Annotated in this window: 52 protein-coding genes; 24 read left to right on the top strand and 28 right to left on the bottom strand. The window is 69.2% G+C overall.

Features of this window, described 5'->3' with window-relative positions:
- Positions 1–507 precede the first annotated feature (507 nt).
- Positions 508–1224 carry a DUF1906 domain-containing protein gene (locus ABZV91_RS21400; RefSeq protein WP_355244353.1) on the top strand — a complete coding sequence of 239 codons (717 nt, stop codon included), beginning with the start codon at positions 508–510 and terminating at the stop codon, positions 1222–1224.
- Positions 1225–1246: 22 nt separating this feature from the next.
- Here the strand turns inward: ABZV91_RS21400 and ABZV91_RS21395 are convergent, their stop codons facing one another.
- The 4 genes from ABZV91_RS21395 to typA form a co-directional block, all read right to left on the bottom strand.
- The gene (locus tag ABZV91_RS21395; RefSeq protein ID WP_355244350.1) at positions 1247–1702 is read right to left on the bottom strand and encodes a hypothetical protein; all 456 of its coding nucleotides are present in this window, start codon (positions 1700–1702) and stop codon (positions 1247–1249) included.
- 88 nt (positions 1703–1790) lie between these two features.
- The gene (mshB, locus tag ABZV91_RS21390) at positions 1791–2687 is read right to left on the bottom strand and encodes an N-acetyl-1-D-myo-inositol-2-amino-2-deoxy-alpha-D-glucopyranoside deacetylase (protein ID WP_355244347.1); all 897 of its coding nucleotides are present in this window, start codon (positions 2685–2687) and stop codon (positions 1791–1793) included.
- The gene (locus ABZV91_RS21385; protein ID WP_355244344.1) at positions 2684–4471 is read right to left on the bottom strand and encodes an ABC transporter family substrate-binding protein; all 1788 of its coding nucleotides are present in this window, start codon (positions 4469–4471) and stop codon (positions 2684–2686) included. Before ABZV91_RS21385 ends, mshB begins: the two co-directional genes overlap by 4 nt.
- 41 nt (positions 4472–4512) lie before the next feature.
- Complete coding sequence (gene typA / locus ABZV91_RS21380) at positions 4513–6411, bottom strand: translational GTPase TypA (RefSeq protein WP_355244341.1); 1899 nt, start codon at positions 6409–6411, stop codon at positions 4513–4515.
- Positions 6412–6558: 147 nt separating this feature from the next.
- Here typA and ABZV91_RS21375 point away from each other — a divergent pair, with 147 nt between their 5' ends.
- Together ABZV91_RS21375 and ABZV91_RS21370 are read left to right on the top strand one after the other, a co-directional pair.
- Complete coding sequence (locus ABZV91_RS21375) at positions 6559–6735, top strand: hypothetical protein (RefSeq protein ID WP_085995458.1); 177 nt, start codon at positions 6559–6561, stop codon at positions 6733–6735.
- A gap of 204 nt (positions 6736–6939) precedes the next feature.
- A complete protein-coding gene (locus ABZV91_RS21370; protein WP_355244339.1) occupies positions 6940–7227 on the top strand; it encodes a 4a-hydroxytetrahydrobiopterin dehydratase in 288 nt (95 codons plus the stop codon).
- On the opposite strand, the gene ABZV91_RS21365 is transcribed toward ABZV91_RS21370, so the two are convergent.
- Positions 7175–8338, bottom strand: coding sequence for a mannosyltransferase (locus tag ABZV91_RS21365; RefSeq protein WP_355244364.1), 1164 nt, complete (start codon positions 8336–8338; stop codon positions 7175–7177). The two genes, ABZV91_RS21370 and ABZV91_RS21365, sit on opposite strands and share 53 nt — an antisense overlap.
- Before the next feature lie 514 nt (positions 8339–8852).
- Here ABZV91_RS21365 and ABZV91_RS21360 point away from each other — a divergent pair.
- Positions 8853–9611: a hypothetical protein gene (locus ABZV91_RS21360; RefSeq protein WP_355244336.1), complete on the top strand. Its 759-nt coding sequence runs from the start codon at positions 8853–8855 to the stop codon at positions 9609–9611.
- Between the two features lie 350 nt (positions 9612–9961).
- Positions 9962–10312: a hypothetical protein gene (locus ABZV91_RS21355; RefSeq protein ID WP_355244333.1), complete on the top strand. Its 351-nt coding sequence runs from the start codon at positions 9962–9964 to the stop codon at positions 10310–10312.
- 66 nt (positions 10313–10378) lie between these two features.
- Here the strand turns inward: ABZV91_RS21355 and ABZV91_RS21350 are convergent, their stop codons facing one another.
- Together ABZV91_RS21350 and ABZV91_RS21345 are read right to left on the bottom strand one after the other, a co-directional pair.
- Entirely contained in the window at positions 10379–12010 is a 1632-nt protein-coding gene (locus ABZV91_RS21350; protein WP_355244331.1) for a PH domain-containing protein, read from the bottom strand.
- Complete coding sequence (locus tag ABZV91_RS21345; RefSeq protein ID WP_355244328.1) at positions 12007–12519, bottom strand: PH domain-containing protein; 513 nt, start codon at positions 12517–12519, stop codon at positions 12007–12009. The genes ABZV91_RS21350 and ABZV91_RS21345 overlap by 4 nt, the downstream gene beginning before the upstream one ends.
- A gap of 424 nt (positions 12520–12943) precedes the next feature.
- On the opposite strand from ABZV91_RS21345, the gene ABZV91_RS21340 reads away from it, so the two are divergent.
- The 5 genes from ABZV91_RS21340 to ABZV91_RS21320 all read left to right on the top strand — a co-directional run bounded on the left by ABZV91_RS21340 (position 12944) and on the right by ABZV91_RS21320 (position 19915).
- A complete protein-coding gene (locus tag ABZV91_RS21340) occupies positions 12944–15523 on the top strand; it encodes a bifunctional FO biosynthesis protein CofGH (RefSeq protein WP_355244325.1) in 2580 nt (859 codons plus the stop codon).
- 190 nt (positions 15524–15713) lie between these two features.
- Entirely contained in the window at positions 15714–16037 is a 324-nt protein-coding gene (gene fdxA / locus ABZV91_RS21335) for a ferredoxin (RefSeq protein ID WP_058854051.1), read from the top strand.
- 12 nt (positions 16038–16049) lie between these two features.
- Entirely contained in the window at positions 16050–17168 is a 1119-nt protein-coding gene (gene dapC, locus ABZV91_RS21330; RefSeq protein WP_355244321.1) for a succinyldiaminopimelate transaminase, read from the top strand.
- Between the two features lie 97 nt (positions 17169–17265).
- Entirely contained in the window at positions 17266–18903 is a 1638-nt protein-coding gene (pruA, locus tag ABZV91_RS21325) for an L-glutamate gamma-semialdehyde dehydrogenase (protein WP_355244318.1), read from the top strand.
- 109 nt (positions 18904–19012) lie between these two features.
- On the top strand, positions 19013–19915 hold the full coding sequence (locus ABZV91_RS21320; protein WP_355244361.1) for a proline dehydrogenase family protein: 903 nt from the start codon (positions 19013–19015) through the stop codon (positions 19913–19915).
- A 21-nt stretch (positions 19916–19936) separates the two neighbouring features.
- On the opposite strand, the gene ABZV91_RS21315 is transcribed toward ABZV91_RS21320, so the two are convergent.
- Positions 19937–20803 carry an oxygenase MpaB family protein gene (locus ABZV91_RS21315; protein WP_355244315.1) on the bottom strand — a complete coding sequence of 289 codons (867 nt, stop codon included), beginning with the start codon at positions 20801–20803 and terminating at the stop codon, positions 19937–19939.
- Between the two features lie 128 nt (positions 20804–20931).
- Here ABZV91_RS21315 and ABZV91_RS21310 point away from each other — a divergent pair, with 128 nt between their 5' ends.
- A complete protein-coding gene (locus ABZV91_RS21310; RefSeq protein ID WP_355244313.1) occupies positions 20932–21576 on the top strand; it encodes a TetR/AcrR family transcriptional regulator in 645 nt (214 codons plus the stop codon).
- A gap of 38 nt (positions 21577–21614) precedes the next feature.
- Here ABZV91_RS21310 and ABZV91_RS21305 read toward each other — a convergent pair whose 3' ends face one another.
- Entirely contained in the window at positions 21615–22502 is an 888-nt protein-coding gene (locus tag ABZV91_RS21305) for an oxygenase MpaB family protein (protein ID WP_355244311.1), read from the bottom strand.
- A gap of 261 nt (positions 22503–22763) precedes the next feature.
- Between ABZV91_RS21305 and ABZV91_RS21300 the strand changes: the two genes are divergently transcribed.
- Complete coding sequence (locus tag ABZV91_RS21300; protein ID WP_355244308.1) at positions 22764–24182, top strand: acyl-CoA synthetase; 1419 nt, start codon at positions 22764–22766, stop codon at positions 24180–24182.
- 66 nt (positions 24183–24248) lie between these two features.
- The gene (locus ABZV91_RS21295; RefSeq protein ID WP_355244305.1) at positions 24249–24617 is read left to right on the top strand and encodes a PPOX class F420-dependent oxidoreductase; all 369 of its coding nucleotides are present in this window, start codon (positions 24249–24251) and stop codon (positions 24615–24617) included.
- Positions 24618–24632: 15 nt separating this feature from the next.
- On the opposite strand, the gene dapD is transcribed toward ABZV91_RS21295, so the two are convergent.
- Positions 24633–25580 (bottom strand): 2,3,4,5-tetrahydropyridine-2,6-dicarboxylate N-succinyltransferase, encoded by a 948-nt coding sequence (dapD, locus tag ABZV91_RS21290; protein WP_355244302.1) that lies wholly within the window; start codon positions 25578–25580, stop codon positions 24633–24635.
- A gap of 60 nt (positions 25581–25640) precedes the next feature.
- On the opposite strand from dapD, the gene dapE reads away from it, so the two are divergent.
- The 5 genes from dapE (at position 25641) to ABZV91_RS21265 (ending at position 30258) form a co-directional block, all read left to right on the top strand.
- Positions 25641–26738: a succinyl-diaminopimelate desuccinylase gene (gene dapE / locus ABZV91_RS21285; RefSeq protein ID WP_355244299.1), complete on the top strand. Its 1098-nt coding sequence runs from the start codon at positions 25641–25643 to the stop codon at positions 26736–26738.
- Positions 26739–26924: 186 nt separating this feature from the next.
- Positions 26925–27728, top strand: a complete 804-nt coding sequence (locus ABZV91_RS21280) for a TIGR00730 family Rossman fold protein (RefSeq protein WP_355244296.1) — start codon at positions 26925–26927, stop codon at positions 27726–27728.
- Positions 27722–28282 (top strand): TIGR00730 family Rossman fold protein, encoded by a 561-nt coding sequence (locus ABZV91_RS21275; protein WP_355244293.1) that lies wholly within the window; start codon positions 27722–27724, stop codon positions 28280–28282. The genes ABZV91_RS21280 and ABZV91_RS21275 overlap by 7 nt, the downstream gene beginning before the upstream one ends.
- Before the next feature lie 159 nt (positions 28283–28441).
- Positions 28442–29323: a dihydropteroate synthase gene (gene folP / locus ABZV91_RS21270; RefSeq protein WP_355244290.1), complete on the top strand. Its 882-nt coding sequence runs from the start codon at positions 28442–28444 to the stop codon at positions 29321–29323.
- Positions 29320–30258: a glucosyl-3-phosphoglycerate synthase gene (locus ABZV91_RS21265; protein ID WP_355244287.1), complete on the top strand. Its 939-nt coding sequence runs from the start codon at positions 29320–29322 to the stop codon at positions 30256–30258. The genes folP and ABZV91_RS21265 overlap by 4 nt, the downstream gene beginning before the upstream one ends.
- Before the next feature lie 33 nt (positions 30259–30291).
- On the opposite strand, the gene ABZV91_RS21260 is transcribed toward ABZV91_RS21265, so the two are convergent.
- The 6 genes from ABZV91_RS21260 to sigE form a co-directional block, all read right to left on the bottom strand.
- Complete coding sequence (locus ABZV91_RS21260) at positions 30292–30810, bottom strand: hypothetical protein (RefSeq protein WP_355244284.1); 519 nt, start codon at positions 30808–30810, stop codon at positions 30292–30294.
- Between the two features lie 228 nt (positions 30811–31038).
- A complete protein-coding gene (locus ABZV91_RS21255; RefSeq protein ID WP_355244281.1) occupies positions 31039–31899 on the bottom strand; it encodes a hypothetical protein in 861 nt (286 codons plus the stop codon).
- Positions 31900–31950: 51 nt separating this feature from the next.
- A complete protein-coding gene (gene tatB / locus ABZV91_RS21250) occupies positions 31951–32367 on the bottom strand; it encodes a Sec-independent protein translocase protein TatB (protein ID WP_030522067.1) in 417 nt (138 codons plus the stop codon).
- Between the two features lie 33 nt (positions 32368–32400).
- Positions 32401–33945, bottom strand: coding sequence for a trypsin-like peptidase domain-containing protein (locus ABZV91_RS21245; RefSeq protein WP_355244278.1), 1545 nt, complete (start codon positions 33943–33945; stop codon positions 32401–32403).
- Positions 33946–33955: 10 nt separating this feature from the next.
- Positions 33956–34351: a hypothetical protein gene (locus tag ABZV91_RS21240; RefSeq protein ID WP_355244275.1), complete on the bottom strand. Its 396-nt coding sequence runs from the start codon at positions 34349–34351 to the stop codon at positions 33956–33958.
- Positions 34352–34415: 64 nt separating this feature from the next.
- On the bottom strand, positions 34416–35000 hold the full coding sequence (gene sigE / locus ABZV91_RS21235; RefSeq protein WP_355244359.1) for an RNA polymerase sigma factor SigE: 585 nt from the start codon (positions 34998–35000) through the stop codon (positions 34416–34418).
- A 526-nt stretch (positions 35001–35526) separates the two neighbouring features.
- On the opposite strand from sigE, the gene ABZV91_RS21230 reads away from it, so the two are divergent.
- The 4 genes from ABZV91_RS21230 (at position 35527) to ABZV91_RS21215 (ending at position 40183) form a co-directional block, all read left to right on the top strand.
- Positions 35527–36165 (top strand): O-methyltransferase, encoded by a 639-nt coding sequence (locus ABZV91_RS21230; RefSeq protein WP_355244272.1) that lies wholly within the window; start codon positions 35527–35529, stop codon positions 36163–36165.
- A gap of 602 nt (positions 36166–36767) precedes the next feature.
- On the top strand, positions 36768–37532 hold the full coding sequence (locus tag ABZV91_RS21225; RefSeq protein WP_355244269.1) for a TetR family transcriptional regulator: 765 nt from the start codon (positions 36768–36770) through the stop codon (positions 37530–37532).
- Positions 37533–37610: 78 nt separating this feature from the next.
- Positions 37611–38531: an ABC transporter ATP-binding protein gene (locus ABZV91_RS21220; protein WP_355244266.1), complete on the top strand. Its 921-nt coding sequence runs from the start codon at positions 37611–37613 to the stop codon at positions 38529–38531.
- On the top strand, positions 38528–40183 hold the full coding sequence (locus ABZV91_RS21215) for an ABC transporter permease (protein WP_355244263.1): 1656 nt from the start codon (positions 38528–38530) through the stop codon (positions 40181–40183). Before ABZV91_RS21220 ends, ABZV91_RS21215 begins: the two co-directional genes overlap by 4 nt.
- 53 nt (positions 40184–40236) lie before the next feature.
- Here the strand turns inward: ABZV91_RS21215 and glgC are convergent, their stop codons facing one another.
- Positions 40237–41451, bottom strand: coding sequence for a glucose-1-phosphate adenylyltransferase (gene glgC, locus ABZV91_RS21210; RefSeq protein ID WP_355244260.1), 1215 nt, complete (start codon positions 41449–41451; stop codon positions 40237–40239).
- A gap of 123 nt (positions 41452–41574) precedes the next feature.
- Here glgC and glgA point away from each other — a divergent pair, with 123 nt between their 5' ends.
- Positions 41575–42732, top strand: coding sequence for a glycogen synthase (gene glgA, locus ABZV91_RS21205; RefSeq protein WP_355244356.1), 1158 nt, complete (start codon positions 41575–41577; stop codon positions 42730–42732).
- 9 nt (positions 42733–42741) lie between these two features.
- Here glgA and ABZV91_RS21200 read toward each other — a convergent pair whose 3' ends face one another.
- From ABZV91_RS21200 to ABZV91_RS21155, 10 genes are all read right to left on the bottom strand, one after another.
- Positions 42742–43149 carry a group 1 truncated hemoglobin gene (locus ABZV91_RS21200; protein WP_355244257.1) on the bottom strand — a complete coding sequence of 136 codons (408 nt, stop codon included), beginning with the start codon at positions 43147–43149 and terminating at the stop codon, positions 42742–42744.
- 116 nt (positions 43150–43265) lie between these two features.
- Positions 43266–44135 (bottom strand): putative RNA methyltransferase, encoded by an 870-nt coding sequence (locus ABZV91_RS21195; protein WP_355244255.1) that lies wholly within the window; start codon positions 44133–44135, stop codon positions 43266–43268.
- Positions 44122–44289, bottom strand: coding sequence for a DUF3117 domain-containing protein (locus ABZV91_RS21190; protein WP_064484472.1), 168 nt, complete (start codon positions 44287–44289; stop codon positions 44122–44124). Before ABZV91_RS21190 ends, ABZV91_RS21195 begins: the two co-directional genes overlap by 14 nt.
- 158 nt (positions 44290–44447) lie before the next feature.
- On the bottom strand, positions 44448–45029 hold the full coding sequence (locus tag ABZV91_RS21185; RefSeq protein ID WP_355244251.1) for a DNA-3-methyladenine glycosylase I: 582 nt from the start codon (positions 45027–45029) through the stop codon (positions 44448–44450).
- Positions 45026–45346, bottom strand: coding sequence for a DivIVA domain-containing protein (locus ABZV91_RS21180; RefSeq protein ID WP_355244248.1), 321 nt, complete (start codon positions 45344–45346; stop codon positions 45026–45028). The genes ABZV91_RS21185 and ABZV91_RS21180 overlap by 4 nt, the downstream gene beginning before the upstream one ends.
- A 19-nt stretch (positions 45347–45365) precedes the next feature.
- Positions 45366–46502, bottom strand: a complete 1137-nt coding sequence (locus ABZV91_RS21175; protein WP_355244245.1) for an Mrp/NBP35 family ATP-binding protein — start codon at positions 46500–46502, stop codon at positions 45366–45368.
- Between the two features lie 19 nt (positions 46503–46521).
- Positions 46522–47376: a lytic murein transglycosylase gene (locus tag ABZV91_RS21170; protein WP_355244242.1), complete on the bottom strand. Its 855-nt coding sequence runs from the start codon at positions 47374–47376 to the stop codon at positions 46522–46524.
- 276 nt (positions 47377–47652) lie between these two features.
- The gene (locus tag ABZV91_RS21165) at positions 47653–49068 is read right to left on the bottom strand and encodes a lytic murein transglycosylase (RefSeq protein WP_355244239.1); all 1416 of its coding nucleotides are present in this window, start codon (positions 49066–49068) and stop codon (positions 47653–47655) included.
- A 144-nt stretch (positions 49069–49212) separates the two neighbouring features.
- Positions 49213–49821, bottom strand: a complete 609-nt coding sequence (locus tag ABZV91_RS21160) for a DUF1003 domain-containing protein (protein WP_355244236.1) — start codon at positions 49819–49821, stop codon at positions 49213–49215.
- A complete protein-coding gene (locus ABZV91_RS21155) occupies positions 49818–51098 on the bottom strand; it encodes a CBS domain-containing protein (protein WP_355244233.1) in 1281 nt (426 codons plus the stop codon). The genes ABZV91_RS21160 and ABZV91_RS21155 overlap by 4 nt, the downstream gene beginning before the upstream one ends.
- Positions 51099–51155: 57 nt before the next feature.
- Here ABZV91_RS21155 and ABZV91_RS21150 point away from each other — a divergent pair, with 57 nt between their 5' ends.
- Positions 51156–52100, top strand: a complete 945-nt coding sequence (locus ABZV91_RS21150) for a CoA ester lyase (RefSeq protein ID WP_355244230.1) — start codon at positions 51156–51158, stop codon at positions 52098–52100.
- Here the strand turns inward: ABZV91_RS21150 and ABZV91_RS21145 are convergent.
- Complete coding sequence (locus ABZV91_RS21145; RefSeq protein WP_355244227.1) at positions 52084–52311, bottom strand: hypothetical protein; 228 nt, start codon at positions 52309–52311, stop codon at positions 52084–52086. The two genes, ABZV91_RS21150 and ABZV91_RS21145, sit on opposite strands and share 17 nt — an antisense overlap.
- Between the last annotated feature and the right edge of the window lie 141 nt (positions 52312–52452).

Here is a 52452-nt window from a genome sequence, read left to right as displayed (position 1 = left end):
TTGCGCTTCGCGCGGCGCTTTCGAGGCCGAAACGGCGAGACGGGCCTCAACCCTTGGAGGTGTCTCGCAGAACTCGACACATGCGGTTGCGTCGTCGCTCGACATCCGGATCTGTAGGCGGACTCGTCCGGGAGAGGGGGCTGCCGGATCCCTTTCCGGTCTGTCACACAGCGCTGGTCGGGCATTGCGTCGGCAACGTCCGCAGCTGCTGGGCTGTCGCGGGTATCCGTTGGTGTCGACACGGTAGCTTCGCGATCAGCGCACAGCGCGGCTCCACGGCTCGATCCGCCTGTATGCGCTGCCCATCCGACCGCGTGATCCGCCCCGGTCTGTCGATCTCCGGCAATGCCCCGGCCGGCGGCGACGCGGGCAGTCGTCGGTCGTGGCGGTCGTGTGGTGGATGTGGTGGAATTACCCCGTTCGAGGCTCCCGGCGCACGCAGTGCTGATGGGGAAGGTGCGCCGGGCACGCCGTTGCTGTTCACCCGGGGTGTGCGAAGGAGTCTCGATGGTGTCTGCACTGTCTCGCCGGGCTCTGCTCGGATACACGGCCGCCGCCGTCGCCGCGGGCGCGGTGGGGACGGCCCTCGGAACTCCCCGCGCCGGTGCGGCTTCGCTCGGGACCTTGCTCGATTACGCGGGAGGTGTGCCGTCCGCGGCGGCCATCAAGGCGGCCGGGCACACCGGGGTCATCCGGTATGTGTCCGACCGCCGGCCGGGAGCGGAATGGATGGCCGGGAAACCGCTGCTGGCCGGGGAAGTCGAGGATCTGCGGGCGGCCGGGTTGGCCATCGTGTCCTGCTACCAGTTCGGCAAAGGACCCACCGCCGATTGGCGGGGCGGATACGACGCGGGCCGCCGGCACGCCGAGCGGGGGCTTGCGCTGCACCGAGCCGCCGGGGGACCGGAGAACCGGCCGATCTACGCCTCTATCGACGACAATCCGAACCCCGTGGAATTCGCCACCATGATCCTGCCGTACCTGCTCGGCTGGCAGGCCGTGCTGGGCCGGGAGAACACCGGTGTCTACGCCAATGCGCCCACCATCGACCTGGTCCGGGCGGCGGGCGTGGGCGCGTGGTTCTGGCAGCACGACTGGGGGACCGCGCCGGGGTACGTGCACCCGGCCGCCCATCTGCATCAGTTCGAGATCGACGACCGCACGGTCGACGGGGTGGGCGTGGATGTGAACGATATCCTCGTCGCGGAGTACGGAGCCTGGTGACCACCGCCGCCCGGCGGACCGGTCAGCGCGCCGGGCCTTTCGGCCGGTTGGCGGCCACGTACATGTAGATCAGCGGCGCCACCGCCCCACAGACGAACAGCAGCAGCGTGGGCAGATCGCTGCGCAGCGGGACGTCGCCGCCCGGGCCGCGGCTCGCCGCGACCAGGAAAGCCCCCAGCCAGGCGGCGATCGGCAGGAACAGCACAGTCAGCCGGGTGGTGACGGTGGCGGCCGCCCACACCAGAGCCACGTTGACCGGCGCGGCGATCAGCGCGGCCACCGGTACGGCGACGCTGCCGAGATAGAAGGGCAGATACAGCACCTCCAGCGCCAAGGTGATCACCGCGTCCACGATCAGGACCACGATCAGCGCGGGGCCGAGCACCGCGGTCGCCAGCGCGGCCCAGCGGGCGCGGGAATCGGCACCGGCTCGATCGTCCACCGCGGCGGTCATCCGCGCGACCGGAACGTCGAACACCGTCGCGTGGTCGCTGGGGGGCCGGTCCCGCTCTCCGATTCCGAGTGCTGCATGGTGACGAGTCTATTGGTGGGCGGACCCCGCTCGGTTACGCCGAACCGGCGAAGAGGTCGTCTTCCCGGCCGTCCGGGCCACCGGCCCAGGCGCGACCGCGGACCAGGATGTAGTGCTCCTCCGGCAGGACCGGCTGGGCGATCATATTGGTCAATGCGAATTCCCGGCCCGACGGCGCGACCGTCAGCTGGGTGGCGTGGGCGCGCAGCGCGGCGCGTTTCCGGGGCAGCGATTCGGTGACATCGATCGTCGTGGTCACCGAATCTCCCGGTACACACGCCAACTCGTCCTCGGCGGGCAGCCGCCAGCCGGGGGGCAGCGCGCCGGGCAGGCCGTCCACCGTGCGGCGGGCCAGCGCCCGCAGATGGTCGCGCAGGATATCGGCGTCGGTCACGGTCCAGTACAACTTGGGCGTGTCCCAGCCCTGCCCGGCCGCGGCTTCGACGGCTTCGGTGGTGACCTGATGCGCACGGATATGGTCCGGATGGCCGTAGCCGCCGCGCGGGTCGTAGGTCACCACCACGCGGGGCCGCAGATCGAGGATCACCTCGGTGAGGGCCCGGACCGCCGCCGCGCCGGAATTCACGAAAGCCCGCGGATGCTCCGCCGACGGAGTTCCGGCCATACCGGAATCGCGCCAACGACCGGCACCGCCCAAAAAGCACGGGGGCCCGGCGCCGAGTTCGGCCAGCGCCCGGGTGAGTTCACCGATCCGGTATCCGCCGAGTTGATCGGCGCGGTCGGCGGTCAGGCCGGCCCAGCGATTACCGATCACCTCGCCCTCTTCACCGAGGGTGCAGGTCACCACCGTCACCGGGACACCGAGCCGCCGGTAGTGGGCGATCGTGCCCCCCGTGGTGATGGTCTCGTCGTCGGGGTGGGCGTGGATCAGCAGCAGCCCGCCCGTGCGGTTACCGCCGGGGCCGGTCACGGGACGCGCCGCCACATCGCCGCGTCGCCGAATATTCCGGCTTGGATCGCTCCGCTCAGTGACGCCCCGTCCACCGAGGGACCGGCGGCGGCCACCACGTTGTCCTGCACGATCGGCAGCACCGTGGACGCGCCCCACAGCCGGGGTTCGGCTTCGCCCAGCGTGCGCGGTACTTCCACGCCGTGCAGCGCCCCGTCGATCGACGGCTGGAACTGCGGATCGCAGAGACCGGACAGATTGCTCGGCGCCCGGCGGGCGGCCTCCACAGCGGCCGGAACCTCGGCCGGTTCACCGTCGGTGGTGGGCGTGCTGGGCGGGGCGGGCGGGCATCCGTAGCGGGAGGCCAGCGCGGTGGCGGGATCACCGCCGGTCGCTTCCCAGCCCACCACCGCGTCGACGGAATTCTCCACCAGGCCCTTGCCATACAGTTCGTCCGCCGCCAGGCTGAGCACCGAGGCGTCGATCCCGGCACTGCGCAGCTGATCGGCCGCGGTATTGGCCACCGCCAGCGCGGTATCGTCGCCGGTCACCGCGCCGATCCGCAGCACCAGCGGTTCCCCGTTGCGGGCCAGCGAGCGGGGCCGCGGAGCCGGTGAGGTCGCCGATACCGGCGGCGGCTCCGGGGCGCGGCCGAACCCCGCCTCGGCCAGCAGCCCGAACGCCTGATCGGGGTTGAGACGCGGTGGTTCGGTCGGCGTGTACCCGGGATCGGAGGGGGAGAGCACCTGGGCGCGGACCGGTTCCACCCAGTTCCCGGTCTGTGCGCCGACCGTGGCCAGCAGCGCGGGATCGAGCAGCGCGAGAACCGCGGTCCGGACCCGGTGGTCGCCGAGTACCCCGTCGCGTCCGTTGAGGTTGAGCCGGAGCTGCCGGGACTGCGGCATGATCGCGGTGCGTACCGACGGGATCGCGGCCAGCTGGGCCTGGGTGGCGACCCCACCGTGGACCAGCGCCATCTGGGTGTCGCCGGTGCGCAGCGAATCGGCCAACTGGGCGGGGGTGCCGCCGCGGCGCAGCAGGATCTGGTCGGGGCGGGCGGGGGTGCCCCAGTAGCGGTCGTTGCGTTCCAGCAGGATCTCGTCCCGGCCGGGATCGGCGGATTCGATGGTGAAGTTCCCGCCCGAGACCGGTATCTGCTCGACCAGCGTCCGCTGGAAGCCGCCCGGCGAATCCTTCATCAGATGCGACGGCAACAGGTTCGCGAAGAGCTGCGGCCAGGCCGGATAGGGCTTGTCGAACACCACGGACACCGTTTTACCGCCGCCGGAGGAACGGACCTCGGTGATGAGGCGGTACCCGGCCGGGTCGATCACACCGGGCTGCGTGATCATCTGCTGCCACAGGTAGTGGAAGTCCTCGGCCGCGATGGGCGCCCCGTCGGACCAGTTCGCCTGGTCCTTCAGCTTGTAGGTGACGGTGAACGGGGCCTCGGTGGTCACCGTCGCCGAATCGACCAGCGCCGTATCCGGAACCCACAGCGTGCCGCCGGGCAGCGCCGGGTCGGGCGTGGGCCGGAACGGGCTCGGCAGCACCATGGCCGCCACCGCGGCGGTCGCCGGGGACTGGTTCGACCGCAGATGCGGGTTGAAGCCGATCCCGATGTCGTCGATGGCGACCACCACCGTGTTCTTGGTCGGCTGCGCCGGTTCGGTCTTCGGGCTGTCCGTGCTGGCGATGGGCGGCGGCGGGTCGGCAGTGCATCCGGTCAGCACCGGAACGAGCACCGCCACGAGCACCAGCAGACCGCGCCACACCGCGCGCCTCCCCGAAATCACGTTCGGCACTCTACCCAAACCCGCGCCGGCCCGTCCGGGGGCGAAACCGCTTACAGCGCGGCCCGGTCGCGCGCCTTGCGGCGCGACAGCTCCCGGGCCCGCTCGTTGGCGGCCAGGGTGACCTTGCGCACTCGCACGACCTCCGGGGTGACCTCGACGCATTCGTCGGCGGCGCAGAACTCCATGGCCATTTCCAGATCGAGCTGCAACGGCTTGGCGAGCGTCTCCATCACATCGGCGGTGGAGGAGCGCATATTGGTGAGCTTTTTTTCCTTGGTCACATTGATATCGAGATCCTCGGCGCGCGGATTGATCCCGACGACCATGCCCTCGTAGGTCTCCGCGCCCGGTTCGACGAAGAACTGCCCGCGGTCGGCGAGCTGGATCATGGCGAAGGGGGTCACCGAGCCGGAGCGGTCGGACACCAGCGAACCGGTGTGCCGGGCCCGGATCTCACCGGCCCACGGCGCGTACCCGTGGGAGACGGCGTTGGCGATACCGGTGCCGCGGGTCTCGGTCAGGAAATCGGTCCGGAAGCCGATCAGACCGCGCGACGGCACGATGAACTCCATCCGCACCCAGCCCGCGGCGTGATTGTTCATCTGCACCATCTTGCCCTTGCGGGCGGCCAGCAGCTGGGTGATGGCGCCCAGGTACTCGTCGGGGCAGTCGATGGTGAGCTCTTCGTAGGGCTCGTGCACCTTGCCGTCGACCTGCCGGGTCACCACCTGCGGTTTACCGACGGTCAGTTCGAAACCCTCGCGCCGCATCTGCTCGACCAGGATCGCCAGCGCGAGCTCGCCGCGGCCCTGGACCTCCCAGGCGTCCGGGCGGCCGATATCGAGAACCCGCAGTGAGACATTGCCCACCAGCTCCTGATCGAGCCGCGATTTCACCATGCGGGCGGTGAGCTTGTGGCCCTGGACCCGGCCGACCAGCGGCGAGGTGTTGGTACCGATCACCACCGAGATGGCCGGTTCGTCCACCGTGATGCGGGGCAGCGCGACGGGCTCGTCCTGGTCGGCGAGGGTGTCGCCGATCATGATGTCGGGGATACCGGCGACGGCGACGATATCGCCGGCCACCGCGATCTCACCCGGCTGCCGTTCGACGCCGATCGTCTGCAGCAGTTCGGTGATCTTGACGTTCTTCACGCCGTCGGCGTGCATCCACGCCACGTTCTGCCCCTTGCGAAGTTCACCGTTGTGGATGCGGACCAGCGCGAGCCGGCCCAGGAAGGCCGAGGCGTCGAGGTTGGTCACATGGGCCTGCAGCGGCGCGGACGGGTCGCCCTTGGGGGCGGGGATGTTCTCCAGCAGGACGTCGAACAGCGCGTCCAGGTTCTCCGCGTTCGGTACCTCGCCGTTCTGCGGCTGTTCCTTGGACGCCTTGCCCGCGCGCCCGGAGGCGTAGAGCACCGGAAGGTCGAGGGCGAGTTCGGCCGCTTCGGCGGCGTCGTCGTCGAGATCGGAGGCCAGGTCCAGCAGCAGATCGTGGCTCTCCTCGACCACCTCGGCGATCCGCGCGTCGGGCCGGTCGGTCTTGTTGACCACGAGGATCACCGGCAGGCAGGCCGCCAGCGCCTTGCGCAGCACGAACCGGGTCTGCGGGAGCGGGCCCTCGGAGGCGTCGACCAGGAGCACCACACCGTCGACCATGGACAGGCCGCGTTCCACCTCGCCGCCGAAGTCGGCGTGACCCGGGGTGTCGATGACATTGATGACGGTGACGCTGCCATCCGGATGGTGCCGGTGCACGGCGGTGTTCTTGGCGAGAATGGTGATGCCTTTCTCGCGTTCCAGGTCGCCGGAGTCCATCACCCGGTCGACCGGTTCGGCCCGCTCGGCGAATGCGCCGGACTGCCGCAGCATGGCGTCGACGAGCGTCGTCTTACCGTGGTCGACGTGCGCCACGATGGCGACGTTGCGAAAATCGCGTGCAGACGACACGCCGGTTCCTCCTGCTGTTAACTGTTGCTTGCGGCCGGACCCTGCCACAGGGAGATTCGAACTCACCGGGCATCTGGGCCGGTTACACCCTACCGGGAACCCGGTGGCCTGCTGGCGCCGCCCAAAGGTAAGGGTATGCTAACCCGCATGGGCAAGGTCAAGGCGAGCGAGGTTTCGAGCCTCAAGCCGAAGAAGAAGTGCTGTCGTAAAAAGACGCGCTGCGTGAAATGCCCTGTGGTCATCATGCGGATGAAACGCCTGGAGGCCGCGGGCGCCTCCGGTAAGGAACTGAAGAAGGGCCTCAAGAAGGCGCGCGCCGCCTGAGGGAGAGGCGTGGGCCGAGTTCTCGCTTCGACGGCCGATCTCCGCCTGCGCTCCGGCGTCCGGCACGAGTTGGGCATCCGGCGATCGCGAGGCCCGGCAACCGGCCGGGGAAGGTCCGGCAGTCGGCGATTCGAGAAGTAGTCGGCCGGTCGGGGAGGGACCGGTCGCGGTTGTAGGGGGCTGATTCCGGGGTACCACGACAAGATGACCACACCTTTGCTCTCCGAATCCGAGATCACCGCGGCTCTGGAAACCCTGCCGGAGTGGAGCCGGGCCGGTGACGCGCTGACCCGCACGGTGGAGGCCGCCACCTTTCCCGCCGGAATAGAACTCGTCCGGCAGGTGGCCGATATCGCCGAATCGGCCAATCACCATCCCGATATCGATATCCGGTGGCGCAAGGTCACCTTCACCCTGTCCACGCACTCCGCGGGGGGCCTCACGGCACAGGACGTGGCGCTGGCCCGGGAGATAGATCGGCTGGCGTCGTAGCGGCCCGGGCGGTCGTCCGGCCCGCCCAGGCGATCCAGCCGTAGCAGGCCAGCGCGCCGAGCACGTACACCGTGCCGAGCCAGGACCACACGCCCCAGCGGGAGATGGTCCAGATCGAATCCTGCAGGAACGAGAGCACCCAGGGCGCGCCGATCAGTGTCGTCACCAGCCAGTATCCGGCCAGTATCCGCGCGCCGGGCACCGCCCGATACGGGCCGTAGAGCAACCAGAGCACGGTCGGCAGCAGCCAGCCCCAGTGGTGCGACCAGGAGATGGGCGAGACCAGCAGCCCGAACAACTGCACGATCAGCACCGTGCCCAGCAGATCGTCGCGGCGTAGGGCACGCCACGCGCACCACCCCAGCGCGGCCGCGACCGCGACCCCCGCGATCCACCACGGCCCGGTACCCACATCGCTGCCCAGCAGCCGGCTCTGCGCGCCGCGCAGCGACTGGTTCCATACCGAGCCCACCGGGCCGATCCGGTCGGCGTCACCGAGCAGGGTGCCGAAATAGCGGCGTGTCTCCTCCGGATTGATCAGGAAACTGGCCGCCACGGTCAACCCGAAGACGACCGCCGACCAGGCGGCGGCGGCCCAGCGGCGCCGCGCCACGAAATAGAGGCCGCTGATCGCCGGGGTCAGTTTGATACCCGCGACCGCGCCCACGAGGGTTCCCGACAGCCACCACCGGGAACTGCGTATCGCGACCATCACGCCGAGCATCAGGAAGACATTGACCTGCCCGTAGTCGATCGTGGTGCGCACCGGCTCGAACCAGAGGCCCACCGCCGTCCACGCCACCATGGCGGTGCGCCACCGCGCTTCGCGCAGGGCGTCCCGGCCCAGCATCAGTTCGAACGCGATCCGCACCACCCAGTACAGCGCGGTGACGATGGCGAACAGCCACAGCATGGCGACCACGGTGAACGGCAGGAAGTGCAGCGGGAAGAACACCACCGCGGCGAACGGCGGATAAGTGAAGGGGAGGGGGAAATCCGGCGTCTTCTCGGCGTAGGTGAAATCGTAGAGATGGTCGGTCAGCAGAGCCGCCGACCCGTCGACATAGACGTGCAGGTCGACGAGGTTCATCCCGTTCGGGGTCAGCAGCATCCACAGCAGCCGCGCCAGTACGGTGATTCCGAGCGCCACCAGGGCCAGGCGATACGGTACGAACCCCCGAATGTCGGTCCGGGCGCCGCTGGGCTGAGTCAATACACGAGCTTTCGAGTCGGTCCGGGCCGGCCGCCGGACCCGGTGCTGTTGGGCGCGTCGCCGGTTTTTCCGGCCCGGAATACATTAACCCCACCGGTTTCCGCGCGAACGTGAGCCTGGTGCGTGCTCCGGGCTCCCGACGGCAAACATCGCGCACGGTCTCCGGTAACCATCGAGCAACCGATGAGTCACGACTGCGCATTCGCCTCATTTTTCACACTGGTCACTCGTGTTACCGGCTACTGTTCAGTAGCACAGCGAATTGGGGCTCGCAATCCCGACCCCGGTGCTGTACAACGCGCGTCAGTGTCCTTAGAGTGACCCCGAAACGACGGCTTTTCAGCGTCGCCCAGATGTACCCGAGGTAAGGACGGCTAGACCAGTGCTTCGCACCCGAGGATCGCGGATCGCAATGTCCGCGCTCGCCATTGCGGCGGGCGCCTCCCTCGTGGCGCCCGCGACAGCCGTCGCGGCCCCTGCCACCGAGGCGTCGGTGAGCAGCGTCCCGATGGTCCCCGAAGGGGTTCCCGTCGACGTTCTCGCCGCCCTGGCCCCGGCCATCGTCAACGCACCGGCCCCGGCGGCCAAGGACGTCGCCGCGCCGGGCAGCCCGCAAGAGGCCATTCTGTCCCAGGCCCGCGCGTTGCTGGCCGCCGTGAATCTGCCCCCGCAGATCAAATCGACGCTGGAGCGGGTCATCACGTTCCTGGACGGCAGCGGCGGCGGTGGGCCGGAGATCCCGGAATCCGGGCCGGCGATCGCCCAGTTCCTCTATCCGACCATCGGTAAGGGCTGCATCGCCCCGTCCGGTGACTCGGTCGGTACCGCCCTCGCCGTCCCCGGCCCGGCCCAGCTCCCGCCGCCCGGACCGGCCGCCGGGCAGACCGGTTTCGTCTTCACCGCCCTGGGCACCGAACGCCCGACGGCGGAGCAGGTGCAGCCGATGACGGTGCAGTGGCGCAACCTCGACACCGGTGAGGCCGGCTCCCAGCCGCTGACCGACGAGGCCAAGATCAATCCCGATGGCCCGGCCACCCTCTCGGCCATCGCGAACACCGGCACCGGCCGCGTCGTCGCGGTGATCGGCGGCGGACTCACCACCCAGGCCACCGAAACCGAAACCCGCAGCTGCACTTTCATGCCGACCATCGGATTCTTCACCGTCGGCTGAGTCGACCGCGCTTCCACGGTGGGACCGGGGTCCTTCGTGACCCCGGTCCACTTCGGCTCTCGGTCCCTGCGCTCCTTCGCTGTGCTGTTCCGAACCCGGGCATGCCCCGATCGCGGACGAAGAACCATCCGGAGCGAACGGAAGGCACGCGCCGGCGCACTCGCGGGCCCGGGTGGGTTCACGGCACCGTGAGTGGTCACCGGCTTCCGGACGGCCGACCGCACCCGCAGATCGCGCCGCGTGGCCCCGCGAGAAAAAGGGATCCGTGGCTTTCCCGATGACCCGGCCGGCGCCGGAACATCGGTTCGTGGCGTCCCGCGTGTGGTGCCCGGCTGTGGTAAACCGGGGTGATGGCGACTGTCGAAAGTTCGCGCAAGGCCGGAATCCGGAGTCGGCGCTCCTCACGGTCGATTCTGTCGATCCGCTCCGAGGGGTCGATCCTGTCCATCGGCTCCGCGTATTCGATCCTGTCCATCGGAAGCGTGGGGTCGGTGCTGTCGATCGGGTCTCTCGGCTCGTTCGGTTCGGCGATCTCCAGTGGATCCTTCCTCAGTCTCGGCTCGGCCCTGTCCGGGCTGTCGCGATGGTCCCTGCTGTCCTGGAAGGGTGATCACGCGACTCCGGATACCCGGCCCGGCCTGCGGGTGGTCGCCGACGAACCGGATCTGCGGGAGTCGGCCACCCGTCACTGCCAGACCTGACACTCCGAAGTAACCGGTGGTACCGCCGGCGCACCCGGATCGATCGACGTGCGCGTTGTCCGTAACTCATGTCTTCCGCGTTTGGTCGGCATCGGCCGGGCGCCCGCTCGTGCCGCCGGCGGCGATGCGATCCAGGACGGTCCAGGCCTGTGCCAGCGGGATGTCCTGGATGAGGTACAGCTTCTTACCCGCTGCCGTGGCGGCACCCACCGTGGCCAGGCCGGCTCGGCGCTGCCAGAAGGTCTGCCGCACAGTCCAGCCGATGATGCCGGGCGCTTCGAGGCAGGTACGTTCGCGGTCGAGGGAGCCGGCACGGACCACCAGCCAGGTGGGAGAGCCGGCGGTGGCGGGGACGACCACGTGACCGAGGCCGCGGTAACGGTCCTCGGCGAGCAGGGCGCAGACCGGTGCCAGAGCGACCGGCAGCAGCCACCACCACAGCGCGACATCCCGGCCCAGCGCGCCGGCGAGGAGCAGGGCCGCCGCGGTGAGCGGTACCGGCCAGCAGGCCCGGAGGTAGCGGCGGCGCCGGGCGGCCGGGCCGTGCCGGGTCAGCGGAATATCGGCGAGGGCGGCCGACTGTGCCACGGTCGCGGCGGTGTTCGCGTTCCGATGCGGACTCAGCAGCCGGGCCAGGGTCCGTTCGACCGCCGCGCGAGGAGATTGCGGCAGGATCTTCTGGCGCGGGTTCTCGCCGGTCATCACCGCTTCCAGCTGCGCGGCCCCGGCGCGGCGCAGCAGCAGCGGTTCGCGGATGGTGGCGCCGCGCAAGCGTGCGGTGTCGAGGGTGATCCGGCGCAGCGTGAACAGTCCGCGACGGATCTGCAGGGTACTGCCGTAGTCGGTGACGCGGAGTCCGTGATAGGTGGCGAGGTAGTGCGCGCACGCCGCCACGCTGACGACGACCACCAGGACGATCAACGCCGCGAGGACGGCGAGCAGCAGCGACAGGACCCCGAAATCGCGCACTGTGTCGACGGTGTCGTGGGTGATGCTGATCTCGGCGGCACCGAGCCCGAACTGCGCCAGTAGGCCGAGTGCCGAGGCGGCGAGCGCGAAACCGGTCAGCGACAGCGGCGCGTATCGGACCCAGCCCGGCTGCCAGTGGCCGATCTCCGCACCCGGCTCTGCCGCGGGAACCGCCGTACCCGCGGCGGGACGGTGGGCCGGAGCGGGATCGCCGGGAACGGTATGCGGTGTACGGGTGTGGGCCAGCAACTCGGCGCGCAGCGGCCGGACGTGTCCGGCGGCGAGGGCGTCCAGCCTGAATCGATCGCCGGCGTCGGCTTCCTGCCCGGTGCCGATCACCACCACGGCCAAGCCCAGGACCCGGTGCAGCGGGTCGGCCTCGATATCCACCGACCGGATGCGCGCCCGCGGTACCGCCAGTCGTCTCCGCCGCACCAATCCGGTGCGCAGTTCGACATGGGTCGGTCCGACCCGGTAGGTGGTGGTGAACCAGAGGGTGAGCGCGTACGGGACCACGAATACCAGGCCCAGCAGGCTGTAGAGCGGGTTACCGGAGCTGACGCCCAGAATCACCGCGCCGATCACGGCGGGCAGGAACTTCACGATCTCCTGGATCGGATGGACCAGCAGCATCCGGCGATCCAGGCGCAGCCACGGCGCGACGGCGCCGGGGGCGCTCGCCGCCTCGGTGGACGGGCCCGGAACATCCGCCGGACGCGGTCCTGTCATGTGGCGTCACCGCGGTGACGTGCCGCGATCTCGGTCAGCCGGGTCACCGTCCGCTCGGCGACCGCACGCTCCAGCAGGCTGATGTGCACCGCACCCGCGGACGAGGCCGTGGTCACCGTGACCGTCGACAGGTCGAGAATGCGTTCCAACGGGCCGCGTTCGGTGTCCACGGTCTGCACCCGGGAGATCGGCGCGACCCGGCTCTCCAGGGTCAGCCAGCCCGATCGGGAGTAGACGGCGTCCTCGGTCACCTCCCAGCGATGGACCCGATACCGCCAGCGGGGCACCACGAGGGTGGTGAGCGCGGCCGCGAGGACCACGGCGACCGCGACGGCCGCCTGCCAGGTGCGGCGATCGGGGTCGAAGGCGACCCACCCGAGCAGCACGGCGAATACGCCGAGCCACGACAGCGCGATCTGCACGGTCCACAGCGTCTTCGCGCGCGGACTGGGCCGCCACGACGGATCGGCCAGAACGTCGGGTGATCGTGGCGGGCTGTCCGGCGACATATATTCATCGTCGCACGGTTCGACCTGCGGCCGACTGTCCAGAGATGGCGACCATCGAGCACATACCCGGGTCACCGGAGCGCATGTCTCGCCCGTCCTGCCGTTCCGGCCCGGCCGGATGGGCGCCATTCCGGTCGGGGCCCGGTTCCGGTGCGACGGAGCGTGTGCCGCCGGTTCTCATGGAACGGCGACCATCGAGCACCTACAGTGACGTGGGCCTACCCGGGTCGGCCGAGGTGAAGGTCTACTCGGGTCTTTCCGGACTGCCGGACGGCGGGTATCCATGGCCGGGGTTACGAGAACCCCGGCCCCCGCCGGAGGCGGGCCGTCGAACACAGCGCCGACCTGCACGGAATAGCCCGGCCCGGACCGCGGTTGTGAACGCTCAACGACCTGGGAGGAGACAGTTCCGGATGTGTGCCGCATGATCGAGGGCGTGACCGAACTACCCGAACCGACCGTCCCGACTCCCGTGCCGACCCCGTCCGCCATGCGCCGGGCGCTGCGCCGGGCACGTGACGGGGTCACACTGAATGTCGACGAGGCCACGGTCCTGTTGCACGCGCGCGGTGACGACCTTGCCGACCTGTGTCGTAGTGCCGCCCGGGTACGCGACGCCGGGCTGGCCTCGGCCGGGCGACCCGCCACGATCACCTATTCGCGCAATGTCTTCATTCCGCTGACTCATCTGTGCCGCGATACCTGCCACTACTGCACTTTCGTGACAGTGCCGGGCAAGCTGCGCGCGCAGGGGCGCGGTATGTTCCTGGAACCCGACGAGGTGCTCGATATCGCGCGCCGCGGCGCCGAACTGGGCTGTAAGGAAGCGCTGTTCACCCTCGGCGACCGGCCCGAGGCCCGCTGGCCCGAGGCCGCGCAGTGGCTGGACGAACGCGGCTACGATTCCACCCTCGACTATCTGCGCGCGGTGTCCATCCTGGTGCTCGAGGAGACCGGGCTGCTACCGCATCTGAATCCCGGGGTCATGTCGTGGGAGGAGATCTCGCGGCTGAAACCGGTGGCGCAGTCGATGGGCATGATGCTCGAGACCACCGCGACCCGGCTGTTCACCGAGAAGGGCAACTGCCATTACGGCAGCCCCGACAAGGACCCCGCGGTACGGCTGCGCGCCATCACCGACGCGGGCCGGCTCTCGGTGCCCTACACCACCGGAGTGCTGGTGGGTATCGGGGAGAACATGGCCGAGCGGGCCGACACTATCGCCGCTATCCGCAAGCAGCACAAGGCCTTCGGTCACATCCAGGAAGTGATCGTGCAGAACTTCCGGGCCAAGGACGATACCGCCATGCGGCACGCGCCCGACGCGGACTTCACCGAGTTCCTGGCCACCATCGCGGTCACCCGCCTGCTGGTCGGCCCCGACGTCTCGGTGCAGGCGCCGCCGAACCTGGTGTCCGGCGAGGAATGCCGGGCCCTGCTGGAGGCCGGCATCGACGACTGGGGCGGCGTCTCGCCGGTGACCCCCGACCATGTGAATCCCGAGCGTCCCTGGCCCAATCTCGACACGCTGGCCGAGATCACCGCCGCCGCCGGTTTCGAACTGGTGGAGCGGACGTCGGCGCACCCGAAGTACGTGCGGGCGGGTAATCCGTGGATCGATCCGCGGATCGGCGCGCATGTCGCGGCCCTCACCGACCCCGAGACCGGACTGGCGAAGCCGGGGGCGCTTCCGGTGGGTCTGCCCTGGCAGGAACCGGACGAATCCTGGGAGTCGGCGGGGCGTATCGACCTCAACACCGAGATCGATACCACCGGCCGCAATACCGATACCCGCAGCGATATCGACAACGCGTTCGGCGATTGGGACACCGTCCGCGAACAGGTCCGCGATCTCGCCGCCGCACCCCAGCGGCTGGACGCCGACGTCCTGGCCGCGCTGCGCGCCGCCGAACGGGATCCGGCCGGTCTCACCGATGCCCAGTACCTGGCACTGGCCACCGCCGACGGGCCCGATCTGGAAGCCGTCGCGGGTCTGGCCGACCAATTGCGCAGCGATGTCTGCGGCGACGACGTCACCTACGTGGTGAACCGCAATATCAACTTCACCAATATCTGCTACACGGGCTGCCGGTTCTGCGCGTTCGCGCAGCGCAAGGGCGACGCCGACGCCTTCACCCTCAGCACCGACGAGGTCGCCGACCGGGCCTGGGAGGCCTATGTCGACGGCGCGACCGAGGTCTGCATGCAGGGCGGTATCGACCCCGATCTGCCGGTCACCGGCTACGCCGATCTGGTGCGCGCCGTGAAGGCGCGGGTGCCGTCCATGCACGTCCACGCGTTCAGCCCGATGGAGATCGTCAACGGCGCCTCCCGCGGCGGGGAGAGCGTCCGGGACTGGCTGACCGCGCTGCGCGAAGCCGGGCTGGACACCATTCCCGGGACCGCCGCCGAGATCCTCGACGACGAGGTCCGCTGGGTGCTCACCAAGGGCAAACTGCCGGCCTCCGCCTGGATCGATGTGGTCACCACCGCCCACCAGGTCGGGCTCCGGTCGAGCTCGACCATGATGTACGGGCACGTCGACAACCCCAGCCACTGGGTCGGGCACCTGCGGGTGCTGCGCGGTATCCAGGACGAGACGGGCGGTTTCACCGAATTCGTCCTGCTCCCGTTCGTCCACCAGAGTGCCCCGCTCTACCTGGCCGGCGCCTCCCGCCCCGGCCCGACGAACCGCGACAATCGCGCCGCGCACGCCCTGGCCCGGATCATGCTGCACGGCCGGATCGACAACATCCAGACCAGCTGGGTGAAACTCGGTACCACGGGCACCCGGGTGATGTTGCGCAGTGGTGCCAACGACCTCGGCGGTACCCTCATGGAGGAGACCATCTCCCGGATGGCGGGTTCGCAGCATGGTTCGGCAAAGACGGTGGCCGAACTCACCGAGATCGCCGAGGGCCTCGGGCGGCCGGTCCGGGAACGCACCACCACCTATGGGGTTCCGCCCGAGAGGAGAGCGGCCCCCGGCCTGGAACTCGTCTAGGTGCGCAACTCGCGTGAAGGCGCGCAGCGACCGAGCGCAGTAGTGAGGATCGTGGCCACGAATCTCCGGTCAGGCGACGCCGGAAGAGGCGCCGAGTATTAGGGCAGGCTCACCGGGCGTAGCCTGTGGGGCGCCAGGGATACTTGTGTGCGGGCGCAGTTACCCGGAGAAGGAAGACTTAGGAGCGGGAGTGACGTACATCATCGCCGAACCGTGCGTTGACGTGAAGGACAAGGCGTGCATCGAGGAATGCCCTGTGGACTGCATCTACGAGGGCGGTCGCATGCTCTACATCCATCCCGACGAATGCGTTGACTGTGGTGCGTGTGAGCCGGTCTGCCCGGTCGAGGCGATCTTCTACGAGGACGACACGCCCGATCAGTGGAGCGGGTACGTCAACGCCAACGTCGACTTCTTCGACGAGCTCGGCTCGCCGGGCGGTGCCACCAAGCTGGGCAAGGTCGATTTCGATCCGCCGTTCATCAAAGAGCTGCCGCCGATGGCGGACGAGTAGAGCATTCGCACGATGAGCACCGAGGTCACCGAACGTCGCCGGGTGAGCGCGGCCCTGCCCGATTTCCCGTGGGACACCCTCGCCGAGGCCAAGGCGCGGGCGGCCGCGCACCCGGGCGGACTCGTCGATCTGTCGGTGGGTACGCCGGTCGATCCGGTCGATCCACTGATCCGGACGGCGTTGAGTTCGGTCGCCGTAGTGCCGGGTTATCCGACCACGCACGGCACGCCGGAGTTGCGTGCCGCCGCGGTGGCCGCGTTGACACGCCGTTTCGGTATCACCGGGGTGCCCGAGGCGGCGGTGCTACCGGTGATCGGCACCAAGGAGCTGATCGCGGGGCTGCCGCGGCTGCTCGGGCTGGGGCCCGCGGACCTGGTGGTGATCCCCGAGGTCGCCTATCCGACGTACGAGGTGGGCGGACTGCTCGCCGGGACCCGGATCCTGCGCGCCGACGGACTCACCCGGCTGGGCCCGGAGACTCCGGCGCTCATCTATCTCAACTCACCGTCCAACCCGACCGGCAAGGTGCTGGGTGTGGAGCATCTGCGAAAGGTGGTGGCCTTCGCGCGCGAGCGCGGTGTGATCGTCGCCTCCGATGAGTGCTACCTGGGGCTGGCCTGGGAGGAGCCGGCCGTCTCGATTCTGGACCCGCGGGTCTGCGACGGCGACCACACCGGTCTGCTGGCGGTGCATTCGCTGTCGAAGACGTCGAATCTGGCGAGTTACCGGGCCGGGTTCGTGGCCGGTGATCCGGAGCTGGTGGCCGAGTTGCTGGAGGTGCGCAAGCATTCCGGCATGATGGTGCCCTTCCCGATCCAGGCGGCGATGGCGGCGGCGCTGGGCGACGATACACACGAATCGGTGCAGCGGGAGCGGTATCGGGCCCGCCGCGAGATCCTGCGGTCGGCGCTGCTGGATGCCGGTTTCCGGATCGACCATTCCGGGTCCGGGCTGTACCTGTGGTCGACTCGCGGTGAACCGTGCCGGGCCACCCTCGATTGGCTGGCCGAACGCGGCATCCTCGCGGCTCCGGGCGAGTTCTACGGTCCCGCGGGCGCCGAGCACGTGCGTATCGCATTGACCGCGACCGACGAGCGCATCGAGACCGCCGCGCAGCGACTGCGCGGTTGACCTGCCCGCGCGTCCGGGGCGGCCGTGCGGTAACGACTCCGCAGAGATTCGCGCGTCGAGTTCGGGCAAGGCCGGGCGGGCGGCGCTAGCCTGGGGTATGGACGCTGTCACAGTTGTCCCCACCCCCGGTAACGAGCCGGTGCACACGTACGCGCCCGGAAGCCCCGAGCGGGAACGGTTGCTCGGCCGGCTCGCCGACCTCTCCGACAGCACCGCCGAGATCCCCCTGGTCATCGGCGGTAAGCATTGTCCGGGGATCGGTGCGCGGCGGGAGATCGTCGCGCCGCATCGACACCGGCAGGTACTCGGGACCTATACCGACACCACGCATACCGAAGCCGCCGCGGCGATCGAGGCCGCCCTCGCGGCCGCGCCGGACTGGCGTGCGCTGCCGTTCGACGAACGTGCCGCGGTGCTGTTGCGGGCCGCGGACCTGCTGGCCGGACCGTGGCGCGAGACTCTCGCCGCGGCGACCATGCTGGGCCAGTCGAAGTCGGTGGCGCAGGCCGAGATCGACGCACCGTGCGAACTGGTCGACTTCTGGCGGTTCAATGTCTCCTTCGCCCGGGGCATCCTCGCCCAGCAGCCGCAGTCGAGTGCGGGGGTGTGGAACCGGCTCGACTACCGCCCGCTGGAGGGATTCGTCTACGCGATCACTCCGTTCAATTTCACCGCGATCGCGGGCAATCTGCCGACCGCGCCCGCGCTCATGGGCAATACGGTGGTGTGGAAACCCTCACCCACCCAGACGCTGGCCGCCTATTACACGATGAAGCTGTTGGAGGCGGCCGGTCTACCACCCGGTGTGATCAACATGGTCACCGGTGACGGGCGGGAACTCTCCGAGGTCGCCTTGGCCGACCCCCGACTGGCCGGTATCCATTTCACCGGTTCGGGCGCCACGTTCCAGTATCTGTGGGGCCGGGTGGGCGCCAATATCGGGCGCTACCACGGCTATCCACGGATCGTGGGGGAGACCGGCGGCAAGGATTTCATCGTCGCGCATCCGTCGGCGGATCCCGCCGCCGTGCGCACGGCCCTGATCCGCGGCGCCTACGAGTATCAGGGCCAGAAATGCTCGGCCGCCTCGCGTGCCTATCTGCCGCGCTCGCTGTGGCGGGAGATGGGTGACGATTTCCTCGGTATCGCCGAGGGTCTGAGCTACGGCGATATCACGGATCTGTCGAATTTCGGTGGGGCGGTGATCGACCGGCGGGCCTACGACAAGAGTGTGCGGGCGATCGAGCGGGCCCGATCCGCCGGGGTGGAGGTGCCCGTGGGCGGTACCTACGAGGACAGCGAGGGCTGGTTCGTCCGTCCGACCGTACTGCTCACCGACGATCCGCGCGACGAATCGTTCGCCACCGAGTACTTCGGTCCGATCCTCTCGGTGTACGTGTACGACGACTCGCAGCCCGACGCCTACCGGACAGTTCTCACCGAGGCGGAATCCGCCGCCCCCTACGCCCTGACCGGTGCGGTCTTCGCGCAGGACCGGCAGGCGATCGAGCAGGCCGCCCAGCTGTTGCGGTTCGCGGCCGGCAACTTCTATGTCAACGACAAACCCACCGGCGCGGTCGTGGGGCAGCAGCCCTTCGGCGGAGCACGGGCCTCGGGCACCGACGACAAGGCGGGATCCCCGTTGAACCTGTTGCGCTGGGTGGCCCCGCGCACGCTGAAGGAGACCTTCGTCCCGCACACCGACCACCGCTATCCCCATATGGAGCGCGAATGAGCGGCCCGTCCCGCTCCGGTGCGCGGCCCGCGGACCTGCCGGGCCCCGACGGGGAGTTCCGGTGAATCCGCTGCGTCCGGCGATCCTCGCCGTCGCCGGGTCGGACCGGATGAAACGGACTCTCGCCACGAGCCCGGCCACCGCGGCGATGGTCCAGCGCTTCGTCCCCGGGGAAGCCCGGTCGGATCTGATCGCCGCGGCCCGTGCGCTACTGATGAGCGGGCGGGCGGTGAGCGTCGACTTCCTGGGTGAGAACACCACCGACCGCGCGCAGGCCGACGCGGCGGTCGCCGAGTATCTGGCATTGATCAACGATCTGGCGGCGTTGCCCACCACCGAGGTGCCCGCCGGGGCCGCGCCGCTGGAAGTGTCGGTCAAACTGTCCGCGCTCGGGCAGGCGCTGGGCGCCGACGGCCCGGCGATCGCCACCGAGAACCTGCGCACCGTGTGCACCAAGGCCGCCGAGGCCGGCGTGTGGGTGACCGTGGACGCCGAAGACCACACCACCACGGCCGCCACCCTGGCCACCACCGCGCGGGTCCGGCCGGATTTCCCCTGGCTGGGCACGGTCATCCAGGCCTACCTCTACCGCAGCGAGGGCGACTGCCGCGACCTCGCCGACGCCGGCGCCCGGGTGCGCCTGTGCAAGGGTGCCTACCGGGAACCGGAAACCGTCGCCTACCAGCGACGGGTCGATGTGGACCGCGCCTACCTGCGCTGCCTGCGGGTCCTCATGCGTGGCGCGGGCCGCCCCCTGGTCGCGTCCCACGATCCGGTGGTCCTCGCGGCGGCGGCCGATCTCGCGACGATCACCGGTCGTCGCCCCGGCCGGATGGAATACCAGATGCTGTACGGCATCCGTACCGACGAACAGCTGCATCTGGCCGACCGTGGGGATTTCGTCCGGGTCTATGTGCCCTACGGGCACCAGTGGTACGGATACCTCATGCGCCGGCTCGCGGAACGGCCCGCCAACCTGGCCTTCTTCCTCCGCGCGCTGGCCGGCCGGTGAGAGGCCGCCGATACACACACCTCAGACGAGGGGTTTGCCTTTGCGGATCCGGCGGCGCATATCCCACAGGTAGTAGTTCATCGGGAACTGGCGCAGGATCCGGGGCTGAATCTTCAGACCCAGGCCGATGAGTTTCATGGTGCGGTCGAACCTGCGCTGATCGTCGGCGGTCCAGGTGAGATGCATCTTCTCCCGGATCTGCGGCGGCAGGCAGCCGGTGACGACGAACCGGTGGAAGCGTGCCGACACCCACTGGATCGGGCGTGCCACCATCTTCAGATCGATGAGGTCGTCGAAGTAGGCGCGGGTGGTGTCGTCGATCCCCAGGGCGTCGAGATTCTCTTCCCAGAACTGCCAGAACGCGGCACGGTCGGCGGGCCACATCTCCGGTCGTACCTGCAGAGTGGTGCCGAGCCGGATGCTGTGGGCGTAGAAGGTATCGGCGGTCGGCTCGTCCATCGGGCCCCGGACCTTCTCCAGGAGGTCGACGAAGCCGAAGTACAGGCAGGCGGCGACCCATAGCTGGAGTTTCGGGTCGAAGGCGTTGTACTTGACCGGGCTGGTGGGTTTGGTGCGGATGTGGCGATGGGAAGTATTGACGGCGAGCCGGTAGGCGTCGCGTTCCTCGTCGCTGCCCAGCATGGCGACGGCGAGATAGGTGAGGGTGGTGCGGAGCCGTTTGAACGGATGCTCCATCACATTGCCGCTCTTGACGTCGCTCTCCATCACGCCGTAGGCGACCGGCCGCAGGCCCAGCTGCATGATGACGTTCGCGGTGCCGCCCAGGAACGCGGTGACTCCGACGATGTGATCGTTCATATCGAAGTCGGGTGCGTAGAGCCGCTGGGGTTCGGGATCGTTCATCGGAGCGGGCCGGGGAGCGGTCATCGGTGACCTCTTTCGTATGAGAAGATAATATGATAACCATCTCATTCTCTCGATGTTGCGTCAACCGCCCCCGCAATTGTGCGATGCTTACCGTGTCATTGCATCGCCGAGCGCGGGAAGGTGCCGAGATGGGTGCGCTGGCTCAACTGTTGCCTCTGGTGCGAACACCACGCCGAGATCAAGATCAATCCGTGCTGTCCGCGGCGTTGCAGGCTTTCCTCGACTTCGGGATCAAGCGCACGAGCATGGTCGAGGTCGCCCGGCGCGGCGGCCTTTCCCTGGCCACACTGTACCGGCGGTTCTCCAGTAAATCGGATCTGATCCAGGCGGTCGGATTGGCGCAGACCCGCGATTTCATCGAGGGTGTCGATGCCGCGGTCGCGCAGCAGATCGAGCGCGAGGCAGGCGCCGAGGAACAGATCGTGGAATTGTTCGTCGCGTTCCTGGCCGGACTGCGCGGTAACGAACTGCTGGATCGGCTGCTGAACACCGAACCGGAGATCGTGCTGCCCTACCTGACCACCCGGGGCGCCCCGGTGATCGAATTGGGCCGCGATTACGTCGCCGAATTCATCACCCGCCTCCAAGGCGAAGGCAAACTGCCGGCCTACGATCCGTTGCCGCTGGCCGAAATGATCGCGCGGACCGCGCTGTCGCTGGCGCTGACAGCGCAAACGGTTATCCCGCTGGACGACGATATCGCGGTGCGCAGATATGCGCGTGATCATGTGGCGGTCTCGTTCCGGGTGCCGGGCCAGGTCACCGATTCCTGATAATCGAACACGCTGCTTTCCGTATCGGTGAATTCGAATCAGACCAGTTTCAGTCCGAACCTGCGCCGGATCCGGAAATCGAGGAGATAGGCGTTCACCGGGAAAGCGCGCAGCGGCGCCGGCAGAGTCGCGGAGGCGCGGCCCAGTCCGCGGAGCATGCGGCCGAACCGGCGCTCGTCCTCCGCCGTCCAGTCCATGCCCATCTCCGCGCGCAGATGCGGTGGTAGGAGGCCCGCGGTGACCCAGCGGTTGAAGCGGCCGCCGAGCAGTCGCACCGGGCGCGGAAACATCTTCAGATCGACGATCTCGTTCAGCAGGTCCCGGACCGGTGGATCGATCCTGGTCCTGGCCAAGTTCTCGGTCCAGTAGCGGTCGAAGGCCGCCGGATTCGCCGGCCAGGACTCCGGCGGCACCTGCAGGGTGGTGCCCAATCGCGCGGAATGCCGGTAGATGGTCTCCTCGAGTTCGGCGTCCGGCCGGCCGTGCATCCGCTCGCGGATATCGCGCGCTCCCCAGTAGAGGCAGGCGGCAACCCACAATTGCAGACCGCGGTCGAACGCGTTGTAGCGCACCGGGCTCTGCGCGTTCGAGTGCACCTGCCGATGCGATGTGTCGACGGCGTTTCGATAAGCGGCCCGTTCGGTGGGGCTGCCGAGCAGGGCGACCGCCAGATAGGTGAGTGTGGTGCGGGTGCGTTTCACCGGATGCAGGGTCAGTTTCCCGCTGTCGACCGGGCTTTCCAGAACTCCGTAACCGACCTCGGGGACGGCGAGCTGCATGATGACATTGGCGGCCGCGCCCAGTATCGCGGCACCGTCGATATAGGGCCGGAAATCGAATTCCTCGTCGTTCACCGCACCGGCCGAATCGGCCGGTCCATCGGCGGAGCCGGATACGGGCGGCCCCGCGGCGGGTGTGCTGGTCATGGACGCCACCGTTCGAGGGCTCGAGAAAGCTGACGATTCACCTTCTCGCCGCTGCCCATATGTGTCAAGAGACGCCGGAATGAATCGAACCAGTCACCGCGCGGGACGGGACGTGGTACGACAATGCGAACCGATAAAGTTTCACTGTCGCCCACGGAATTCACGCCGCACGAAAACGCGAACCGCCACCCGGCGAATCTCCCGGAATTCTCCGGCCAGGTGCCCGACCGCCGGCTGCGGCCGGGGCAGTAGTTTGGGCGCATGTCCTACGGCCACCGCCTGCTCAGCTCCCTCGACCCCCTCGCCGTCGCCGCGGGCGCCGATATCCCGGACGTCGTGACCATCGACGGCGCGATATTGACCCGCAGTGATCTGCTCGGGGCGGCCACCTCGGTGGCCGAACGGGTCGCCCGGGCCGAACGGGTCGCCGTGCTGGCCCGGCCGACGGCGACGACGGTGCTCGCCGTGGTCGGCTGTCTGATCGCCGGGGTCACCGTGGTGCCGGTGCCGCCCGACTCCGGGCCGGCCGAACTCGACCATATGCTCACCGATTCCGGCGTGCAGGCCTGGCTCGGCGACGCGCCGGAGGGCACCGACCTGCCGGTGGTCCCGGTCCGGAGACATGCGCGTTCCTGGCACACCTATCCGGAGCCCGACCCGGCCGCACCGGCGTTCGTGCTCTATACCTCCGGCACCACCGGCGCCCCCAAGGGCGTGGTGCTGAGCCGCCGGGCCATCGCCGCCGGCCTCGACGCGCTCGCCGACGCCTGGGCCTGGACCGCGGCCGATGTGCTGGTCCACGGCCTGCCGCTGTTCCATGTACACGGGTTGATCCTGGGTCTGCTGGGGCCGCTGCGGGTCGGCAGTCCGCTCGTGCACACCGGGAAACCGACCCCCGCGAACTACGCGGCCGCCCGCGGCACGATGTATTTCGGCGTGCCGACGGTCTGGTCCCGGATCGCCGAGGACCCGGCCGCGGCGGAGGAACTGGCCTCGGCCAGGCTGCTGATCTCCGGAAGTGCCCCGCTGCCGGTGCCGGTGTTCGAGCGGCTCGCCGAACTCACCGGGCATCGGCCCGTAGAACGCTACGGGATGAGCGAAACCATGATCACCCTGTCGGCCCGGGCCGACGGCGAGCGCCGGCCCGGCTGGGTCGGCGTACCGGTGCACGGTGTCGAGACCCGGCTCCGGGACGAGGCCGGACAGCCGGTACCGCACGACGGCTCCGCCATCGGCGGTCTCCAGGTACGCGGGCCGATGCTCTTCGACCGCTATTACGGCCGCCCCGAGGCCACCGCCGCATGCTGGACCGCGGACGGATGGTTCCGCACCGGCGATGTCGCCGCCATCGACGCGGGCGGCTTCCATCGGATCGTGGGCCGTGAATCGGTGGATCTCATCAAATCCGGCGGCTACCGGATCGGCGCGGGTGAGGTGGAGACCTCCCTGCTCGGCCATCCGTCGGTCGCCGAAGCGGCCGTCGTGGGCCTCGCCGACGCGGACCTGGGGCAGCGCATCGTCGCCTTCGTGGTCCCGCGCGACCCGGCGCCGGTCGAACGGGAACTCATCGACCACGTCGCCACGGAACTGTCGGTGCACAAACGGCCGCGCGAGATCCGCTTCGTGGATTCGCTCCCGCGCAACGCCATGGGCAAGGTCCAGAAGAAGTTGCTCGATTAGTGGCGCCGTCGGGCCGGTGTCGCCTGCTCTTGACCTCAATCTCGATCGAGGTTTTACGGTTCGATCATGAACACGACGCTCACCCGGGACCATATCGACTACCTCGCCGGACAGCGGCTCGGCCGGCTGGCCACTGTGGCGCCGGACGGGGCGCCGCAGAACAATCCCGTCGGGTTCCGCTACAACCCCGACCTCGGCACCATCGATATCGCGGGCTGGAATATGGGCCGCTCCCAAAAGTTCCGCAATCTCGCGCGCAACAACCGGGTGGCCTTCGTGGTCGACGATATCGCCTCGGTCCAGCCGTGGCGGGTGCGGTGCCTGGAGATCCGGGGCACCGCGGAAGCACTCACCGATACGGTCACCTACATCGGTCCGGGGGAGAGCGAACTCATCCGCATCCACCCCGAACGCGTGCTCGCCTTCGGGCTCTGAGCCCCGCCGCCGGACCTAGTTGTGGGCGTGCAGCGCCTCGTTGAGTTCGATACCGGTCCCGGCGCGCGGCACCACTTCGACGGCCCCGGTGCGCGAGTTGCGGCGGAACAGCAGGTTGTCCTTGCCGCTCAGTTCGGCCGCCTTCACGACCGTGCCGTCCGGGCCGGTGACCTTGGTGCCGGCGGTGAGGTAGAGACCGGCCTCGACCACACAGTCGTCGCCGAGGGGAATGCCCAGTCCGGAGTTGGCGCCGAGCAGTGATCGCTCGCCGATCGAGATGACGGTGGTGCCGCCGCCGGAGAGGGTGCCCATGGTGGAGGCGCCGCCGCCGATATCGGAGCCGTCGCCGACGAGCACCCCGGCCGAGATCCGGCCCTCGACCATGGAGGTGCCGAGGGTGCCGGCGTTGAAGTTCACGAAGCCCTCGTGCATCACGGTGGTGCCGGCGGCGAGGTGCGCGCCGAGGCGGACCCGGTCGGCGTCGCCGATACGGACACCGGACGGGACCACGTAGTCGACCATCCGCGGGAACTTGTCGATGCTGTACACCGTGACCGGGCCACGCGCGCGCAGTTTGGCCCGGGTGGTCTCGAACCCCTCCACCGCGGCCGGGCCGTGGTTGGTCCACACCACATTGCTGAGCAGGGCGAACTGGCCCTCCAGGCTCACCCCGTGCGGTCGGACCAGGCGGTGGGAGAGCAGGTGCAACCGCAGATACACATCGTGCGCGTCCACGGGGGCGGCGGACAGGTCGGCGATGGTGGTGCGCACCGCGACGACCTCGACGCCGCGTGCCGCGTCGGGACCCACCAGCTCGGCGAATTCGGCGGGCGCGGTGGCGAGGCGTTCGGTCCCGGTGTCACCGAACTCACCCAGCTCCGGACTGGGGAACCAGGTGTCCAGCACGGTCCCGTCCGGGGTCACGTTGGCGATGCCGATGGCGGATGCTCCCTGAGTGCTCACGACACGGAAGCCTACCCACCGGCGGTCCGCCACGGTGGGGCCCCTCTACGCTCGTACGCTGTGACACTCGACCTGCACGCCGACCCCATCGCACTCACCGCGGCCCTCGTCGACATCCCGAGCGTTTCCCGGGACGAGGCCGCGATCACGGCCGCCGTGGAAACGGCGCTGCGCACCCAGACCAGCGGTTTCGAGGTGTTGCGCCGTGGCAATGTGGTGCTCGCCCGGACGAACCGGGGGCTGCCGACCCGGGTCGTACTGGCCGGGCATCTGGACACCGTGCCGATCGCGGACAATGTGCCGGGCCGGTTCACCACCGAGGACGGCGCCGAGGTCTTCTACGGCTGCGGTTCGGTGGATATGAAATCGGGCGACGCGGTGTTCCTGCATCTGGCCGCCACCATCGCCGAACCGGCCCACGACCTGACCCTGATCTTCTACGACTGCGAAGAGATCTCCGCCGAGTTCAACGGGCTCAACGCCATCGAGCGGGAAGTACCGGAATGGCTGGACGGCGATCTGGCGATCCTCGGCGAACCCTCCGGCGGCTGGATCGAGGCCGGTTGCCAGGGCACACTGCGGGTCCGCTTACGGACCGCCGGGGTGCGCGCGCATTCGGCCCGCTCCTGGCTCGGCGACAACGCGATCCACCGGTTGGCGCCGATCCTGGCCCGGCTCGCGGACTATCGAGCCCGGGAGGTCGAGATCGACGGCTGCCGCTACCGCGAGGGGCTTTCCGCGGTCCGGGTCGGCGGCGGGGTCGCGGGCAACGTGGTGCCGGACGAGGCCGAGATCGAGGTGAATTTCCGGTTCGCCCCGGACCGTTCCGTGGACCGGGCGATCGACCATGTGCGCGAGGTGTTCGCGGATCTCGACCTCGACCTGGAGGTCACCGACGCGGCCGCCGGCGCGCTGCCCGGACTCACCGCGCCCGCGGCACGCGGTCTGGTCGACACGGTGCGGGCGCACGGGTCGGCGGGCGTGCGGGCCAAGTACGGCTGGACCGACGTCTCCCGGTTCGCCGCCCGCGGTATCCCCGCCGTGAACTTCGGCCCCGGTGATCCCAACCTCGCGCACAAACGCGACGAGCACGTGCCGCTGGCCCAGATCACCGCGGTCACCGAGATGCTGCGCCGCTACCTCACCGGTCCGGCCTAGCAAGCTCCACCGAATCCCCGGCCGCTCGCGGAGTCGGCACGGATCGTCGGCCGTCCACGACGGTTCCGCGGTGAGTGCTGTCCCGATCCGTTCCACGCTTTCGGTGCCGAGTTCAGCGAGGTCCTCGAAGGTCGGCCCAGGGGGCCTCGACCCCGCGCGCGCCGGCGCGCCAAATACACTGCGGCCATGTCAACCGACGCCGCCGAATCCGGGATGGTCGGCAAACCCAAGGCCCGCTACCGCGGGCCCATCATGTTCCGCCGGGAACGGACCCCGCGGGGCACCACCGCCGATCAGCATCTGCTCGATCAGCGCAGCGACAGCGACTGGGTACACACCGACCCGTGGCGGGTGCTGCGAATACAGGCCGAGTTCGTCGAAGGGTTCGGCGCGCTGGCCGAGGTTCCGCGGGCGGTGAGCGTCTTCGGTTCGGCACGGACCGAACCCGGCAACCCGGAGTACCAGGCCGCGCGCGACCTCGGCGCGGCTCTGGCGACCGCCGGTTTCGCGGTCATCACCGGCGGTGGCCCCGGCGTGATGGAAGCGGCCAACCGCGGGGCCTCCGAGGCCGGTGGTTACTCCATCGGATTGGGCATCGAGCTGCCGTTCGAACAGAGCCTCAACGACTGGGTCGATCTGGGAATCAACTTCCGCTACTTCTTCGTGCGCAAGACGATGTTCGTGAAGTACTCCCAGGCCTTCGTCTGCATGCCCGGCGGGTACGGCACCCTGGACGAACTGTTCGAGGCGCTCACCCTGGTGCAGACCCGCAAGATCACCCGGTTCCCGATCATCCTGTTCGGCAGCCGGTACTGGGCGCCGCTGGTCGACTGGATACGCGAGTCCCTGGCCGCCGACGGTCGTATCTCCCCGGGCGATATCGACCTGCTGCACGTCACCGACTCGGTCGAGGACGTCGTGCGCATCATCGAGGAGTCCGAACCGGGCGCCGCCACCATCGAGAAGGTCGGCACGGAGGACGAATGGTGACCCCACGGCCCTTCGCGGTATGCGTGTACTGCTCGGCCAGCACCACCGACGCCGACCAGCTCGAACTGGCGGCCCGGGTGGGCAGCGAGATAGCCCGGCGCGGGTGGCAACTCGTATCCGGTGGCGGACACGTCTCCATGATGGGTGCGGTGGCCACCGCCGCCCGGGCCGGCGGCGCCAACACGGTCGGCGTCATACCCAAACACCTCGTCCACCGAGAGGTGGCCGATGTGGACTCCGACGAACTGGTCGTCACCGACACCATGCGTCAGCGCAAACAGGTGATGGAGGACCGCTCCGACGCCTTCCTCACCCTCCCCGGTGGCATCGGCACCCTCGAGGAGTTCTTCGAGACCTGGACCGGCGGTCACCTGGGCCAGCACAACAAGCCGATGGCCATCCTGGACCCCGCCGGGCACTACAGCGGCCTGTTCACCTGGCTCGCCGAACTCCACGACCGCGGCTTCGTCCCGCAGGAGGCACTCGACCGCATCACGGTCACCCCCGATCTCACCGAAGCCTTCGCGGCACTGAGCAAGGACTCGGGTCAGTGAGCCGGCCCGGGGCCGGGCAGCCGGGCGGCCGGAGGTGCTCGGCGGTTGCCTCCTGGGGTCGGTGCCCAGAGGTCGGGTGAAGCGCGGGTCTCGGGCGCTGAACGGTGGGACCGAGGGGGCCTCGGCCCCGTGCGCACGCGCGCGCCATAAACTCAGCTCATGTTCGAGCCCGTCCGGCCGTCGCCGACTCTCTGCGGCCGGACCGTCGCGACGGATCGCGCGCTGGTGATGGCCATTGTGAACCGCACCCCCGATTCCTTCTACGACCGCGGTGCGACCTTCGGTGATTCCGCCGCGCTGGCCGCGGTGGCGCGGGCGGTGGACGAGGGCGCCGATCTGGTCGATATCGGCGGGGTGAAGGCGGGGCCGGGGGAGCATGTGGACGCGGTCGAGGAGTCGCGGCGGGTGGTGCCCTTCGTGGCGGCGATCCGGGAGGCCTATCCCGGCCTGTTGATCAGTGTGGATACCTGGCGGTCGGAGGTGGCGCGGGCGGCGGTGGCCGAGGGGGCGGATCTGATCAACGACACCTGGGCGGGTGCGGATCCGGAGTTGGTGCCGGTGGCGGCCGAGACGGGGGCCGGGATCGTATGCAGTCACACGGGCGGCGCGGTGCCGCGTACCCGGCCGCATCGGGTCCGGTACGCCGATGTGGTGGCGGAGGTCACCGATACCGTGGTGCGGGCGGCGGAACAGGCCGCGGCGGCGGGCGTGCGCCGGGATTCGATCCTGATCGACCCGACCCATGATTTCGGGAAGAACACCTATCACGGGCTCGCACTGTTGCGGGCAGCGGACGTTCTTGTTAAAAGCGGGTGGCCGGTCTTGATGGCGCTGAGCAACAAGGATTTCATCGGAGAGACATTAGGTGTCGGACTTTCCGAACGGCTGGAGGGCACATTGGCGGCAACAGCCTGGGCGGCCGCGGCCGGTGCACGCGTTTTCCGCGTGCACGAGGTCGCCGCGACCCGTCGTGTCGTGGACATGATCGCCGCGATCCAGGGCATCCGGCCCCCCGTACGAACTCTGCGAGGTCTCGTATGAAATTTTCCCATCACGAGCCCGGCTGGGCATCGACCCACACGTGGGACGCCCCCGACTGGTCGGTGACCGAACTGGTCGCCGCCAAGGCCGGCCGCACCGTCTCGGTGGTGCTGCCCGCGCTGAACGAGGAGAGAACCGTCGCCGAGGTGGTGGCCAGTATTCGTCCGCTGCTGGGCACACTGGTGGACGAGCTGGTAGTGCTGGATTCGGGGTCGACCGACGCCACCGCCGAACGCGCTCGCGCGGCCGGCGCGGAAGTGATCACCCGGGAGCAGGCCGTACCCGAACTGGAGCCCTTCCCGGGCAAGGGTGAGGTGCTGTGGCGTTCACTGGCGGTGACCAGCGGTGATCTGGTGGCATTCGTCGATTCCGATCTGATCGACCCGGACCCGGCCTTTGTGCCGAAGCTGCTCGGTCCGCTGCTCACGACTCCCGACCTGCATCTGGTGAAGGCGTACTACCGGCGGCCGCTGCGGCACGGCGGCGGGGTGGACGCCCACGGCGGCGGCCGGGTGACCGAGCTCGTGGCCCGGCCCCTGCTGGCCGCGCTGCGGCCGGGCCTCACACAGGTGTTGCAGCCGCTGGGCGGTGAGTACGCCGGGACCCGGGAGTTGCTGACGGCGGTTCCGTTCGCGCCCGGGTACGGCGTGGAGATCGGGTTGCTGCTCGATACCTACGACCGGCTGGGCCTGAGCGCGATCGGTCAGGTCAACCTGGGGGTCCGTACCCATCGCAATCGTCCGCTGGCCGATCTCGGTGTGATGAGCCGGCAGATCCTCGGTACGGTGCTGGGCCGCAGCGGGGTCCCCGATTCAGGGGCCGCGCTGACCCAGTTCCCGTTGATCGGGGACGAGTTCACGCCGCACAGCACCACGGTGGATCTGGTCGATCGGCCGCCGATGAGCACCATCCGGCCGGACGTCGCGGCCGCGTGAGCGAACGGGCCCGCACCGCGGCGCCCGCCGGCGTCAGTGGGTCGGGTCCGGCTTCTCCGCCGGTGGTTCGTCTCCGGTTTCCGGGGGCTGCTCGGCTCCGGGCTTCTCCGCCGGTCCGGTGCGGGCTTCGTCCTCCGGGGGCGGTTCGGCCGTGGGCTCCTTTGCCGTTCTGCCGTGACCTGTGGGTTCGGCGTCGCCGGTGCCGGATGCGGATTTCCCGGCGGGCGGGACCTCCGGTCCGGCATCGGTCGCCGTGGGCGGTGTGACGACGGCGGCAGCGGGACGGCCGGCTGCGGCTGCCGAGTCCGCTCCGGCTTCGGTGCCGCCGGTGTCCGGTCGGTGTTCGCCGGGCTCCTCGGCCGCCTCCTGCTCGGTCACTTCCTCGTCTGCGGGTTCCTGTTCGTTTTCCAGACGCGCGCGGAGTTCGGCGACTGTCACATACTCGCTTTCGGCGGAATGCGGGGCGCGCAGCCACAGGACGAGAGTGATCAGCAAGCCCACCGCGACCAGGGCCACCGCCAGGATGATCCACGCGTTCACCTGCGCCTCCACGAATTAACTTTTCGGAGCCGACAATCGCCACTGCGCACCATAGGGGTGCCGGGTAATGCTATGGCTATCGAATCATCGGACCCGGGTAACCGGTCGCGGTAAAAGAAATCGGCCTACTGCGCACCACAGTAGCAATTCTTCGACCAGCTAATATTCGCTGCCGCTATCGGTCTTCCGGCGTGTCGGCAGTGCCGGCCGCCGGTCATTCGCGGTGGACACGGGTCACGGTCAGCGCCGATGGCGTACCGCCTGCGGGCGGGAATCCACCGGTTCGTGGAGATAGACGGGGGTGAGCAGATCGGCATCCACAGGCTCGCCCGTGGTGCGTTCGTAACGGACGCCGATCAGTACGGAGAAGCGACGGTTGGCCGCTCGTTCGTGCAGGGTCGCCAACCGGGTGGCCAGCAGCCGGACCGCACCGAGCGAACCCGGCGGGTGCAGGCCGTCGAGAACCAGGATCGACCCGCGACCGTCCGGGCGCGGGAGCCGCGCGAGATAGGCGATATCGTGCGGTTCCGGGCCGGCGGGCCGGTAGATGCGCCGGGCCGCGCGGTCCTCGATACCGCGGCGGCTGTCCCCGGGGCGCGCCACCGCGCGGCGCAGGCGTGGGTCGGCGGCGATGAGATGTCGCAGGCTGGGCGACAGTTCCGGGCCGCCGATCACGATGAGGCCGTCCCGGAGCAGATCGATCGGGCGTCCCGGGGCGAAGGGTTCGATGGTGACCGCGAAGCCGAGTTCCCGTAGCTGTTCGGCCAGCCGGGGTGCCGCCGCGGGGTCCGGGGCTCCGATCAGCCTGCCCGCGCGGGTATCCGGGACCAGCAGGGTCAGTGGGCCGTGCCCGAAGAACAATCCCTCCGGTGCCGGACCCTGGGTGCTCACCTGGTGGATCCGGGCGCGGGAAAGGCCCGCCGCGGCACCGATTCTGGCGAAGGTCCACCCTTCGGCGTGTAACTCACGGATCACCGCGCGCCGAATTCGGGTGAGTTCGTTGATGGTCTGCTGAGCCGCTGCGACGCCTTCGGTGGCGGCCTTGAGTCGCTCGACTTTGTCTTCGATCGCGAATATTCGCGCCACGTCATCGGCCGACATGTGCGAAGTCTAGACAGGGAGACGCTCAATGGCGTCTAGACTGGTTGACGATCAGGTGGCGTCGGTATCGATCGGGGGACGTTCGTTGTGCTCCAAGGGTTTATCCAACTTGGGCATAGGGTAATCGGGCATCCCGCTGTGTGTCCCCAGCACATTCTTGCTGTCGGGCAGGGCGCCGTCGAGATCCTTGAAAAGGGAATCGTCGCCGTTCAGGAGATGTTTCGTCACCACCGAACGCGGTGACATACCGCGTAATTCCTGGAGATCGGCGAGTGGTTTACGCAGCTCCTCGAATTCGGGCCCGAGTTCGGACCGCAATTGCGAGGTCGCCCCCGTGGCGTAATCGCGTACTTGGCGCAGGCTGCGCGCAGTCCACCGCGCGGCGCCGGGCAGGCGCTCGGGACCGAGGATCACGAGGGCGGCGACGAGTAGCACGAGCATCTCGCCCCACCCGATACTGCTGAACACTCCTACAGGCTACCCGGCGCCGCGACCAGCGGGTCAGTCGGAGGCCAGCGTCACCGGGATGTCCACCTGCCGGCCTTCTCGGATGAGTTGGACGTTCACCGTCTGGCCGATCTTGTTCGCCTGAACCGCCACCACGAGTTCGTCGGGATTGGTGACTTCGCGGTCGCCGATCCGGACGATCACATCGCCTTCGACGATCCCGGCGTTCGCGGCCGGGCTGCCCGGTTGGACATCGGCGACTTCGGCACCGCTCATGACTTCGTTGGCGACGGTCTTCTGCCGGGCGCTCACCCCGATCATCGGGTGATGGATCGACCCGTCGCGGATGAGGGTCTGCGCCACCTGGGTCATCTGGTCCACCGGGATGGCGAAGCCGAGGCCCACCGAACCGCCGCTCTCGCTGCGGATGGCGGTATTGATACCGATGACCCGGCCGTCCGCGTCCACCAGTGCGCCACCGGAATTACCCGGGTTGATCGAGGCATCGGTCTGCACCGCGTCGATCACCGCTTTGGTATCGCTGCCCTCGCCTTCGAGCTTCACCGGGCGGTGCAGCGCGCTGACGATGCCGGAGGTCACGGTTTTGCTCAGGCCCAGCGGTGATCCGATGGCCAGCACCGCGTCCCCCACTTGCACGTCATCCGATTTGCCCAGCTGTGCGACGGTGAGATTTTTCACATCTACCTTGAGTACCGCGAGATCGGTCTTGGGGTCGCGGCCGACGATCTCGGCCGGTGTCCGGGTGCCGTCGGCGAAGGTGATCTGGATCCGGGCCCGCCCGGACTGGTCCTGCGCCGCCATGGAGATGACGTGGTTGTTCGTGACGATATAGCCGTTGCCGTCGATGACGACCCCGGAGCCGGTGGCGCCGTTGTCGCCGACGGTGGTGCGGATGGACACCACCGACGGCAGTACCGCGTCGGCCACCTGAGCGATCGGACCGTGCGGCTGATCACTGTCGGTCTGTTCGAGACTGACCTTGCGAGAGGTCAAAGTCGAGGCGGTCTCCGCGGTCAACCGGCCGACCAGGCCCCCGACCAGCCCGATCGCCAGCGCGATCGCGCCGAGGGCCAGCAATGCCTTGGGGGCGACCCGGGACCCGAAGAGTACCTGCCGGGCGGAGAGTTGCTCGGCGCGGGGGAGTTCCCGCGCGGCCGGTGTGGCGAGCGCCGGAGCGCCGAGCCGGGCCGCCGAATCCGGGTCGCGCCAGGGGTCGGCCGGGCTGGCCACCGGTTCGCGCTCGGTTCCGGCGTCGGGGTCGCGCTGGAGGTGTTCGGTGGAACCGGGTGGCCGGCCGAAAGCCTCTTCCAGCACGGCGCGCGGCGGTCCCTTCGGGGCCACCCGCGTCGCGGAATCGGTCTCCGGGGGGGCCGGGCGTGCGGCGAAGGATCCGGATTGACCCGCGGGCCGACGGAAGGTGTGCGCGGTATGTGAGTCCACATGGGGTCGATAGACCGGCCGCGGAGCCAGCACCGGCGCGTCGGGCGGGCGCAGACCGCCGTTGTCGGTCGTCGTGCCGTTTTCGTCCGCCGAATCAGCGTTATCGGCAGGGGAATTCTGCGTCGGTTCGGAACTCACGCGGCAAACTCTACTTGCGCCACCACACCGACCACCGGAAGCTGTCGAAGGTTGCCGAGAAAGATTGGCTCGAGAAGCCGAATACCGCCTCGTTACGCTGATTTCCGGCCGAATTCCGCGATTGCGCGCCGGTGGGCGGTTCGGCGAGGGGAATGCGGGACAGGGTGTCGTGCAGCCCGGTGGGAATCGAGACCTGGGACGCGCGGCGCAGGGCGATCCGCGCCTGCTGCTGCGCCTCGACCTCGGCCGCGCATTCCGGGCATACCGAAAGATGCTGGGCCGCACGCAGATAAGGATTCATCCGCAGTTCGCCATCGACGTAGGCGGCGACTGCCTCGCTCGCCAGATGCTCGGTGGAGTGGAACTGCGGGGAACGACGACCGGGCGTTTCGGAGTCGCCACTCATTCGCTGCCCATCCTTCCCGACCGGTATCACAAACTGCTGTGATCCCGGTGTCATGATCGCAGGATCACCCGAGGCTCGCCTCGGCGGCGAAACGCTCCTCCACTCCATTATGCGCAAGATACTCGCGCAGTGCCTGCCGGCCGCGATGGATTCGACTACGCACGGTGCCGAGTTTCACGCCGAGCGTCGCGCCGATCTCCTCGTAGGACAGTCCCTCGATATCGCAGAGCACGACCGCGGCACGGAACTCCGGCGCCAGCGAGTCCAGCGCGGACTGGAGATCCGGATCGAGCCTGGCGTCGTGGAAGACCTGCTCGGGGCCCGGTCCGTCCGCGGGGACGCGATCGTAGTCCTCGGGTAGCGCCTCCATCCGGATCCGGCTGCGCCGGCGGACCATGTCCAGGAAGAGATTGGTGGTGATGCGATGCAGCCAGCCCTCGAAGGTGCCGGGCTGGTAGTTCGACAGGGACCGGAAGACCCGGATGAAGGTTTCCTGGGTGAGGTCCTCGGCGTCCTGGGCGTCACCGGAGAGGCGGTAGGCCAGCCGGTAGACCCGGTCGGCGTGTTCGCGGACCAGTTCGTCCCAGGTGGGCATCACGGTGCGGTCGCCGGTGGCGTCGAAGGCGGCGGTGCCGGTGAGCGGCAGCATGCTGTCGAGCTCGGACGGCGCATCGGCCAGGACGGCCTGGGCGGCGTCGTAGTCCTCGGCTCGCTCGTCGGTAATGGACATATCGGGCACCTCCATCAGGGCGTCCGGTGGAGCGGGGTCTTCGGTCACCGGGTCGTGGTGCGCGGCTACCTCCGAATCCGGCCCGGTAAACGGCCGCGGGCCGAATTCCTCCGGCCCCGGCAGGCCGTGCCCGGCGGACGTCGCCGAACGGTCGGCCCGGGGCAGTTCGGGCAAGGTGGCGGACTCGCGTGCCGCATCGACCATGTGGATGGTGACAACCTCCTGATCGGGACCGAGGCGTAGGCTCGAATACGCGGCCCGTTGTTCGGGCCGTCGTTCATCGGGTACAACGGTGGATCGGTACTCCGTTGTTCCCGTCCGTGCGCTCGGTCGGCTGGTCTTGCGTAGCCCACACTCTTCCGTCTCCCGGTGTGGGGCGGTTATGGGGATCCTGAGGGACACCTGAGAATGTTGCGACCAGCATCGCCGCGTTTGGCATAGCCTCTTGGGCGTGGCATCGAACCTGGAGCTCAATCTCGCCTACGTGGAGGAATCCGTCGTCGAGGACGAGGTACTCGTCAGCGCCCGCGAACGGGCCACCGAGCTGGGCGTGGCTCCGGTACCGCCGTCGGTCGGCGCGCTGCTGAGCATGTACGCGCAACTGCTGGACGCGCGGGCGGTGGTGGAGGTGGGTACCGGCGCCGGGGTCAGCGGATTGTGGCTGCTCGACGGGATGCGCGAAGACGGCACGCTCACCACCATCGATTCCGAACCGGAACATCAGCGGGCGGCCAAGGAGTCGTTCCGGGCCGCCGATATCCCGCTCGCCCGGACCCGGCTGATCAACGGGCGCGCGCTGGACGTCCTACCGCGGCTGGCCGACGGCGCCTACGACCTGGTGTTCCTGGATGCCTCGCCGATCGAGCACCCGCAGTACATCGCGGAGGCGGTGCGGCTGCTGCGGGCCGGCGGAGCCGTACTACTGCACAATGCGCTGCTCGGCGGCCGGGTACCGGATCCGGCCAATCGCGACGCGGCCACTCAGGCGGTGCGGTCGGCGACCCGGTGCGTGGCCGAGGATCCGGGTCTGACCAGTGTCCTCATCCCGCTCGGTGACGGGTTGCTCTGCGCGTCCAAGGGCTAGTCTCGCGCGGTTGCCGCCACTGCGCTCCCGGTCGTATCGGGCCGGTCACCGAGGGCGGCGGGCGCCCCGGTGCTGAGCCCGGGTCCAGTGGTCGTCGCGGTTGCGGTCGCAGTCGGAGTCGTCGTCGCAGTGCCGTCACCGTCCTCGCGCGGCGCCGGATCTCGGTAGTGAGCTGACCGCGCGGGTCGTCGGAGTAGGCCTGGCCGCGGTCACGCCTGGTGCGGCTCCGGTGTGGATCCCACCGGCCGTACTCGGGCCGCCCGCACAGTCCGCGTCCCGGCGCGCCGAAGGTCGCGTCCGGCCGGCATCCGCCCGCGTGGGGCGGTATTGCTGTGATGTTGCCCCGAGGGTTCGGCCGTCTCGGTCGAGATTACGGTCCAGCCGGGCGATGGTTGCCGGGCGAGGGCCGCTGCGGACAGGGGGCTACCGCCGACGCGTGGGCGACGGATGGGATCCGGTGTGCAATGGCCTGGAATCAAGCCTGTGAACTGCTGGTTTGTTCTGCTCTGCGCCGAGTCGGGCGCCGGGCCGCAACGTCTTTACGGAATCTCTACGGCGCCGCCCCTTGCGAAGTGATTGAACGTGTGTTTAACGTATTGAACATGCGTTCAAGCGATGATCTGAATACGCGGGCCCGGATCCGGGACGCCGCTCTCGTCCTTTTCGGCGAGGCGGGCTTCGGGGTCGGTGTACGCGCCATCGCGGCGGCCGCAGGGGTGTCGCCGGGCCTGGTCAACCACCATTTCGGCTCCAAGGATGGGCTGCGGCGCGAATGCGACGATCATGTGCGCGCGGTGATCTGGGAGTCGAAGATGAGCTATATGAACCGGCCGTCGTCGGGGAATCTGCTGCAGCAGCTGGCCGAGATCGAGGAGTTCGCGCCGATCATCGCCTACCTCATGCGCAGCTTCCAGGCGGGCGGCGACCTCGCGGTACTCATGTTCGAGCACATGGTCGAGGACGTCGAGCAGTACCTGGAAGCCGGTATCGCCTCCGGCGCCGTGCGGCGGCCGCGGGACCTGAAAGCGATGTCGCGCTATCTGGCGACCATCAACGGTGGTGGCATGCTGCTGTTCATCCAGCTGCGGGCCGGAGCGTCGGGCTCGATCGACTACCGGCAGGCGCTGCGGGAGTACGGCGACCAGATGTTGCTGCCCGCCCTGGAGATCTTCACCGAAGGGTTGCTGCCCGACTCGACCATGCTCGACGCCCTGCTGGCCGACGCCGCCGCAAAGACCGAGCACGGTGTACCGCCGCCGCCGGACGCACCGGTCGCCGGCCACACGGATGCGCCGGACGCGGCCGCGGCCGCCGCGCACCCACCAAGAACGCCGTCGCCGGCACCGACCGCCGGCGACGCGCACTGAGCCGGCGCGGCGTCCGATCCGCCGCGCCCGCGAACCTCTCCATCAACGCTCTATCTCTCTGTCCCACGAGGAGACACGATGATTTCGGCAATTCGGATCCGGGATCTGCACAAACACTTCGGTCCGGTCCGGGCACTGGACGGTCTGGACCTGGAAGTGTCCGAGGGTGAGGTCCACGGATTCCTGGGCCCCAACGGCGCCGGTAAGTCCACCACCATCCGGGTGCTGCTGGGCCTACTGGCCCGCACCTCCGGCGAGGTGGAGATGCTGGGGCGTGACCCCTGGGCCGACGCGGTGGCACTACACCGCGAGCTCGCCTACGTGCCGGGGGATGTGACCCTGTGGCCGTCGCTGAGCGGCGGCGAGACCATCGACCTGCTGGCCTCGATGCGCGGCGGACTCGACACCGCGCGCCGGGCCGAACTGATCGAACGCTACGAGCTCGATCCCCGGAAGAAGGCCCGCACCTACTCCAAGGGCAACCGGCAGAAGGTCGCGCTGGTCTCGGCTTTCTCCTCGCACGCGCGACTGCTGCTGCTGGACGAGCCCACCTCCGGCCTGGACCCGCTGATGGAACAGGTATTCCGGGAATGTGTCGCCGAGGCGGCCGAGCGGGGAGCGACGGTGTTGCTGTCCAGCCACATCCTCTCGGAGGTGGAGGCCCTGTGCGAGCGGGTCACCATCATCCGGTCCGGGCGCACGGTGGAGAGCGGCACGCTGTCGTCCATGCGGCATCTGAGCCGCACTTCCATCACCGCCGAACTCACCGGCGATCCCGGTGATATCGCGGCCATGCCCGGGGTGGCCGATGTGAGCATGGACGACCACACGCTGCGCTGCCAGGTCGACGGCGAACATCTGGCCGAGCTCATCCGCGTCCTCGGCGATACCGGCGTCAGCAGCCTGACCAGCCGGCCGCCGACGCTGGAAGAACTGTTCATGCGGCACTACTCGATCAACGGCCGGGAGGCCGGCGAACTGGAAGAGGCGCGGAAATGACAACCGCCGTCGCCGGAGCACGGCACAGCGTGCTCCCTACGAGGACCGGCCGCACCGGCTTCACCGGGACCACCCGGCTGCTGCGCCTGTACCTGCGCCGCGACCGGATCGTGGCGCCGCTGTGGATCCTGCTGTTGTCCCTGCCGTTGGGCGGGGTCTACGTGGCCAGTATCGAATCGGTGTATCCCACCGCGGCCGATCGCGCCTCGTTCGCGGCCACCGTCCTGGCCAGTCCGGCGCAACTGGCGATGTACGGCCCGATCTACAACACCTCGATCGGTGCGGTGGGCATCTGGAAAGCCGGGATGTTCCACACCCTGATCGCGGTGGCCACCATCCTCACCGTCATCCGCCACACCCGGGCCGAGGAGGAGACCGGGCGCAGCGAGATCCTGGCCTCCACCTCGGTCGGTCGTTACGCGAACCTGACGGCCGCCCTCCTCCTGGCGCTGGGCGGCTCGCTGCTCACAGGGCTGCTCGGCGCGGTGAGTCTGACCGCGACCGATGTCCCGGCGAGCGGATCACTGGCCTTCGGGCTCGCGCTGGCCGGATCCGGGATGGTATTCGCGGCCGTGGCCGCGGTGACGGCGCAGGTCTGCACCGGCGCGCGGCTGGCGCGCGGACTGGCGTTCGCGGTGCTCGCGGCGACCTTCACCCTGCGGGCGGTCGGTGACGCCCGCGCGGGAGCGGGGCCGGTGAGTCCGCTGACGTGGCTGTCCCCGCAGGGGTGGTCGCTGCAGGTGCGGCCGTACGCCGGGGATCGCTGGTGGGTACTGGTGCTGCATCTGATCCTGCTGGTGGTGCTGCTGGTCGTGGCCTACGCGCTGTTGCGCCGCCGCGACGTGGGCGCGGGCCTCATCGCGGAACGGCTGGGGGCGCCGGCGGCGGGTGCGGGCCTGGCCGGTCCGTTCGGCCTGGCCGTGCGGCTGCAGCGCGGCACGCTGCTGGCCTGGACGATCGGGGTCGGTCTCTACGGCCTGGTGATCGGCAGCGTGGTGGCCGGTATCGGGGACAGCTTCGCCCAGAACCAGACGCTGCGCGATCTGATCACTCGGATGGGCGGCTCCGAATCGATCGAGGATTCGTTCATCTCCTACGCCTTCACCATGCTCGGGGTCGCGGGTGCGGCGTACGCCGTCTCGGCGACACTGCGGTTGTTCAGTGAGGAGAACGGGCACCAGGCCGAATCGGTGCTCAGTGGTGCCGTCGGCCGGCTGCGCTGGGCCGGCAGCCATCTGATGTTCGCGCTCGGTGGGCCCGTGGTCATCATGCTGACCGCCGGGTTGCTCGGGGGCGTGGCCTACGGCCTGGCCAAGGACGATATCGGCGGCGAACTGCCCGGCGTACTGGCCGCGGCGCTGGTCCAGCTTCCGGCGATCTGGTTCTTCGCCGGGGCGACCCTGGCGCTGTTCGGGCTCATGCCGCGCTGGACACCGGTGGCCTGGGGACTGCTCACCGCCACGATCGCGGTGTTCCTGCTCGGTTCGTTCTCCGGCGCGCCGCAGTGGTTCCGCGATCTGGAACCGTTCAGTCACGCGCCGAAGGTACCGGGCTCCGAGTTCACCGCCACCCCGGTCGTCACGGTCACCGCGATCGCCGCGGTGCTGCTCGCGGCCGGACTCGCCGGAGTGCGGGGACGCGACGTCCGCTGATCCGCCGCCCAGGAGGTGCCCCCTTCCACCGGGAGGGGGCACCTCCGTGCCGGTCAGACCCAGGTGCCCTTGCCGACGGTCACCACGCCGCCGTTGCTGATCGCGAAGCGGGAGCGGTCGCGCTCGGAGTCCACGCCGATGATCTCGCCCTCGGACACCATCACGTTCTTGTCCAGGATCGCGCGCCGGACCACCGCGCCGCGCCCGATCCGCACCCCGGGCATCAGCACACTGCCCTCGACCGTGGCTCCGTCGTCGACCATCACATTGGCGCTGAGCACCGAATTTCGCACGGTCGCCGCGGACAGGATGCTGCCCGCCCCGACAATCGATTCCTGAGCCAGACCACCCCGCGCGAATTTCGCCGGCGGCAGATTCTCCGCGGCCCCCCGGATGGGCCAGTGCCTGTTGTAGAGGTTGAACACCGGATTCACCGACACCAGGTCCATATGCGCTTCGTAGAAAGCGTCGATGGTGCCGACATCACGCCAGTAGCCGCGGTCGCGGTCGGTGGCGCCGGGCACCTCGTTGTCCGCGAAATCGTAGACCGCCGCCTGACTCGCCGAGACCAGGCTGGGAATGATGTCACCACCCATATCGTGGTCGGAATCGGAATCCTCGGCATCGGCCTTGATCGAATCCACCAGCACCTTGGTGGTGAACACATAGTTGCCCATCGACGCGAAGGTCGAATTCGGGTCGTCGGGGATACCGGGCGGATGCGCCGGTTTCTCCAGGAAGCCGATTATGCGGCCGGATTCGTCGGAATCGATACAACCGAAAGCGCCCGCCTCACTGCGCGGCACCCGGATACCGGCCACCGTGACCCCGGCCCCGGAATCGATATGGTGGGCCACCATCTGCTCGGGGTCCATCCGGTAGACGTGATCGGCGCCGAAGACCACGATGTAATCCGGATCCTCGTCGTAGATGAGATTCAGCGATTGCATGATGGCGTCGGCGCTACCGGTGTACCAGCGCGGACCGAGCCGCTGCTGGGCGGGAACCGGAGTGATGTACTCACCGGCGAAACCGGACAGCCGCCAGGTCTGCGAGATATGCCGGTCCAATGAATGCGATTTGTACTGGGTGAGCACACAGATCCGGAGGAAACCGGCATTGACGAGATTGCTGAGGACGAAGTCGATGAGGCGGTACGCGCCGCCGAAGGGGACGGCCGGCTTGGCCCGGTCGGCGGTCAACGGAAAGAGTCGCTTGCCCTCGCCACCGGCGAGCACGATTCCTAGTACGTGCGGCTGGCTCCTCACAGTGCCAAACTACCGAACGAGGTGGTCGGCGGGCATCGACCACTCGGCGGCTACCGTGAATCGGTGAGTTCCGGTTCCAGCGGCGCGGCCGATTCGTCCGCGGCCGACGAGCTACGGGTGGCCATGCTGACCCGAGAGTTTCCCCCCGAGGTCTACGGGGGCGCGGGCGTCCACGTCACCGAACTGGCGGCCCGGTTACGGCGGATGAGCGAGGTGACCGTCCACTGCATGGGCGTACCGCGCGACACCGCCCAGGTGCACGGCCCCGATCCGGCCCTCGACGGCGCCAATCCCGCCCTGCGGATGATGTCGGCGCAGCTGCGGATGGCCGACGCGGTCGGCGCCGCGGACGTGGTCCATTCGCACACCTGGTATTCGGGTCTGGCGGGGCATCTGGCCGCCACTCTCTATGGGATCCCGCACGTGGTCACCACCCATTCGCTGGAACCGCGGCGGCCGTGGAAGGCCGAACAGCTGGGCGGCGGATACCGGCTGTCGTCCTGGTCGGAACGCAATGCGCTCGAACACGCCGACGCGGTGATCGCGGTGAGCGACTGGATGCGCCGCGACGTACTGGACGCCTACCCGGCGCTGGATCCCGCCCGAGTGCACGTCGTGCGCAACGGGATCGACGCCGATGTCTGGCATCCCGGCCCGCCGGAGCCGGGTGGGCGCCGAATCCTCGACGAACTCGGGGTGCGGGCGGACCGGCCGCTGGCGGTGTTCGTCGGGCGGATCACCCGGCAGAAGGGTGTCGGTCATCTGCTGGCCGCCGCGCGCGAACTCGATCCGGAGATCCAGCTCGTGCTGTGCGCGGGCGCGCCGGACACGCCGGAACTGGAGGCCGAGGTCGCGCATGCCGTGTCGGGGTTGCACCGCCGCCGGGGCACGGTGTTCTGGGTTCGGGAAATGCTGCCCACCGAACAGATCCGGCAGCTGCTGGCGGCGGCCACGGTTTTCGTCTGCCCCTCGGTCTACGAACCACTGGGGATTGTGAACCTGGAGGCCATGGCCTGTGCGACGGCCGTGATCGCCTCGGATGTGGGCGGGATACCCGAGGTCGTCGCCGACGGGCGGACCGGCCGGCTGGTGCATTTCGAAGCGGGGGCGACCGAGGCCTACGAGCGAGCGCTGGCAGCCGCGATCAACGACCTGGCGTCGAACCGCGCGCGGGCGGCCGCACTGGGCGCGGCCGGCCGTCGCCGCGCCCAGGCCGAATTCGACTGGTATCGGATCGCCGAGCAGACCCTGGCCGTGTACCACACCGTCTGCAAACGGTGAGCGCGGCTGTCAGGCCGTGGAGGACCCCGAGGTGATGTCGTCGGCCAGTGGGGCGACCGCCGCGATTATCTGCGCGACGGTCTCCTCGCCGACGCCGGCCGCCGTCAGTGAATCCGTCAGGTGACCGGCCACCAAGCCGAAATGGTGCATGGTGATCCCGCGCCCCTGGTGCACCTGTTTCATCGGCGCGCCCGTATAGGGTTCGGGCCCGCCCAGCGCCGCGGCGAAGAACTCGACCTGTTTGCCCCGCAGCCGGGACAGGTTCGTGCCGGTGAAGAAACCGGCCAGTTCCGCGTCGGCGAGAACTCGGGTGTAGAAAGCGGCGACGACTACCTCGAGTGCCTCGTGGCCGCCGATCTGCTCGTAGATGGTGGTGGTGCCGGTGTCTTTCCGTTTGCCGAATGTCGGTATCCGCATGGAACCAGGACACCAGGACGGTGTTACTCGGCGATCAGGCCGAGGTCGCAAGTGGATTGCTTACTGTGCCAGCGTGATTGCCCCGTTCTCACCGCGGTGGTGAGTGACCGGTGAGGTCAGGCCGGGGTATAGCTGCCCACGGTGACCGACGCGGTGACCTCGAAGGGGTCGGGCAGGCGGGCGATCCGGGCCGTCGCGGCGTCGGAGTGGTGCGCGGACGGACCCATCGCCACCAGGTTGGTGATATCGGCCCGGGACAGGGTCATCGGATAGTCGACGACGCGGTGATCGGTCCGGGTGAAACGGCCGGTCATGGCCTCGGCGAGGCGGCGGTCCTTCTCCGGGTCCACGGTGACCATGCCGACCGGATCGATGAGCTCGACCAGATGCCGGTCCGTGGGCGTCACGACGATATAGCGGCCGCCGGGGCCGAGTGCCCTGGCCACGGCCTCCGGATTGCGCGGCGCGAAAACCGACAGCGCGGTGGTGAGCGTGTGCGCGCGGATCGGCAGGCCCCGCCAGACGTCGGCCACCACCGCGGCCGCGCGCGGATGGGAGCGTGCGCAGCGGCGGCCGGCCGGTTTGGCGATATCCAAGGCGATCCCCCGGGCTGCCGGGACCGCGTCGAGGACCCGTGCCAGGTAGTAGCCGGTGCCCGCACCGATATCGCCGATGAATCCGCCGGTGTCGCCGTCCCGCCCGGCCGTCGTGGCCGCCGCGACCGCGTCGGCGATCGGCGCGAAATTCCCGGTTGCCTGAAAAGCCGCCCGCGCGTCGAGCATGGCGGCGGTGTCGCCGGTGAGTTTGGTGGCCGCACCGGTGAGCAGACTGATATAGCCCTGCCGGGCGATATCGAAACTGTGCCCGCGCGCGCAGCGCAGTGTGCCCGGCGCGGACGACAGGCCGCGGTCGCATTCGGGGCAGCTCAGTACCTCGGCGACCGCGGCGAGCGCCGATTGTTCGGCTACCTGTCTAGCCGGTGACACTCTTCAATTCGTCACCGAGTGCCGCGGCTTCGTCCGGCGTGAGTTCTACGACCAGACGCCCGCCACCCTCGAGTGGGACCCGCATGACGATCCCACGGCCTTCCTTGGTTGCCTCGAGGGGACCGTCCCCGGTACGGGGCTTCATGGCCGCCATCCTCTGCTCCCTCCAGATCTGCGCTGTATGCTGCGCACTTGCTCGGAACTCCGGTTGTCGCCAACCGGGCGGTCCGTCGGCTGAGACGACGGACCGCACTCGGTCCATTCTTCCCTATCGCATGAGATGACGGACACTCGACGTCCAAATGTGATCGGTCAGCCGACCGGAGTGTGCCGGGTATCGACCCAGCATTCGGCCAAGTGATCGTCGACCATACCGGTGGCCTGCATCAGCGCGTACGCGGTGGTCGGCCCGACGAAACGGAAACCACGCCGCTTCAATTCTTTTGCCAGTGCGACGGATTCGGGTGTCGTCGCCGGAATATCGGGCAATGCGCGCGGACGCGGTCGCGCCGGTGGGGCGAAGGACCACAGCAATTCGTCGAGTCCGATATCGAGTTCACGTGCGACTTTCGCGTTGGCGATACACGCGTCTATTTTCGCGCGATTGCGCACAATGCCGGCATCGGCGAGCAGCCGTGCCCGGTCGGCGTCACCGAACTCGGCGACCCGGTCGATAGCGAATCCGGCGAACGCCGCCCGGAACGCGGGCCGTTTGCGCAGAATGGTGATCCAGGCCAGGCCGGACTGGAACGCCTCCAGGCACAGCCGCTCGAACAGGGCGTCCTCACCGTGCAGCGGGCGTCCCCATTCCTGATCGTGGTAATCCCGGTAGAGCTGCGAATCCACCGACCAGGGGCAGCGCACCAGCGTGTCGGCCGTCACGGACCCGGTCACTGCTGCTCCGGACCCGGCTGCGACGCGGCACCGGCCGCGCGGGCCTCGGCGAGCTGACCCTGCAACTCGTCGATCCGGGCGGCGAGCCGGGCCAGCGCCCAGTCGACCTCACCGGCCTTGTACCCGCGCACGACCTGCTGGAAGCGCAGTGCCCGGACATCCGAGCCGCTGATGCCCTCCACCGGCAGCACCGTCGCCGTGGTGCCCTCGGGTAGCGGACCCAGTTCTTCCGACCGCCCGAAGAGGGCCCCGGCCAGGAGGAACAGGACTGCGGCCACCAAACCGACGATCACGACGTACAGCAGCAGGGTGAGCATGGACCGAGTCTATGTGCGCTCAGAGATGACGGGTGGTGTCGATACCCAGCGACATACCGGCCAGGCCGCGCCGGCGGACCGCGAGCTTGTCCGCGACCGCGCGCAAGGCCACCGCCGACGGGTTCTCCGGGTCCTTCAGCACAATGGGCGTGCCCTCGTCCCCGGCTTCGCGCAACGCCTGTTCGATCGGGATCTGACCCAGCAGCGGCACCTCCGCGCCCACCGCCCGGGTGAGCCGGTCGGCCACGGCCTGGCCGCCGCCGGACCCGTACAGGTCCATCCGGGTGCCGTCGGGCAGATCCAGCCAGGACATGTTCTCCACGACGCCGGCGATCCGCTGCCGGGTCTGCAGCGCGATGGCACCGGCTCGCTCGGCGACCTCGGCGGCCGCGATCTGCGGGGTGGTGACGACCAGGATCTCGGCGTTCGGGATCAGCTGCGCGATGGAGATCGCCACGTCACCGGTCCCGGGCGGCAGATCCAGCAGCAGGACGTCCAGATCGCCCCAGAACACATCGGCGAGGAACTGCTGTAGCGCGCGGTGCAGCATGGGACCGCGCCACACCACCGGGGTGTTGCCCTGGGTGAACTGCGCGATCGAGATCATCTTCACGTCGTGCGCGACCGGCGGCATGATCATCCGCTCGACCTGGGTCGGCCGGGCGTCGGTACCCAGCATGCGCGGGATCGAGTGGCCGTAGATATCGGCGTCGAGCACTCCGACGGACAGCCCGCGATCGGCGAGCGCCGCCGCCAGGTTGACCGTCACACTGGATTTGCCGACGCCGCCCTTTCCGGAGGCCACCGCGTACACCCTGGTCAGCGAACCGGGCTGGGCGAAGGGGATGACCGGCTCGGCGGAATCACCGCGCAACTGCTTGCGCAGTTCGGTGCGCTGTTCGTCGCTCATCACATCGAGATCGACCGAGACCGTGCCCACACCGGGCACATCGGCGACGGCGGTACTGACCCGCTGGGTTATCTCGGTGCGCAAGGGGCAGCCGGCGGTGGTCAGGTAGACCTCGATGTGCACATCGCCGTCCGGCTCGATCCGGACGCTCTTCACCATGCCCAGTTCGGTGATCGGTTTGCGGATCTCCGGGTCGTCGACCTTCGCGAGGGCGCCCCGCACCTCCGCTTCCGTTACCACTGGCATGCTGCCGATGGTAGTGCCGTCAGATCTTGGGGAGTTCCGCGGGCCGGGGTGCGATACCCGTCTGGTACGACTGCTCCCAGGCCATCACGTTCGCGACGTAGGCCATCGAGTTGTTGTAGCGCAGGATCGCCCTGGTCTGCTGGGCCGGATCGCGCATGTCCAGGCCACCGGAGCACAGGTACTTGCCGGCAGTCAGGGTGGCGTCGTAGTAGTTCTGCGGGTCGGAGATGCCGTCGCGATTTCCGTCGGCCGCGAAACTGGTCCAGGTCTCGGGCAGGAACTGCATGGGACCGACCGCGCGGTCGTAGCCGCTGAATCCGTCGAGGGCGCCGCCGTCGGAGTCGTGGATGACATTGTTGCCCGACAGGCTGCCGTCCAGCACGGGACCGAACACCGGGGCGAGGGCGTTACCGTCGGCGTCGGCGCGGCCGTTGTTCATATGGGTGGATTCGACCCGGCCGATACCGGCCAGCATGGTCCACGGCATATTGCAGTCGGGATTCTCCTCGGCCAGGATCTGCGCGGCGCCGATATAGGCCGTCTCGGCGATGCCGGGGATACCCGAGGCGGCCACGGGGAGGTCGTTGCGGGGACGGTTCGGATCCAGAGCGACCGATTTCACCTCGACGCGCGCCTCGGGCGACTGCTTGGCCATGGCGTGCATCGCGGTGGGGTCGACCGCGGCGGGGGCGGCGGCCTGTGCGGGGGCGGCGCCGAGGGCCGAGACCTGCATGGCCACCGAGGCCGCGGTCGGATCGGTGACCACCGCCGCGGCGGCGTTGGTGGCCACTACTCCGGCCGGAACCAGCCCGGTGAGTGCGATCACCGAGCTACGGGAAACGGTGGCAGGTTGCTGTTTACGGTGACGCCCCACGTACTCAAGCCCTTCATCTCAACCCACAGCCTGCGGTCACGAGTGGTTCGTTGCCGGTCCGTGACCTGTTGTGTCGACCCTACCGCATCCGAGACCTGTTTGTTACCCCGCCGTGACCATTATTTCCGCGCGGAGGGGAATGGGAGTGGCCGCGCCGCTTGGCAACTCGGTCCGTGCCCGCTCGTCCGGGGCGCGCCGGCCGAGCGGGCCCCGGCCACCGGCCGGGCCGTCGGGCGGGCGCGGACGACGCTTCGCGCGGCCGGTGGAACCGCCTGGTCAGGCGGGTGGAGCGGGCACCGGCGGGGCCGCCGGAGTCGCGGGGCCGGGTGCGGCCGGGGCGGCATCCGCCGGAGCGGGCGGGGCGGCCGCGGGGGCCGGGACGAGCGCGATCGGCAGCGGGATGACGATTCCGCCCGGGAGCGTGATCGACGGCGGCGCCGGCGGTGCAGGTGCAGGTGCGGGGACAGGTGGGGTCTCGGTCTCGGCGGGTGCCGGTGCGGCCGGAGCGGATTCGGCCGGTGCCGGTGCGGTTTCGGCCGAATCGGCCCCGGGCGAGCCGCCGGGGGCCGATTCGGCGGGGGCCCCGGGGGCCCCGGGCGCGGGGGCCGCCGGAGTGTTCCGGCCCGCGGGGCCGTCCGGGACGACGGGGGCCGGATCGGGCAGCGCCTCACCGACTTTCGGTGAACCCGGAGCGGGCGGGCACAGCAGCCCGCAGGGAATCGGCGGCAGGCCGGGGATCCGGATCATGGGTGCGGGTCGCGGGGTCTGTACCGGCAGCGAGGGCGGGGGCGGCGGGACCTGGTTCTCGGTCTGCGCGGCCAGCAGATCCGTGGGGCCGGGCGGGAATCCGGTCGGAGCACTGCCCGGCGGAACCAGGTCGGGTGAGACGGTGACCGGTGCCGGCCGGCCGCCGGTCCGGTAGGCGGCCGACCAGCTCAGCACATTGGCCGCATACGACATGGAGTTGTTGTAGCGCAGCACCGCCCGCAATTCCTGCTGCGGGTCACGCAGATTCAGGCCGCCCGAGCACAGGTACTTCCCGGCGCCGAGCGCCGCGTCGAAGACATTGTGCGGATCGGCGCGCCCGTCGGCGTTGCCGTCCGCGGCGTAGCGTGACCAGGTGCTCGGCAGGAACTGCATGGGTCCCAGCGCCCGGACGTACCCGCCGTCGGCCGCGCGGATGACTTCGTTGCCGGGGAGCGTGCCGTCCAGCGCCGGACCGAAGATGGGCGGGTCGGTGGTACCGGCGGCATCGGTGCGGCCGTTGCTCGCGTGGCCGGATTCGATCCGGCCGATCCCGGCCAGCAGATTCCAGGTGACACCGCAGCCGGGGGTCGAGGACTGCAGTGCGAGTTCGGCATTGCGGTAGGCCGCGAGCACGATCTCCGGAATGCCGAGCGCGCCGCCGCCCCGCGGCAGGTCGATGGTCTGCAGTGGGACGACGCCGCCGAAGGGCGGGATCCCATCGGCGGGGGAGGGGCTGAGAGCGCGAAGTTTCCGAGGTGTCGAGCGCTCGACCGGCAACATTCCGAGTGTCTGGGGCAGTGGCGCGTCGGTGGTCACGTCGGGATCTTTCAGCCGATCGGTATCGGCGGCGAGCCGAGCCCCGGGAGCCTCCGGGGGAGTCGACGAGAAGGTGGTGTGGGCGGCCGAACCGCTCGCTACCAGGCCCGCCATGACCAGAGCCGACATTGCCACAGGGGTAGGTATCCGCATTCGGCTCCACCGTTCCTCTATGTCACAGGTGAGCAACCGTCCCGGACATTCCCGGACGGCGTGCTCGGGACAACGTGATCCAGGTTACCTACCGGTCAGGAGCATATTGCGGATTTCCGGTCATTCGTCCGCGACAGGCGATGAAACAGAGCCCGTAACCGGCTTGTGACCGGAGGTTTTCTTGCGTTTCGGCTTGGCCGACTTATCCGGGCGCGTCGGGCCCACACCCGCCGCCCCTTCGATGCGATCCAGCGCGTCGCGGATCTCGTCCAGTTCCCGCCTCAGATAGTCGCGGGTGGCCACTTCGCCCACCGCCAGCCGCAGGGCGGCCAGCTCACGCGCCAGGAACTCGGTGTCGGCCTTGGTCTGCGCGGCCCGTAACCGGTCCTCCTCCAGCGATACCCGGTCGCGGTTGTCCTGCCTGTTCTGCGCCAGCAGGATCAATGGCGCGGCATAAGCGGCCTGGGTGGAGAAGGCCAGATTGAGCAGGATGAACGGGTAGGGATCCCAGCGCAGCGCGATGGAGAAGATATTCAGGGCGATCCAGACGATCACCACCACCGTCTGCAACGCCAGATAGCGTCCGGTGCCCAGGAACCGGGCGATGCGTTCGCTGCCGCGCGCCAACGCCTCGGCGTCCCAATCGAATCGGAACCGGGATTCCACCGGTGTCTCCAGCCGCTGCCGAGCCGCCGCCGCGGCCCGGCTCGCGGTGCTCTTGTCCGTCACTGCCGCACACCCTCGAACAACTGCTCGTCCTCACGCCAATCGCGCGGCAGCAGATGGTCCAGGACATCGTCCACGCTCACCGCGCCGAGCAGATGATTCTGCTCGTCCACCACCGGCGCGCACACCAGGTTGTAGCTGGCGAAATAGCGGGCCACCGCGGTGAGCGGCGCCTCCGGGCGGAGGGTGGTCAGATCGGCGTCCAGCAGCCCGCCCACCAGATGCGCGGGCGGTTCCCGCAGCAGCTGTTGCAGATGCACGCATCCCAGATAGCGCCCGGTCGGCGTCGCCGTCGGCGGTCGCACCACGAAAACCATCGAGGCCAGTGCGGGCGTCAGGTCGGGGTCCCGGACCCGGGCCAGCGCCTCCGCGACGGTCGTCGAAGGCGTCAGCACCACCGGTTCGGGCGTCATGAGACCGCCCGCGGTGTCCGGGGAGTGTTCGAGCAGGCGGCGCACCGGTTCCGATTCCTGCGGATCCATCAGCGTCAGCAGCGATTCGGCCTCGTTCTCCGGCAGTCCGCCCAGCAGGTCGGCGGCGTCGTCGGGATCCATGGCCTCGAGGACATCGGCCGCCCGGCCGATCTCGAGCTTGCCCAGCAACTCCAGCTGATCGTCGCCGGACAACTCCTGGACCACATCGGCGAGCCGTTCGTCGTCGAGCGCCACCGCCACCTCCAACCGCCGCTTCTCCGGCAGTTCGCGCAGCATATGCGCGACATCGGCGGCGCGCTGACCTTCGAACTGTTCCAGCAACGTGCTCACATCCTGGCCCGGCCGCCCCAGCTCGTACGGCGTGAGCCCCTGCACCCGCGCCCAGTCGACCACGTGCACGGTGCGCCGCCGTCCGAGCCGGCGATGCCCACGCACCGCCACCCGCGACACCCGCCAGTCCCGGGTGCGGGTGAGCGTGATCCCCAGATCCACCACGTACACATCGATCCCCGCCAGATCGGGCAGGTCGGGATCGTCCACGCGTACCGCGGAGTCGACGATCTGCGCCATGGCCAGCACCTCACCGGGCCGCTGCGCGAAACGCCGCAGACTCACATTGCCGGTGTTGAGGGTCACCGAACCGGGTTCGATGGTGGTGACACGCAGCATCGGGACGAAGATCCGGCGACGGGTCGGCAGTTCCACCACCAGGCCGTGCACACGCGGTTCCTGCCGGTCGTACCGGACGGCGACCACCACGTCGCGAACACGGCCGATAGACTCGCCGTCCGGCCCCAGCACCGCCAGGCCGGTCAGCCTGGCGACATACACCCTGGTAGCTGCCATGGGTGTCAGGCTAGATGTTCCGGGGCCGGACCGGGCCGACCCCCAGGAGAGTTGTTGATGAAGCCGCGCCGTTCCGTGCTCGCCGTGCCGGGCAGCAATCCCAAGATGATCACCAAAGCCAAGGGCCTACCGGTCGACGAGGTGTTCCTCGACCTCGAGGACGCGGTCGCGCCCGAGGCCAAGGCCGCCGCCCGCGCGAATATCGTGGCCGCCCTCAACGACTCCGGCTGGGGTGAGCAGCTACGGGTGGTGCGGGTCAACGACTGGACCACACAGTGGACCTACGCGGATGTGATCTCGGTGGTCGACGGCGCCGGCACCGCACTGGACGCGATCCTGCTGCCCAAGGTCACCGACGCGGGCCAGGTACGCGCGCTGGATCTGCTGCTGAGCCAGCTGGAACGGGCCAACGGGATCGAACCCGGCCGCATCGGGATCGAACCGCAGATCGAGAACGCGCTGGGCCTGCGCAATATCGACGAGATCGCCACGGCCAGCCCGCGGGTGCAGACCCTGGTCTTCGGTCCGGCCGACTTCATGGCCAGCATCAATATGCGCACCCTCGTGGTGGGTGAGCAGCCCGAGGGCTACGACACCGGCGACGCCTACCACCACATCCTGATGACCATCCTGCTCACCGCCCGCGCCCACGGCCTGCAGGCCATCGACGGCCCCTACCTGCAGATCCGCGATATCGACGGCTTCCGCCGCGCCGCCGGCCGCACCGCCGCCCTGGGCTTCGACGGAAAATGGGTGCTGCACCCGAGCCAGGTCGACGCGGCCAACGAGATCTTCAGCCCCCGGCAGGCGGACTACGACCACGCCGAACTGATCCTGGAGGCCTACGCCTACCACACCTCCGCCGCCGGCGGCGCCCGCGGCGCGGTGATGCTCGGCGACGAGATGATCGACGAGGCCAGCGCGAAGATGGCGGTGGTCGTCGCGGAGAAGGGCCGGGCGGCGGGGATGAAACGCACGACCACCTTCACGCCACCGGAATGAGGAGTTCGTCCGCCGGGTGCGGGCCGGCCGCGACCGGGATCACGGTCACCGAGGGGGCGTCCGCCTTGCCCGGGGCGGGACGCTGTCGAATCCGCGTCGGGCCGCCCACGGCCCGGTAGACCTCGGGCATATCGATCGGCGGTTGCTGGTGGAGACGCTCGGTCGTCGAGGCGCGGGCCCGCTCGTGCGGGGAGGGTGTGCGCCTGTTCACCGACACCACGGGGTGGGCCCATTCGCGAGGGCTGAGGGGTGAGCCTGCTCGTGAAGGTGCTGTGTTTTTTGGCGGCGCCTGCGGCGCCGCGGGGTTGAGGCCCCCTTGGTCTCGCCGTTTCGGCCTCGAGACTTGCGCTTC

Source organism: Nocardia sp. NPDC004568 (genome assembly GCF_040609955.1).
Taxonomy (GTDB): domain Bacteria; phylum Actinomycetota; class Actinomycetes; order Mycobacteriales; family Mycobacteriaceae; genus Nocardia.
This window is presented reverse-complemented; position numbering and strand designations above follow the sequence as displayed.

Bases quoted from the DNA above. Each gene is read 5' to 3' on its own strand.
- ABZV91_RS21400 (WP_355244353.1), top strand. From the start codon at position 508: ATGGTGTCTGCACTGTCTCGCCGGGCTCTGCTCGGATACACGGCCGCC.
- ABZV91_RS21375 (WP_085995458.1), top strand. From the start codon at position 6,559: ATGGGCAAGGTCAAGGCGAGCGAGGTTTCGAGCCTCAAGCCGAAGAAG.
- ABZV91_RS21370 (WP_355244339.1), top strand. From the start codon at position 6,940: ATGACCACACCTTTGCTCTCCGAATCCGAGATCACCGCGGCTCTGGAA.
- ABZV91_RS21365 (WP_355244364.1), bottom strand. From the start codon at position 8,338: ATGCTGCTGACCCCGAACGGGATGAACCTCGTCGACCTGCACGTCTAT.
- ABZV91_RS21360 (WP_355244336.1), top strand. From the start codon at position 8,853: ATGTCCGCGCTCGCCATTGCGGCGGGCGCCTCCCTCGTGGCGCCCGCG.
- ABZV91_RS21355 (WP_355244333.1), top strand. From the start codon at position 9,962: ATGGCGACTGTCGAAAGTTCGCGCAAGGCCGGAATCCGGAGTCGGCGC.
- ABZV91_RS21350 (WP_355244331.1), bottom strand. From the start codon at position 12,010: ATGACAGGACCGCGTCCGGCGGATGTTCCGGGCCCGTCCACCGAGGCG.
- ABZV91_RS21345 (WP_355244328.1), bottom strand. From the start codon at position 12,519: ATGTCGCCGGACAGCCCGCCACGATCACCCGACGTTCTGGCCGATCCG.
- ABZV91_RS21340 (WP_355244325.1), top strand. From the start codon at position 12,944: ATGATCGAGGGCGTGACCGAACTACCCGAACCGACCGTCCCGACTCCC.
- dapC (WP_355244321.1), top strand. From the start codon at position 16,050: ATGAGCACCGAGGTCACCGAACGTCGCCGGGTGAGCGCGGCCCTGCCC.
- pruA (WP_355244318.1), top strand. From the start codon at position 17,266: ATGGACGCTGTCACAGTTGTCCCCACCCCCGGTAACGAGCCGGTGCAC.
- ABZV91_RS21320 (WP_355244361.1), top strand. From the start codon at position 19,013: ATGAAACGGACTCTCGCCACGAGCCCGGCCACCGCGGCGATGGTCCAG.
- ABZV91_RS21315 (WP_355244315.1), bottom strand. From the start codon at position 20,803: ATGACCGCTCCCCGGCCCGCTCCGATGAACGATCCCGAACCCCAGCGG.
- ABZV91_RS21310 (WP_355244313.1), top strand. From the start codon at position 20,932: ATGGGTGCGCTGGCTCAACTGTTGCCTCTGGTGCGAACACCACGCCGA.
- ABZV91_RS21305 (WP_355244311.1), bottom strand. From the start codon at position 22,502: ATGACCAGCACACCCGCCGCGGGGCCGCCCGTATCCGGCTCCGCCGAT.
- ABZV91_RS21300 (WP_355244308.1), top strand. From the start codon at position 22,764: ATGTCCTACGGCCACCGCCTGCTCAGCTCCCTCGACCCCCTCGCCGTC.
- ABZV91_RS21295 (WP_355244305.1), top strand. From the start codon at position 24,249: ATGAACACGACGCTCACCCGGGACCATATCGACTACCTCGCCGGACAG.
- ABZV91_RS21280 (WP_355244296.1), top strand. From the start codon at position 26,925: ATGTCAACCGACGCCGCCGAATCCGGGATGGTCGGCAAACCCAAGGCC.
- ABZV91_RS21275 (WP_355244293.1), top strand. From the start codon at position 27,722: ATGGTGACCCCACGGCCCTTCGCGGTATGCGTGTACTGCTCGGCCAGC.
- folP (WP_355244290.1), top strand. From the start codon at position 28,442: ATGTTCGAGCCCGTCCGGCCGTCGCCGACTCTCTGCGGCCGGACCGTC.
- ABZV91_RS21265 (WP_355244287.1), top strand. From the start codon at position 29,320: ATGAAATTTTCCCATCACGAGCCCGGCTGGGCATCGACCCACACGTGG.
- ABZV91_RS21255 (WP_355244281.1), bottom strand. From the start codon at position 31,899: ATGTCGGCCGATGACGTGGCGCGAATATTCGCGATCGAAGACAAAGTC.
- ABZV91_RS21240 (WP_355244275.1), bottom strand. From the start codon at position 34,351: ATGAGTGGCGACTCCGAAACGCCCGGTCGTCGTTCCCCGCAGTTCCAC.
- sigE (WP_355244359.1), bottom strand. From the start codon at position 35,000: ATGCTGCCGCTCACCGGCACCGCCGCCTTCGACGCCACCGGCGACCGC.
- ABZV91_RS21225 (WP_355244269.1), top strand. From the start codon at position 36,768: ATGCGTTCAAGCGATGATCTGAATACGCGGGCCCGGATCCGGGACGCC.
- ABZV91_RS21220 (WP_355244266.1), top strand. From the start codon at position 37,611: ATGATTTCGGCAATTCGGATCCGGGATCTGCACAAACACTTCGGTCCG.
- ABZV91_RS21215 (WP_355244263.1), top strand. From the start codon at position 38,528: ATGACAACCGCCGTCGCCGGAGCACGGCACAGCGTGCTCCCTACGAGG.
- glgA (WP_355244356.1), top strand. From the start codon at position 41,575: ATGCTGACCCGAGAGTTTCCCCCCGAGGTCTACGGGGGCGCGGGCGTC.
- ABZV91_RS21200 (WP_355244257.1), bottom strand. From the start codon at position 43,149: ATGCGGATACCGACATTCGGCAAACGGAAAGACACCGGCACCACCACC.
- ABZV91_RS21190 (WP_064484472.1), bottom strand. From the start codon at position 44,289: ATGGCGGCCATGAAGCCCCGTACCGGGGACGGTCCCCTCGAGGCAACC.
- ABZV91_RS21180 (WP_355244248.1), bottom strand. From the start codon at position 45,346: ATGCTCACCCTGCTGCTGTACGTCGTGATCGTCGGTTTGGTGGCCGCA.
- ABZV91_RS21175 (WP_355244245.1), bottom strand. From the start codon at position 46,502: ATGCCAGTGGTAACGGAAGCGGAGGTGCGGGGCGCCCTCGCGAAGGTC.
- ABZV91_RS21165 (WP_355244239.1), bottom strand. From the start codon at position 49,068: ATGTCGGCTCTGGTCATGGCGGGCCTGGTAGCGAGCGGTTCGGCCGCC.
- ABZV91_RS21155 (WP_355244233.1), bottom strand. From the start codon at position 51,098: ATGGCAGCTACCAGGGTGTATGTCGCCAGGCTGACCGGCCTGGCGGTG.
- ABZV91_RS21150 (WP_355244230.1), top strand. From the start codon at position 51,156: ATGAAGCCGCGCCGTTCCGTGCTCGCCGTGCCGGGCAGCAATCCCAAG.